This is a genomic window from Janthinobacterium sp. HH102 (genome assembly GCF_001758625.2).
GTDB lineage: Bacteria > Pseudomonadota > Gammaproteobacteria > Burkholderiales > Burkholderiaceae_D > Janthinobacterium.
On record NZ_CP062062.1, the window covers coordinates 1,999,953 to 2,057,349 of the forward strand.

49 protein-coding genes, 1 rRNA gene and 1 pseudogene (2 of these 51 only partly in view) are annotated in these 57,397 nt (G+C 62.4%); 30 read left to right on the forward strand and 21 right to left on the reverse strand.

The window, feature by feature from the left end:
* Both JAB4_RS09115 and JAB4_RS09120 read right to left on the reverse strand, forming a co-directional pair.
* On the reverse strand, positions 1-3,108 hold the 5' portion of the coding sequence (locus JAB4_RS09115) for a S8 family peptidase (RefSeq protein ID WP_070224742.1). It extends 45 nt beyond the left edge of the window; only the first 3,108 of its 3,153 coding nucleotides appear in the window; the start codon lies at positions 3,106-3,108; its stop codon lies off the left edge, out of view.
* Between the two features lie 43 nt (positions 3,109-3,151).
* Entirely contained in the window at positions 3,152-3,910 is a 759-nt protein-coding gene (locus JAB4_RS09120; RefSeq protein ID WP_070224741.1) for an NF038120 family PEP-CTERM protein, read from the reverse strand.
* Positions 3,911-4,397: 487 nt separating this feature from the next.
* Here JAB4_RS09120 and gspG point away from each other — a divergent pair, with 487 nt between their 5' ends.
* The 12 genes from gspG to JAB4_RS09180 all read left to right on the forward strand — a co-directional run bounded on the left by gspG (position 4,398) and on the right by JAB4_RS09180 (position 14,572).
* Entirely contained in the window at positions 4,398-4,841 is a 444-nt protein-coding gene (gene gspG / locus JAB4_RS09125; protein WP_034782166.1) for a type II secretion system major pseudopilin GspG, read from the forward strand.
* A 36-nt stretch (positions 4,842-4,877) separates the two neighbouring features.
* Positions 4,878-6,083: a type II secretion system F family protein gene (locus JAB4_RS09130; protein ID WP_070224740.1), complete on the forward strand. Its 1,206-nt coding sequence runs from the start codon at positions 4,878-4,880 to the stop codon at positions 6,081-6,083.
* Positions 6,080-7,786, forward strand: a complete 1,707-nt coding sequence (locus tag JAB4_RS09135) for a GspE/PulE family protein (protein WP_083287185.1) — start codon at positions 6,080-6,082, stop codon at positions 7,784-7,786. The genes JAB4_RS09130 and JAB4_RS09135 overlap by 4 nt, the downstream gene beginning before the upstream one ends.
* 67 nt (positions 7,787-7,853) lie before the next feature.
* Positions 7,854-8,639 (forward strand): hypothetical protein, encoded by a 786-nt coding sequence (locus JAB4_RS09140; protein ID WP_139143673.1) that lies wholly within the window; start codon positions 7,854-7,856, stop codon positions 8,637-8,639.
* Positions 8,636-9,184 (forward strand): hypothetical protein, encoded by a 549-nt coding sequence (locus tag JAB4_RS09145; protein WP_070224738.1) that lies wholly within the window; start codon positions 8,636-8,638, stop codon positions 9,182-9,184. The genes JAB4_RS09140 and JAB4_RS09145 overlap by 4 nt, the downstream gene beginning before the upstream one ends.
* The gene (locus JAB4_RS09150; RefSeq protein ID WP_070224737.1) at positions 9,181-9,753 is read left to right on the forward strand and encodes a hypothetical protein; all 573 of its coding nucleotides are present in this window, start codon (positions 9,181-9,183) and stop codon (positions 9,751-9,753) included. The genes JAB4_RS09145 and JAB4_RS09150 overlap by 4 nt, the downstream gene beginning before the upstream one ends.
* Positions 9,750-10,271 carry a hypothetical protein gene (locus JAB4_RS09155; RefSeq protein ID WP_070308447.1) on the forward strand — a complete coding sequence of 174 codons (522 nt, stop codon included), beginning with the start codon at positions 9,750-9,752 and terminating at the stop codon, positions 10,269-10,271. The genes JAB4_RS09150 and JAB4_RS09155 overlap by 4 nt, the downstream gene beginning before the upstream one ends.
* Positions 10,271-12,301 (forward strand): secretin N-terminal domain-containing protein, encoded by a 2,031-nt coding sequence (locus JAB4_RS09160; protein ID WP_070221380.1) that lies wholly within the window; start codon positions 10,271-10,273, stop codon positions 12,299-12,301. The genes JAB4_RS09155 and JAB4_RS09160 overlap by 1 nt, the downstream gene beginning before the upstream one ends.
* A complete protein-coding gene (locus JAB4_RS09165) occupies positions 12,298-12,780 on the forward strand; it encodes a type II secretion system protein (protein ID WP_070221381.1) in 483 nt (160 codons plus the stop codon). Before JAB4_RS09160 ends, JAB4_RS09165 begins: the two co-directional genes overlap by 4 nt.
* A 3-nt stretch (positions 12,781-12,783) precedes the next feature.
* Positions 12,784-13,176 carry a type II secretion system protein gene (locus JAB4_RS09170; protein ID WP_070221382.1) on the forward strand — a complete coding sequence of 131 codons (393 nt, stop codon included), beginning with the start codon at positions 12,784-12,786 and terminating at the stop codon, positions 13,174-13,176.
* Between the two features lie 5 nt (positions 13,177-13,181).
* Entirely contained in the window at positions 13,182-13,832 is a 651-nt protein-coding gene (locus JAB4_RS09175) for a type II secretion system protein (protein ID WP_070221383.1), read from the forward strand.
* Positions 13,833-14,074: 242 nt separating this feature from the next.
* Positions 14,075-14,572 (forward strand): FxDxF family PEP-CTERM protein, encoded by a 498-nt coding sequence (locus tag JAB4_RS09180; RefSeq protein WP_070221384.1) that lies wholly within the window; start codon positions 14,075-14,077, stop codon positions 14,570-14,572.
* 183 nt (positions 14,573-14,755) lie between these two features.
* On the opposite strand, the gene murJ is transcribed toward JAB4_RS09180, so the two are convergent.
* On the reverse strand, positions 14,756-16,303 hold the full coding sequence (murJ, locus tag JAB4_RS09185; RefSeq protein WP_070221385.1) for a murein biosynthesis integral membrane protein MurJ: 1,548 nt from the start codon (positions 16,301-16,303) through the stop codon (positions 14,756-14,758).
* Between the two features lie 308 nt (positions 16,304-16,611).
* On the opposite strand from murJ, the gene rpsT reads away from it, so the two are divergent.
* A complete protein-coding gene (rpsT, locus tag JAB4_RS09190) occupies positions 16,612-16,878 on the forward strand; it encodes a 30S ribosomal protein S20 (RefSeq protein ID WP_010395935.1) in 267 nt (88 codons plus the stop codon).
* A gap of 175 nt (positions 16,879-17,053) precedes the next feature.
* Here rpsT and JAB4_RS09195 read toward each other — a convergent pair whose 3' ends face one another.
* The 3 genes from JAB4_RS09195 to JAB4_RS09205 form a co-directional block, all read right to left on the reverse strand.
* Positions 17,054-17,497, reverse strand: coding sequence for a DUF192 domain-containing protein (locus tag JAB4_RS09195; RefSeq protein ID WP_070221386.1), 444 nt, complete (start codon positions 17,495-17,497; stop codon positions 17,054-17,056).
* A gap of 132 nt (positions 17,498-17,629) precedes the next feature.
* On the reverse strand, positions 17,630-17,911 hold the full coding sequence (locus JAB4_RS09200) for a hypothetical protein (protein WP_139143060.1): 282 nt from the start codon (positions 17,909-17,911) through the stop codon (positions 17,630-17,632).
* 107 nt (positions 17,912-18,018) lie between these two features.
* Positions 18,019-18,582, reverse strand: a complete 564-nt coding sequence (locus JAB4_RS09205; RefSeq protein ID WP_070221388.1) for a pseudouridine synthase — start codon at positions 18,580-18,582, stop codon at positions 18,019-18,021.
* Positions 18,583-18,870: 288 nt separating this feature from the next.
* Here JAB4_RS09205 and icd point away from each other — a divergent pair, with 288 nt between their 5' ends.
* Positions 18,871-20,124 carry an NADP-dependent isocitrate dehydrogenase gene (gene icd, locus JAB4_RS09210; protein WP_070221389.1) on the forward strand — a complete coding sequence of 418 codons (1,254 nt, stop codon included), beginning with the start codon at positions 18,871-18,873 and terminating at the stop codon, positions 20,122-20,124.
* An 88-nt stretch (positions 20,125-20,212) separates the two neighbouring features.
* On the opposite strand, the gene JAB4_RS09215 is transcribed toward icd, so the two are convergent.
* Positions 20,213-20,416 (reverse strand): cold-shock protein, encoded by a 204-nt coding sequence (locus tag JAB4_RS09215; protein ID WP_010395943.1) that lies wholly within the window; start codon positions 20,414-20,416, stop codon positions 20,213-20,215.
* Positions 20,417-20,737: 321 nt separating this feature from the next.
* Here JAB4_RS09215 and clpS point away from each other — a divergent pair, with 321 nt between their 5' ends.
* The 3 genes from clpS to JAB4_RS09230 all read left to right on the forward strand — a co-directional run bounded on the left by clpS (position 20,738) and on the right by JAB4_RS09230 (position 26,868).
* On the forward strand, positions 20,738-21,040 hold the full coding sequence (gene clpS / locus JAB4_RS09220) for an ATP-dependent Clp protease adapter ClpS (protein WP_070221390.1): 303 nt from the start codon (positions 20,738-20,740) through the stop codon (positions 21,038-21,040).
* On the forward strand, positions 21,037-23,337 hold the full coding sequence (clpA, locus tag JAB4_RS09225; protein ID WP_034751575.1) for an ATP-dependent Clp protease ATP-binding subunit ClpA: 2,301 nt from the start codon (positions 21,037-21,039) through the stop codon (positions 23,335-23,337). Before clpS ends, clpA begins: the two co-directional genes overlap by 4 nt.
* A 171-nt stretch (positions 23,338-23,508) precedes the next feature.
* Positions 23,509-26,868, forward strand: a complete 3,360-nt coding sequence (locus JAB4_RS09230) for a S41 family peptidase (RefSeq protein WP_070221391.1) — start codon at positions 23,509-23,511, stop codon at positions 26,866-26,868.
* 200 nt (positions 26,869-27,068) lie between these two features.
* Here the strand turns inward: JAB4_RS09230 and prpR are convergent, their stop codons facing one another.
* Complete coding sequence (prpR, locus tag JAB4_RS09235) at positions 27,069-28,694, reverse strand: propionate catabolism operon regulatory protein PrpR (RefSeq protein ID WP_070300395.1); 1,626 nt, start codon at positions 28,692-28,694, stop codon at positions 27,069-27,071.
* 209 nt (positions 28,695-28,903) lie between these two features.
* Here prpR and JAB4_RS09240 point away from each other — a divergent pair, with 209 nt between their 5' ends.
* On the forward strand, positions 28,904-32,566 hold the full coding sequence (locus JAB4_RS09240) for a bifunctional diguanylate cyclase/phosphodiesterase (RefSeq protein WP_070219483.1): 3,663 nt from the start codon (positions 28,904-28,906) through the stop codon (positions 32,564-32,566).
* Here JAB4_RS09240 and xth read toward each other — a convergent pair.
* Entirely contained in the window at positions 32,563-33,327 is a 765-nt protein-coding gene (xth, locus tag JAB4_RS09245) for an exodeoxyribonuclease III (RefSeq protein WP_070219481.1), read from the reverse strand. The two genes, JAB4_RS09240 and xth, sit on opposite strands and share 4 nt — an antisense overlap.
* A 570-nt stretch (positions 33,328-33,897) precedes the next feature.
* Here xth and JAB4_RS09250 point away from each other — a divergent pair.
* The 4 genes from JAB4_RS09250 to JAB4_RS09265 are packed head-to-tail and all read left to right on the forward strand — an operon-like array spanning position 33,898 to position 35,520.
* Positions 33,898-34,269: a hypothetical protein gene (locus JAB4_RS09250; protein WP_070219480.1), complete on the forward strand. Its 372-nt coding sequence runs from the start codon at positions 33,898-33,900 to the stop codon at positions 34,267-34,269.
* A gap of 10 nt (positions 34,270-34,279) precedes the next feature.
* On the forward strand, positions 34,280-34,468 hold the full coding sequence (locus JAB4_RS09255) for a DUF1653 domain-containing protein (RefSeq protein WP_034782199.1): 189 nt from the start codon (positions 34,280-34,282) through the stop codon (positions 34,466-34,468).
* Positions 34,469-34,501: 33 nt separating this feature from the next.
* Positions 34,502-34,972 (forward strand): CreA family protein, encoded by a 471-nt coding sequence (locus JAB4_RS09260; RefSeq protein ID WP_070219479.1) that lies wholly within the window; start codon positions 34,502-34,504, stop codon positions 34,970-34,972.
* Between the two features lie 11 nt (positions 34,973-34,983).
* Positions 34,984-35,520, forward strand: a complete 537-nt coding sequence (locus JAB4_RS09265; RefSeq protein WP_070219478.1) for a hypothetical protein — start codon at positions 34,984-34,986, stop codon at positions 35,518-35,520.
* A 189-nt stretch (positions 35,521-35,709) separates the two neighbouring features.
* Here JAB4_RS09265 and JAB4_RS09270 read toward each other — a convergent pair whose 3' ends face one another.
* Positions 35,710-37,203: a leucyl aminopeptidase gene (locus JAB4_RS09270; protein ID WP_070219477.1), complete on the reverse strand. Its 1,494-nt coding sequence runs from the start codon at positions 37,201-37,203 to the stop codon at positions 35,710-35,712.
* Positions 37,204-37,270: 67 nt separating this feature from the next.
* Here JAB4_RS09270 and lptF point away from each other — a divergent pair, with 67 nt between their 5' ends.
* From lptF to JAB4_RS09290, 4 genes are read left to right on the forward strand one after another with little or no spacing between them, the layout of a single operon-like run.
* Entirely contained in the window at positions 37,271-38,416 is a 1,146-nt protein-coding gene (gene lptF, locus JAB4_RS09275) for an LPS export ABC transporter permease LptF (RefSeq protein WP_070219476.1), read from the forward strand.
* The gene (gene lptG, locus JAB4_RS09280; RefSeq protein WP_070219475.1) at positions 38,413-39,582 is read left to right on the forward strand and encodes an LPS export ABC transporter permease LptG; all 1,170 of its coding nucleotides are present in this window, start codon (positions 38,413-38,415) and stop codon (positions 39,580-39,582) included. Before lptF ends, lptG begins: the two co-directional genes overlap by 4 nt.
* On the forward strand, positions 39,582-39,989 hold the full coding sequence (locus JAB4_RS09285) for a CbiX/SirB N-terminal domain-containing protein (RefSeq protein WP_070219474.1): 408 nt from the start codon (positions 39,582-39,584) through the stop codon (positions 39,987-39,989). Before lptG ends, JAB4_RS09285 begins: the two co-directional genes overlap by 1 nt.
* Positions 39,986-40,954: a Stealth CR1 domain-containing protein gene (locus JAB4_RS09290; protein ID WP_070219473.1), complete on the forward strand. Its 969-nt coding sequence runs from the start codon at positions 39,986-39,988 to the stop codon at positions 40,952-40,954. Before JAB4_RS09285 ends, JAB4_RS09290 begins: the two co-directional genes overlap by 4 nt.
* On the opposite strand, the gene JAB4_RS09295 is transcribed toward JAB4_RS09290, so the two are convergent.
* The 8 genes and pseudogenes from JAB4_RS09295 to JAB4_RS09330 form a co-directional block, all read right to left on the reverse strand.
* Positions 40,951-41,601 carry a hypothetical protein gene (locus tag JAB4_RS09295; RefSeq protein ID WP_070219472.1) on the reverse strand — a complete coding sequence of 217 codons (651 nt, stop codon included), beginning with the start codon at positions 41,599-41,601 and terminating at the stop codon, positions 40,951-40,953. The genes JAB4_RS09290 and JAB4_RS09295 overlap by 4 nt on opposite strands.
* A 231-nt stretch (positions 41,602-41,832) precedes the next feature.
* Positions 41,833-42,597, reverse strand: a complete 765-nt coding sequence (gene cobA, locus JAB4_RS09300; RefSeq protein ID WP_070219471.1) for a uroporphyrinogen-III C-methyltransferase — start codon at positions 42,595-42,597, stop codon at positions 41,833-41,835.
* Positions 42,598-42,624: 27 nt separating this feature from the next.
* Positions 42,625-43,941, reverse strand: coding sequence for a GTP-binding protein (locus JAB4_RS09305; protein ID WP_070219470.1), 1,317 nt, complete (start codon positions 43,939-43,941; stop codon positions 42,625-42,627).
* A pseudogene (gene cysD / locus JAB4_RS09310) lies at positions 43,941-44,855 on the reverse strand (sulfate adenylyltransferase subunit CysD); the annotation flags it as partial. The pseudogene cysD and the gene JAB4_RS09305, both read right to left, overlap by 1 nt.
* 27 nt (positions 44,856-44,882) lie before the next feature.
* Positions 44,883-45,599, reverse strand: coding sequence for a phosphoadenylyl-sulfate reductase (locus JAB4_RS09315; protein WP_070219468.1), 717 nt, complete (start codon positions 45,597-45,599; stop codon positions 44,883-44,885).
* A gap of 9 nt (positions 45,600-45,608) precedes the next feature.
* A complete protein-coding gene (locus JAB4_RS09320; RefSeq protein ID WP_070219467.1) occupies positions 45,609-46,169 on the reverse strand; it encodes a DUF934 domain-containing protein in 561 nt (186 codons plus the stop codon).
* Positions 46,162-47,850, reverse strand: a complete 1,689-nt coding sequence (locus tag JAB4_RS09325; protein ID WP_070219466.1) for a nitrite/sulfite reductase — start codon at positions 47,848-47,850, stop codon at positions 46,162-46,164. Before JAB4_RS09325 ends, JAB4_RS09320 begins: the two co-directional genes overlap by 8 nt.
* An 81-nt stretch (positions 47,851-47,931) precedes the next feature.
* The gene (locus JAB4_RS09330) at positions 47,932-48,705 is read right to left on the reverse strand and encodes a sulfite exporter TauE/SafE family protein (RefSeq protein ID WP_070219465.1); all 774 of its coding nucleotides are present in this window, start codon (positions 48,703-48,705) and stop codon (positions 47,932-47,934) included.
* Positions 48,706-48,865: 160 nt separating this feature from the next.
* Here JAB4_RS09330 and JAB4_RS09335 point away from each other — a divergent pair, with 160 nt between their 5' ends.
* The 3 genes from JAB4_RS09335 (at position 48,866) to JAB4_RS09345 (ending at position 51,777) form a co-directional block, all read left to right on the forward strand.
* Complete coding sequence (locus JAB4_RS09335; RefSeq protein WP_034751505.1) at positions 48,866-49,807, forward strand: CysB family HTH-type transcriptional regulator; 942 nt, start codon at positions 48,866-48,868, stop codon at positions 49,805-49,807.
* A 61-nt stretch (positions 49,808-49,868) separates the two neighbouring features.
* Positions 49,869-50,519, forward strand: coding sequence for a class I SAM-dependent methyltransferase (locus JAB4_RS09340; protein WP_070219464.1), 651 nt, complete (start codon positions 49,869-49,871; stop codon positions 50,517-50,519).
* 310 nt (positions 50,520-50,829) lie between these two features.
* A complete protein-coding gene (locus tag JAB4_RS09345) occupies positions 50,830-51,777 on the forward strand; it encodes a porin (protein ID WP_046682561.1) in 948 nt (315 codons plus the stop codon).
* A 46-nt stretch (positions 51,778-51,823) separates the two neighbouring features.
* Here JAB4_RS09345 and JAB4_RS09350 read toward each other — a convergent pair whose 3' ends face one another.
* From JAB4_RS09350 to JAB4_RS09360, 3 genes are all read right to left on the reverse strand, one after another.
* Positions 51,824-53,014: a PAS domain-containing sensor histidine kinase gene (locus JAB4_RS09350; protein ID WP_070219463.1), complete on the reverse strand. Its 1,191-nt coding sequence runs from the start codon at positions 53,012-53,014 to the stop codon at positions 51,824-51,826.
* 165 nt (positions 53,015-53,179) lie between these two features.
* Positions 53,180-53,938, reverse strand: coding sequence for a LytTR family DNA-binding domain-containing protein (locus tag JAB4_RS09355; protein ID WP_070219462.1), 759 nt, complete (start codon positions 53,936-53,938; stop codon positions 53,180-53,182).
* A gap of 68 nt (positions 53,939-54,006) precedes the next feature.
* Positions 54,007-55,299 (reverse strand): histidine kinase, encoded by a 1,293-nt coding sequence (locus JAB4_RS09360; RefSeq protein ID WP_070219461.1) that lies wholly within the window; start codon positions 55,297-55,299, stop codon positions 54,007-54,009.
* Positions 55,300-55,881: 582 nt separating this feature from the next.
* Between JAB4_RS09360 and JAB4_RS09365 the strand changes: the two genes are divergently transcribed.
* Positions 55,882-57,397 (forward strand): 16S ribosomal RNA (locus JAB4_RS09365) (it continues 15 nt past the right edge of the window).

The following is a 57,397-nucleotide window of genomic DNA, read 5'->3' on the forward strand; positions in this document are numbered from 1 at the left end:
CAGCGGCAGCGGGTTGTTGGTCTCCACCGACAGCACGGTGGTGGACGCGGCCGCGTTGTTGCCATCAAGGAAGACCACGCCGCCCAGGTAGCGCTTGCCCGTTTCCAGGCCCGACCAGCTGACGCCGGCTGTGGCGCTGCCGCCCACGTACACCTTGCTGGGCAGGGTGGCTTTCAGGTTGCCGCCCTTGTCGGCTGTCGTGACGACGGCCGACGACAGGCCGAAGCCGGTCGACACGCCATTTGCCACTTCGTAGCCGATCACGCACACCTTGTAGCTGCCCGCCGCCGGGGTGGTCAAGGTGATGGACTCGTTCGAACCGGCCGTGGCCGAGGTGGCGACGGTCGCGCCGGTACTGTTGAGCAGCAGCAGGTCGAGGTCATTGCCGGCGCCTTCCGTGGTGTCGCGGTCGAAAATTTCGAAGCGCGCCACGACGGTGCTGGCGGGAATGCTGACATTGACCGCGCGCACGCCGCTGCCGCCCGCCTTGCACGCGGCAGCCATCTGTTCCAGCGTGTCGACGCTGCCCGGCGCGGCCTGGCTGATGGTTTGCTCGCTGCGCGCCACTTCCTTCAGGCCGCCCGTCGCCGCGCCCACCTTGCCGGCAAAGCCGGTGGACAGCGTCAGCGAACGCAGGCCGCTGACCTTGTCGGCCTGCAGCAATGCCGGCGACTGTACCGCGCGGCCCGAGCGGGCCGTGACGGGGCTGCGCACCGTGTGCACGCCGTCGCTCCACACGAGGGCGCCGTACTGCCAGGCATTGTCCGGCGCCGTGGTGCGCGTCAGGGTCACGGTGAAGGACTTGGTTTCGCCGGGCGCGAGCGCCAGGGTGGCAGGCGAAACCGCCACGCTGTAGCCGCTGACCGAGGCGCTGGCCGTGTAGGTGGCGCTGCTGCTGCCCACGTTGGTGACGCGGCGCGTCACCGTTTGCGTGCCCAGCACGTTGCCGATGGTGATGGACGGCATGTTCAGGTTGTAGCCGGCCAGGGTACCGCCCGCGCATTCGGCCGTCATGCCGACGCCGCACATGTATTTCTTGTAGTCGGCCAGGCTGGCGTCATACACGAGGCCGGGATCGGTCGCCTTGTTCGGCGTCACGTGGCCGGCGCCCTGGCCCCAAGGCAGGATGCCGCGCGCGTCGCCCGCCTGAACGTCGGGCAGGGTGGTGCTGCCGGTCGTCATCAGGGCCGATTTGATGGCGGCCGGGCTCCAGTCCGGGTGCTGCTGGCGCAGCAGGGCGGCCAGGCCGGCCACGTGCGGGCTGGCCATCGAGGTGCCTTGCAGGAAGATGTAGGCTTGCGGCGGCACCAGGCTGCCATCCTGCACGGCGTCGCGCTGGGCGCGCGACAGGGCAGGCGTGCCGCCGGCCAGGATGTCCACGCCAGGGGCCGTGACGTCCGGCTTGAGCAGGTTGGCGTCGTACAGGTTCGGGCCGCGTGACGAGAAGTCGGCCACCACGGGGGCGGCGGGGCCGTTGCCGTTGGTGACGAAACGCGAGATGGCGGCCGTGGCCGTGCCCGTTTGCGCCTGGGCATTGATCAGCGCGCCATCGGCGGCGCTCACGTGCACGGCCGGCAGCACGTGCGGGTCGGATACCAGACCGATGCCCGTGTCGACCAGCACCATGCCGGCGCCGCCCGCTTCGAGCACGGCGACGCCCTTGTCGGTACGCGCCGTGGTGCCGCGCAGGCAGCTGACGACCTTGCCGGCCACCTTGGCCGGGTCCAGCAGGGCCACGCCGCCGTTGTCGCCGGCGCGGTAGCACAGGGCCAGTTTTTGCGCATCGGCGCCGGGCAAGCCCGCATCCTGGGCGCGGATCAGGGTGGTGGCCGGCAGCGGGTTGTAGTTGAGCGAGGCGCCCGTGTAGCTGGCGCCGTTGCTAAGAGTCACTTTGGCCTGGTTGGCGCGGTTGTGCGTCGAAGCGGCCACGGTGGTGATCCATGGGCTGACGTGGGCCACGGTATTGGCTGGCCCCGCATTGCCGGCGGACGCGGCAACGAAGACGCCCGCGTTCGACGCGTGCAGGAACGCTTGCTCGACCGGGTCGTTGACGGTGCCGCCGCCGCTGATCGAGTAATTGATCACGTGTACGCCGTCCTGCACGGCTTTTTCGATCGCCGCCACGCTGTCGCCGCCGTAGCAGCCGTTTTTCGCGCCGGTCGGCTGGGTGGCCAGGTTGTACGACCAGCACACCTTGTAGACGGACAGGCGGGCGCGCGGCGCCACGCCGGAAATGGCGCCCAGCGGCGAACCGCCGACGGTGACGGGCACGCCCGCATTGCCGCCCGCGGTGGATGAGGTATGCGTGCCGTGGCCGCCTTCGCCATTCGGGTCGCCGATGGAATCGCGCGGCGAGGTGTATTCGCTCCAGTGCTGGATTTTGTCCGTCTCGGTCAGGCGCACGGCGTTGAAATACTGCGCGCCGAGCAGCTTGTTGTTGCAATGGTCTTGCGTAAAGCCTTCGCCCGTCTGGCAGCTGCCTTTCCAGGCGGCCGGCGGAGCGCCGTAGGCCAGGGTGGCGTTCGGATCGAAGGTCGGTGCGCCGTTGGCGTCGACCTTGTCCGCATACGACAGGTTTTCCGGCCACACGCCTCCATCGACGATGCCGATGATGATGTCTTCGCCCGCATGCTGCTTGCCGCCCAGCTGGCTCCACAGGCCGCCCGGCTGGTCCAGGCCCAGGAAGGTGGGCGTATAGTTCGTCTGCAGGGCGCGCGGCTCGTCGGGAGCGATGCTGGCCACCTCGCCGCTCGCTTGCAGCTGGCGCACTTCGGCGTCCGTCAGCAGGGCGGAGAAACCGTTGAGGACGATCTTGTACTGGTATTGCACGGGCGCGGCGGCGACGAGGGCTTGTACCCGGGCCTGTTTCTGCTCAAGGTAGTCGCCATACAGCTGCACTTGCGCGCTGGCCAGGTCGAGGCGGCCGCCGGCGGCAGGCTGGGTGGCGCTCAGGCCTTCCACCGAGCCGGTGTAGGAGGCGATCGGTTTGTCGGTCAGTTGCACGATGTAGGGGCGGCGCAGGTCGTCGGCGTGGGCCTGGAAGCTGAGGCTGGCAAACAGGCTCAGCACGGCGAGCGAAATGGGACGCAAGGCGGGACGGAATGTCATGTCGGGTTTCCTGGTGACGGTAGCGGGAATCGAAAGGGATAAATCAGGCTTGCTGGCGACGGCGCGCCGCGAAACCGATGCCTGCCAGGCCCAGCAGCAGCATCGCGTAGGTCGATGGCTCCGGTACCGAGGCGACGATATTGTCGAGCGCAAACTGGCCCTTGTTGCTGTTGAAGGCGTTGCAACTGCCGGCCGTGTTGCAAGTGAAACCGAAGAAGGCCAGCGACGCGAACTGCTGGCTGCCGAAGTTGGCGCTGGTGTTGTAGCGCTGGAACTGGAAGTTGCCGCCGAGCGGGCCGCCCAGCTGGTACGTTTCATACATGTAAGAGCCGTCCGCATAGAAGCCTTGCACGCGCAGCAGGCCGGCCACGGCCGGATAGGTGACGCCCTGGGCATAGCCGATGAAGCTGGCATCGAAACCTTGCAGGCTGACGCTGCCGCCCGTCTTCAGCGGGTCCAGGTAGACGATGCCGTCGTTGAGGGCCGCATAGTAATTGCTCGTATTGTTGCTCGGGCACGCCATGCCGCAGGCGGCCGGGTCCGTGCCGTCGAACACGGCGCCGACCAGGTCGCCATAATTGGCGCCCTGCACATTCGAGGCGCCCGTCAGCAGGAAATTTTTGAATTCCAGGGAGTCGCCGTGGCCGACGAACTGGCTGTCGAGATTATCGAAGTTGATCACGTCCGCAACGGCGGCGGGAGCCCAGGCGGCGGACAGGGCCAGGATGGCGGCACCAGTCCACTGCTTGGCCGAGAAAGGACTTGCTGCGGCAGTTGCCTTCGAATGCACAATACGAGTCATGAATTTTCCCTTGGTGATTATGTCGGATGCAATATGTTTTGCGTCTTGGATGCTGTCTTGGATGCTCTCTCCTGCGCGGCCGGATAGGATCAATGCGGACCCATGCGTAGAAAATTGATTTTTACTATAGCAAAAGAGGCAATTGCATTGTTTGATATTCTTTCAAATTTAATTTGAAAGTTACAAATAATGAATGAATAAAATTCATCATTTACTATGGTTTGACAACCAAAAGTAGATAGTTTCCGCATTGAAAATAGTTGAATAATTGACTAGCCAGTCAGGCGTGCGCGGCGCCTTGGCCCTTTCGTACACACTGGATGGTTTCCGCAGGAATTTGTTGTTCACAGAGCAAAGAAAAGATTGTATTAACCATAACCGGCATGGTAGGCTGATAAGCATCAGGCAAGCGCGTGTCGCCCGTGCGTGGTCATCCGCCGCGCACAGCGACGCAATGTATTGAAGGTAGGCAATAAGGAGTTACCGGATGCATGCAGCACACAGGCAGAACCTTGCGGCAACGCGCCATGCGCGCGGCTTTACCTTGCTCGAACTGCTGGTGGTCATCGTGATCATCGGCTTGCTGGCCGCGTATGTCGGCCCCAAGTATTTCGCCCAGCTGGGCAAATCCGAAGTGACGGTGGCCAAGGCGCAGATCGAGGCGTTTGAAAAATCGCTCGACACCTACCGCCTCGACGTGGGACGCTATCCGACCACGGAAGAGGGCCTGGCCGCGCTGCTGGCCGCGCCGCCCGCCGCCGGCACGCGCTGGAATGGCCCCTACCTGAAAAAAGCCGTGCCGCTCGACCCGTGGGGCCATGCGTATCAATACCGCGCACCCGGCAGCAAGGGCGAGTACGACATCGTCTCGATGGGCAAGGATGGCCAGCCCGGCGGCAGCGGCGAAAACGCCGACATCAGCTCGCAATAACGCCAGCGCCATTCTTTTTCCTACGGACAAGCCATCATGCAGTTTGAAGTACGCGCGCTTTCCACGGACCAGGCCGTAGCTACCTTGCATACGTGCGTGATCGACGGCCGCGACGAGGCGGACGCGCGCCGCCAGGCCGAGGCGCGCGGCCTGTTCGTCAGCGCCATCCGCCCCGTGCGGGCCACGCCGTTCAGCGCGGCCGGGCGCCAGCGCGCGCGGGCCTTGCCCCTGCTGCTGTTCAGTCAGGAATTGCTGGCGCTGCTGCAAGCCGGCCTGGGCATCGTCGAAGCGCTGGAAGCCTTGCTGGAAAAGGAAGCGTCGCCGGCCACGCGCAGCGTGCTCACGCGTCTGCTGGAAGGCTTGCGCGAAGGCAAGCGCTTTTCCGCCGTGCTGGCAGAGCAGGCCGAACTGTTTCCCCCCTTGTATATCGGCATCGTCAAGGCGGCCGAGGGCACGAGCGACTTGCCGCGCGCGCTGTCGCGCTACATCGACTACCAGCAGCGCATCGATACGGTGCGTGGCAAGATCGTCAGCGCCGCCATCTATCCGACTATTTTGCTGGCCGTGGGCGGCGGCGTCAGCGCCTTTCTGATCAGCTATGTGGTGCCCCGTTTCGCCGAGGTCTACCAGGGCGCCGGGCGCAATCTGCCGTGGATGTCGCAAGTGATGCTCAGCTGGGGCCAGTTCGTCACGCAGCATGGCGTGCTGCTGTTGCTCGGACTGCTGATCACGGGCAGCGGCGTGTTCACTGCCGTGCGGCGCGCGCTGCGCCATGGCGGCGTGGCGCGCCTGCTGGCGAAACTGCCCGGCATCGGCGAGCGCGTGCGCATCTATGAACTGTCGCGCCTGTACCTGACCCTGGGCATGCTGGCCGAAGGGGGCATTACCATCGTGCAGGCGATTGCCACCGTGCAAGCGATGGTCTCGCCGGGCATGCAGGCCTCCTTGCAAGGCGCGCGCGGCGCCATCGAGGCGGGCCAGCCGCTGTCGTCCGCCTTCGAGCAGCATCAATTGACGACGCCGATTTCCCTGCGCATGCTGCGCGTGGGCGAGCGCACGGGCGACATGGGGCCCATGCTGACGCAGTCGGCCGCCTTTTACGACGGCGAAATCAGCCGCTGGATCGACCGTTTTACGCGCACCTTCGAACCCTTGCTGATGGCCGCCATCGGCCTCGTCGTGGGCGCCATCGTGATCCTGCTGTACATGCCCATCTTTGACCTTGCCGGCGATATTTCATGATGCAGAGCGCAGCTGAATCCACCGCGGCCATCGCGGCCATCGACCCTGCGCTGCTGCAGCGCGCGCGCATGCTGAGCCGGCAATCGAAGCGCAGCCTGGTCGAGGAATTGCAGGAACTGAGCGGCATCGAGGCGCGTGCCGTGGTGCGCGCACTGGCGCGCCCGTTCGGCCTGGACGTGCTGGAAACGGCCGACATGCTGGCCTTGTCTCCCGCCTTCGATGTGCTGCCCCTGTCGCAGGCACTGGCGCGCCACAGCGTGCTGCTGCGCGCCGCCGACGGTCAGCTGCTGGGCGTGATCGCCGACCCGTTCGACCTCGACCTGCAAACCTGGCTCGGCGCGCGCGCGGGGCAGGGCGTGTTGGACGTGCGCCTGGCGCTGCAGGCTGACATCGGCGCCTACCTGTCGAAGCAGGAAGAATCGGCGCGCGCCGTCGACAGCCTGCTGCCCGGCGCGGCGAACGATGCGCGGCGCGACGGCAAGACGGCGGCCGTGCTGTCCTTCGCCAGCGTGTCGGAAGCGGCCAGCCCCGCCGTCAAGCTGGTCAACTCGACTTTATATGACGCCCTGAAGGCGGGCGCTTCCGACATCCACCTGGAAAGCACGGCCGGCGGCCTGGCCGTCAAGTACCGCGTCGACGGCGTGCTTGATCACGCCACGTCCGTCAACGGCATCGAAGTGGCCGAGCACATCATCTCGCGCCTGAAAGTGCTGGCCGAACTCGATATCGCCGAGCGCCGCGTGCCGCAGGATGGCAGCTTCCGCGTCGAGGCGGGCGGGCGCGAAATCGATTTGCGCGTCTCCATCATGCCCAGCATCCATGGCGAGGACGCCGTCATCCGCATCCTCGACAAGCGCGCCATGATCGAGGCCTACGGCGCGCTGACCCTGGAAGCGCTGGGCTTTGACGCGCCCTCGCTCGAAGCCCTGCGCGCGCTGGCCCAGGAAGCCTATGGCATGCTGCTCGTCACCGGTCCCACGGGCTCGGGCAAGACGACGACCCTGTATGCGGCGCTGACGGAAATCCATAACGGGCGCGAAAAGATCATCACCATCGAGGACCCCGTCGAATACCAGCTGCCCGGCATCCTGCAAATCCCCGTGAATGAAAAGAAGGGGCTGACTTTCGCCAAGGGCTTGCGCTCGATCCTGCGCCACGACCCCGATAAAATCATGGTGGGCGAGATCCGCGACCGCGAGACGGCGGAAATCGCCGTGCAGTCGGCCCTCACGGGCCATCTGGTGCTCACCACCGTGCATGCGAATAATGTGTTCGACGTGTTTGGCCGCTTTACCCACATGGGCATCGATCCGTATGCCTTCGTCTCGGCCCTGAATGGCATCTGGGCACAGCGCCTGATCCGCACCAACTGCCCCCATTGCGCGGCGGAGTACACGCCCGACGACGCGGAGCTGGCCAGCGTGGGCCTGGCGCGCGCCGACGTGGCAGGCTATGAATTCAAGCAGGGCAAGGGCTGCGGCGACTGCCGCGGCACGGGCTACAAGGGACGCCGCTCGATCGCCGAGATTCTCGTGCTGACCGATGAAATCCGCGAACTGATCGTCGATAAAAAACCGATCCGCCAGATCAAGGCGGCCGCGTATGCGAACGGCACGCGCAGCTTGCGCCTGGCGGCGCTGGAACTGGTCAAGCGGGGCGCCACCACCATCACGGAAATCAAGAGGGTCACCCTGCATGCGTAGCGGTTTTGCGAAGTTGAGATTTGGAAGATTTGGACAGGCATTGCGCCTGGGCGTGGCGGCGGATGGCTTGAGCTTGTGGCGCGGCAGCCGCTGGCGCGCGCCCGCCTGGACGCCGTTGGGCGAAACCGCGTATGTGCCGGACGTCACTCATGGCCTGCATGGCGATTTTTCCGCCCTGGGCCAGGCGCTGGCGCAGTTGCTGGAGCGGCTGCTGCCGGCGGACCAATACGCGGGCTGGCCCCTGTCCGTGGTGCTCGACGACGCTTTGGCGCGCCTGTGGCAGGTGGACCTGCCACAGGGCGCCGCGCGTCTGGCCGACATCGAGGCGGCCGCCGCGCTGCGCTTCCAGTCGCTGTATGGCGATGCGCCCGGCCTGTGGCACAGCAGCAGTGCCTGGGATGCGCGCGTGCCGTTTTTCTGCGCCGTGCCCCGTGCGTTGCTGGCGCAGCTGACGCGCGTGGCGGCCGACCGCAAGCTGGCTCTGATTTTTATTACGCCGCAATTTGCGCGCCACTGGAACCGCTGGCACGGCGCATTGAAACCGGGCGCCTGGTTCGGCCAGTTGCAGGAAAACGCCTTGACCCTGGGCGTGCGGCACGATGGCCGCCTGTGCGCCGTGCGCGCGCTGCCCGTGCCGCCTGGTGCCGGCAGGGACTGGCTGGTGCAGACGCTGGCGCGCGAGGCGCTGCTGCAAGGCGTGGCCGCGCCGGCGCTGCTGCAGCTGTGCGGCGCGCCGCCGCCCGCATGGCTGACGCCGACAAAAGAGTTCCACTGCCAGGTTTTTTCCACGCCGGACGGGGAAGGCGCCTTGTCGCCGGCCGGTCGGCTGGCCTGCAGCGGAGGCGTGGCATGACGCGTCTCGATATCGATTTCGCGCCGCCGAATTGGCGCCGCAGCCTGCACCGCGTGCCCGCCTGGGCATGGGGCACGGGGGCGCTGGGCATGGTGCTGGTCGTCACGGCGGCGTACAGCGGCAGCGCTGCGCTGCAGCGCCAGCAGCTGCGCGAGGGGCAGTTGCAGCGCGCGCAGCAACGCGTGCTGGCCGCCACGCTGGGCCCGGCGCCTGCGCCGCAAATGGCCATCGCACCGGCGCAGGCGGCGGCCGTGAATGCGGCCATCCTGCAATTGAACCTGCCGTGGCGCGACCTGCAGGATGCGCTGGCCAGCGCCACGCCGCCCGCCATCGCGCTGCTGGCGCTGGAGCCGGACGCGCGCAAGCGGGTGCTGAAGATCACGGCCGAAACGACCGGCAGCGACGCCATGGTGGCCTATATCGCGCAATTGAAGCAGCAGGAGCTGTTCGGCTCCCGCGTGCAGCTGCTGCGCCATGAAATCAACGCGCTCGATCCGAACAAACCCTTGCGCTTCCAGCTTCAAGCGCAGTGGGGCACGCCATGATGGCCATCGATATCAATATCTTGCGCCTGCGCGCGCAACTGCTGCTGCGTCGCCTGGGCGTGCCCGCCTGCCTGGCCGTGCTTCTGCTCGCACTGGGGATTGCCGCCTGGGCATGGGCCTGGCAGCAGCGCGCCGTGGCGGCGCGGCTGGAAGCGCGGCCCTTGCCGCAGCCAGCGCTGGCCGTGGCGGCCCCGGCGCCGCCGGCGACGGCCAGCGAGAACCTGGCCCGTTTTTATGCCGCCCTGGGGCAGCAGCGCCACGCGGAGCAGCAGGTCAAGCAGCTGTTCGACCTGGCCGCGAAAAACGGCTTGCTGCTGACGCAGGGCGAATACAAGAGCGGTTACGACAAGGCCAGCCGTGTCGCCACCTGGCAGGTGACCTTGCCGCTGAAGGGCAGTTACGCGGCCGTGTGGCAGTTCGCGCTGCAGGCGCTGCGCGCCGTCCCCTTTGCCTCGCTCGACGAACTGAGTTTTCGCCGCGAGCAGATCGCCGATACGCAACTCGAAGCGCGCCTGCGCCTGACCTTCTATCTGAGCGATACGCCTCGCGTTGCGGGAGAAACACCATGACCCCGCGCCATTGGCTCATGCTGGCCGGCGTGCTGGGCGCGGGCGCCTTGCTGCTGTTCGGCGAGCGTCAGCCCGTGGCCGACGTGGCCGAGGCGGTGGAGCGGGCCGTCGCGCCCGCGCGTAAGCCGGCCGGCAAAGCGGAGGCAGCGCAGCCGGCCATCCTGGCCCTGCTGCCGCGCAGCGAAGTGGCGGGCGAGGATGGTGACACCTTTGGCGGCGCCGGCGCTGTCTTCCAGAGCCAGAACTGGAATCCGCCGCCGCCGAAAATGGCGGTGACGGCTGCGCCGCCGCCACCGCCGCCGACGGCGCCGCCGCTGCCCTTCGTCTACCTGGGCAAGGCGGCCGCCGACGGCGCCTGGGAAGTGTTTTTGTCGCGCGCCGACAAGACGTATATCGTGCGCGCCAATACCGTCATCGATGGCGCCTACAAGGTCGTGACGATCGCGCCGCCCGTCATGACGCTCACCTATCTGCCGTTGAACCAGGTTCAGCAGCTCAACATTGGAGTACTCGAGTGATGTCTCGTTCCTTTTCACCGGCGCCTTTGCTGGCGTTGCTGGTGCTGCTGTCCGGCTGCGCGGGGCAGCAAGCTTACCGCGACGGGCGCGAGCTGATTGCGCAAGATCAGATCCCGGCCGGCCTGCAAAAACTGCAGGAGGCGCTGCAGCAGGACCCCGGCAACGCGCAATACCGCAGCGCGTATCTGCAGGCGCGCGAACGGGCGACCAGCAGCCGCTTGCAGCAGGCCGAGCGCCAGGCGCAGGCGGGACAAGGCGACCTGGCGCGCACCTCCTTCATGAGCGTGCTGGAAATCGATGCGCAGAACGAACGCGCCAGCAGCGGCTTGCGCGCGCTCGAACGCGAGCAGCGCCAGGGCAAGCTGCTGGCCGAAGCGCAGAAGGATCTCGACGCCAAGCGCTACGACCCCGCGCGCCAGCGCCTGAACGCCATCCTCACGGAGCAGCCGAATCACGCCGGCGCGCGCGCGCTGCTGCGCGAGGTCGATGAAAAAACGGCGCCGCCCGTGGCCGAATCGGGCCTGGCCAAATCGTACAAGCAGCCGATCACGATCGAGTTCCGCGACGCGCCGTTAAAACAGGTGTTCGAGCTGATCGCGCGCCGCTCAGGCCTCAATTTCGTCTTCGACAAGGACGTCAAGGCGGACGCGAAAACCTCGATCTTCCTGAAAAACAGCACGGTGGAATCGGCCGTCTACTTCCTGCTGGTGACGAACCAGCTGGAGCAGCAGGTGATGGATGCGAACACGATTTTGATCTACCCGAACGTGGCGGCAAAATTGAAGGAGTACCAGGAAGTGCTGGTGAAAACCTTCTTCCTGGCGAACGCGGATGCCAAGCAGGTGGCCAACACGCTCAAGACGATTTTGAAGACGCGCGACGTGGTGGCCGATGAAAAGCTCAACCTCGTCATCGTGCGCGACACGCCCGAGGCGATCCGCCTGGCCGAGCGCCTGATCGCGCTGCAGGACGTGCCCGAGGCGGAAGTGGTGCTGGAACTGGAAATCCTCGAAGTCAAGCGCAGCCGCCTGATGGAACTGGGCGTGGCCTGGCCATCGAGCCTGACCCTGACGCCACTTTCCACCTCGGGCGGCGTGGGGCTGACCATCAACGACCTGAATAACCTGAACCAGCGCACCATCGGCGTGAGCGACCTGTCCGTGACGGCGAATGCCAAGAAGACGGATGGCGACGCGAATATCCTGGCCAATCCGCGCATCCGCGTGCGCAACCGGGAAAAGGCGAAGTTCGTCATCGGCGACAGGGTGCCCGTGGTGACCACCACGATTTCGCCGGGCACGGGCGGCTTCGCTTCCGAGTCGATCAGCTACCTGGACGTGGGCCTGACGGTGAACGCCGAGCCGACCATCTATTTGAACAATGAGGTGGGTATCCGCATCTCGCTCGAAGTGAGCAACCTGGGGGCGGCCACCACCACCCGCAGCGGCTCGACCCTGTACCAGATCGGCACGCGCCAGGCCTCGACCATGCTGCAACTGAAGGATGGCGAAAACCAGGTGCTGGCTGGCCTGATCAACAATGAAGAGCGCAGCTCGGGCAACAAGGTGCCGGGCCTGGGCGACATCCCCGTGCTGGGACGGCTGTTCGGCAGCAGCAAGGACGACAGCCAGAAGACGGAAATCGTGCTGTCGATCACGCCGCACCTGGTGCGCACCGTGCAGCGTCCGGAAGCGAAGGAATCGGAATTCTCGGCCGGCACGGAAGGCAGCTTCCGCCGCCGTCCCGACATGGCGGCCAAGGCGCCCACGCAGATGCCGGGCACGGTCATCGTGCGTTCCGGCCCGTCGGCCGTCGGCATGCAGCCGGCGCCGGCGCAGCCGATGATGACGCCGGGCCAGGTGCCATCGACCTTGCCGCAGAGCGTGGCGGCGCCGGAAGTGGCGCCGTCGCCCGAGCCGGCCGCGTCGCCTTTGCCGATATCGTCGGGCCAGCCCGTACCGCTGCAGGCGGCACCCTTGCCGCTGTCGTCGAGCCAGCCGGTGCCGGTGGTGCCGCCGCCCGCCAAATGAGCGTGACGCGCGCGCAGGGCGGATTCACCCTGATCGAACTGCTGGTGACCCTGGCCATCCTGGGCGTGCTGGCCACCCTGGTGATCCCCGTCACGCAGGTGACGATGCAGCGGCGCCAGGAGCAGGAATTGCGGCGCGCGCTGCGCGACATCCGCCAGGGGCTCGACGCCTATAAACGGGCTGGCGACGAGGGCCGCATCCTGCGCGCGCCCGACGCCAGCGGTTATCCGAAAAGCCTGGAACTGCTGGTCGAGGGCGTGCCGGACCAGCGCAACCCGAAGCGCAGTAAACTGTTTTTCCTGCGCCGCGTGCCGCGCGACCCGTTCAACGGCGACGCTGGTCTGAGCGATGCGCAAACGTGGGGCAAGCGCAGCTACGCCAGCGAAGCGGCCGAGCCGCGCGAGGGCGACGATGTCTACGATGTGTATTGCACGTCCGGCAAGACGGGCTTGAACAACGTGCCTTACCGTTTATGGTGAACCATGCCCGCTGAAAACGCTCCACGCCGCAGGCGCGGCTTTACCCTGATCGAATTGCTGGTGGTGCTCGGCATCGTGGCGCTGCTGCTGACCCTGGCCGTGCCGCGCTACTTTCCCAGTCTCGACAAGGCGAAGGAAACCGTGCTGGCGGATAACTTGCGCAACCTGCGCACCACCATTGACCAGTTCCACGGCGATACGGGGCGCTACCCCGATTCGCTGGAGCAACTGGTGGAAAAGAAATATCTGCGCGCCATGCCCATCGATCCCATCACGGACAGCGACAGCAGCTGGCTGATCGTGCCGCCACCGGACGACACGCCGGGCCAGGTGTATGACGTGAAAAGCGGCGCGCCCGGCAAGGACCGCAGCGGCGTGCCGTTCGCCGACTGGTAGCGGCCATGTACCGTTCTGCGCGCCGCCAGCGCGGTTTTACTTACCTGGGCCTGATCATTCTGGTGGCTATTCTTGGCCTGGTAGGGGCGGCCGGGCTGAAGATGGGCTCCTTGCTGCAGCGCCAGGCGGCCGAGCAGGAATTGCTCGATATCGGCGCGCAGTTTTCAGACGCCCTGTACAGTTATGCGGCGGCCACGCCGCCGGGCCAGCCGCAACAGCCGCCGACCCTGGCCGCCTTGCTGCGCGATCCCCGTACGCCCCAGCTGCGCCGGCACCTGCGCAAGTTGTTTGTCGATCCCATCACGGGCCGCGCCGAGTGGGGCTTGCTGTGTCAGCCGGGCAGCAACGGCATCATCGGCGTGTACAGCCTGTCCCAGGCTGCGCCATTAAAGGTTGGCAACTTCGAGGCCCGGTTTGCCGGCTTCGAAGGCAAGGCGCATTTCTCGGAATGGCGCTTCATGGTCGATGCACGGGTGTCATCCGTGCCGTCTGCGGGACCGGCAGCTGTGCCAGCGAGTGATGAGGACGGTATCGCGCCCGCCTTGCCCGCGTCACCGTTGTTTTTTCGCCCTGTTACCCCACCGCAAGAACAAACGCCCCCAGAACCAGATGAACAGCTTGAACCGCAAAATTCCGCCGAAAACACTGCCGAATAGATGTTTTTACCTTAAAACATGGGAAAAATAAATGTATGCGTCGGTAACTATTTTTCCTTGGAAATTCATAGATGCCGGCAAATAGTTCATTTTGAAAATAGTTATCAGCGGTGAAACTTAGATAAAAAATTTATAAGTAATTCAATGCAATTATGTTACCATTCTGTTCAGTACTTCCGGTACTAATAAACTATTGGTGGTCTGCGTATTGCAGCCATAAATTACTTTTTAAGGGATAAGCTATGAAATTGAAATTTATCGCTGCAGGCATCATGGCAGCAGCATCGTTCAGCGCGTCGGCAGCAACCTACGACCTGGGCATTCTGGACCCAGCCGGTTCCGATACCCTGTCGGCTTTCACGACCAAGTTCGCGATCAATTCGCAGATCAATGATTCGTGGACCTTCCAGTTGCTGGCTCCATCGTCGACTTCGTTCGGTGCACTGCAAACGTTCTCCGTTGCTAACGGCGCGATCAAGGATTTCGCCGCGACCCTGGTCGGCTATGGCGACCTGGCCAAGAGCACGGCTAGCGGTATCCAGAATCTGAGCTGGGCAGGCGAATTGGCCGCTGGCACCTACACGGTGCAAGTCACGGGTCTGACCCTGGTGAAAAATGTTCAGTACGTAGGCACGGTTTCGGCCCTGCCAGTACCAGAACCAGAAACCTATGGCATGCTGCTGGGCGGCCTGGCATTGGTTGGCGCCGTGGCACGCCGCCGCGCCAAGAAAGCTGCTTAAGCTTTCGCTGCAATGAAAAAAACCCGCTCCGGCGGGTTTTTTTTCGTCTGGATCATTTGTGCAAGGCATTACGCCGGCAACAACATCCTGCGCAATATGGGCAATCTGCGCAGGACCAGGTGCCAAGTTGAAGACAGTACGCGAGTACGGCGAGACGCCGGCAACAACATCCTGCGCAGCTTGTCACGCGTGGCGCTTGAAGTCGCGGAAGCGGAAGCCAACTGCAAATAACGTCGCAAAGTACGCCACGCCGCACAGGGCCACCACCAGGGCCAGGGCACCGGCCCGCAGCAGCGGATGGGCTTGCATGGCGATCCAGTCGATGCGCATGGCGCCAGCATACGCCACGCCGCCCATCACGATGAGTGCCGGCAGCAGGCGCGCGAAGAATTTGGCCCAGCCCGGTTTCGGCTGGTAGATGCCGCGCTTGCGCAAGCCCCAGTACAGGAAACTGGCATTCAGGCAGGCGCCCAGGCCGATCGACAGGGCCAGGCCGGCCACGGCGATGTAGGGCACGAACAGCAGATTCATCAGCTGCGTGGCGATCAGCACGCCGATGGCGATTTTCACGGGCGTGCGGATGTCCTGGCGCGCATAGAAGGCGGGCGCCAGGGTTTTGACGAGGATGATGCCGATCAGGCCCAGGCTGTAGGCCACCAGCGGCTGCGTCGACATGGTGACGGATTCGGCCGTGAACTTGCCGTAGTGGAAGAGGGTGGCGATCAGCGGCGTGGCCAGGGTCGCCATGCCGACGGCGGCGGGCAGGGCCAGCAGGAAAGTCAAGCGCAAGCCCCAGTCCAGCAAGGCCGAGTATTCCGTCTTGTCGCCGTCCACGTTCGCTTTCGACAGGCTGGGCAGCAAGATGGTGCCCAGGGCCACGCCCAGCATGGCGGTCGGGAACTCCATCAGGCGGTCCGCATACGACAGCCAGGAAATACTGCCTTCGGCCAGGCGCGAGGCGATGCTCGTGTTGATCATCAGGCTGATCTGCGCAGCAGACACGGCGAACACGGCCGGGCCCATCTTTTTCAGCACGCGGCGCACGCCGCCGTCGGACAGGCCGATGGCGGGATTGAGCGACAGGCGCGGCAGCATGCCGATCTTGATCAGCGCGGGAATCTGGATGGCCACCTGCAGCAGGCCGCCGGCGAACACGGCGATGGCCATGGCGTAGATCGGCTGTTTCAAGTATGGCGCGAGGAACAGCGAGGCGGCGATGAAGGACAGGTTCAGCAGCACCGGCGTGAACGCGGGAATCTTGAATTCGCGCCAGGTATTCAAGATGCCGCCGGCCAGGGCCACGAACGACATGCAGGTAATATAAGGGAACATCAGCCGCGTCATCCACACGGCCGCGTCAAAAGCGCCCGGGTCCTTGGACAGGCCCGTGGCGATCACGTAGACGAACCACGGTGCGCCGACGATGCCGATGGCGGACACGAGCAGGGTGGCCCAGACGAGGGTCGTGGCCACATGGTCGGCCAATTGCTTGCTCGCTTCCTGGCCGTGCTGGTTCTTGTATTCAGACAAGATCGGCACGAAGGCTTGCGAGAACGCCCCCTCGGCAAACAATCGGCGCAACAGGTTGGGGATGCGGAAGGCAACAATGAAAGCGTCCGTGTAGGCGCCGGCGCCAAAGGCGCGCGCGAACAGGCTTTCGCGCAATAATCCGGTTACACGGGACAGCATGGTCATGCTGGAAATGGCGGCGAGGGTTTTAAGCAAGTTCATGGGGGCAGATTATAGCCGGGCGCGGTACCGTTAAACGCTTAAAATATGGTAACAAACGCTGCCGATTCGCTGCGCATTCGCCCTTGCCAGCCCCATTTTCAGGTGTTTTTGGCGTGATACACGGTTTTTTGATTTGCCCCCGCTTGAAAATATCGCTATAATCGAAGGCTGTACAGAATTCTGTTACGCAGACACTAATGTTTGACAGGCACTGGTTTGGCACACATGGTTCGGCAGACGCACAGAACGCACCGGTTGGCAAACACTAATGTTTGCAAACGCACTTTGACCCTGTTTTAGGAAATTCCATGGCAAATACCGCACAAGCGCGCAAACGCGCTCGTCAAGCAGTTAAGCAAAACGCACACAATTCGTCCCAACGTTCGACCTTGCGCACGGCTATCAAAGCTGCTCGCAAAGCGATCCAGGGCGGCGACAAGGCAGCTGCTGCTGCAATCTTCCAGGCATCCGTGTCGACCATCGACCGTATCGCTGACAAGAAGATCATCCACAAAAACAAGGCAGCTCGCCATAAGAGCCGTCTGGCAGCTGCTTTGAAAGCACTGTCCGCTTAATATTCGCCAGCAGGCAAGCCACCACGGTGACCTTGCCTGTGCCGGTACGCTGGCACTGGTTGAAAAGCAAAAACCCGCAGATTCGTTCTGGCGGGTTTTTTCGCGTGCGCGCATGCTTTTTCGGCCATCCGCGGCAGTCGTTTTCCGGCAGCGCCTTGCTGCCGGCCGCCACGGGCTAGCGCAGCGCTGGCAAGTTGCCGATGCTCATGCCCGGCTTGATGTTCTTTTGCTTGAACCAGCCCAGGTGCATTTCCAGCGCATAGCGCACGGGCACGGTCTTCGTGGAGCAATGGCTGTCGAGTGTATGCGGCTGCATGTCTTCGATGTTGACGATCTTGCCGCTGGCATCGAGAAAGGCCACCGACAGGGGCAGCGGCGTGTTTTTCATCCACATGCATTGCGTCGAAGGATTGCCAAAGACAAACAGCATGCCCGCATTCGCCGGCATTTTTTCACGGTACATCAACCCCTGTTCGCGTTGCTCTTCTGTCGCCGCCACTTCCGCCTGGATCAAATGCATGCCGGCCGACAGCTGCACGCTTTTTGTTTGCGCCTGGACCATGCTGGCGCAAGACAGCAGGGCGATGGACAGGCAGAGACGGCGAAGGGGATTTTTCATGGGACGGGATGGGTGGCTGCGAAGCGGCGATTAAGCCATGCTGGCGGCCGCCTGGTCAAGCATGCGGTCTGGCCGCGCCAAAAGCGTGGGGCGACAGCAACATAGTCGCTGCCGTCACCCCGGGAACGACCTTTATTTCACCGGCTTGCCTGTTTCAGCGGCCGGTTGCTTCGTCTTGCGCGCCTGGGGAATCAGGCGCGACGCGTCCGTCGCGGCGGACGCGTTGACGGAAGCCGACGCCGGCGGCACGGGCTTGCTGGCATCGGTGGCGGCCGAAGCCTGGCTGGCTGCCGATGCGGGTGGCGGCTTGACGGCATCGGTCGCGGCGGAAGCGTGCACCTGGGCGCCCGACTGGGCCAGTGCGGCGCCGGCAAGCAGGGAGGCGGCCAGCGTGAATATTACTTTTGTCATCATCTTTCCTTTCCGTCATGTGAAGGTCAGATGATTTTAATGCATTATCTAAAAATAAATAGTGCTTATTGGCAAAATTTTAGCAAGGAAAACCGTTTTTCTTGTGCCGTTCACGTTTTCCCAATGTTCTCGGCCGGCACTTCGCACCATTCGCCGGGCATCAGCGGGTGGCTGGCCAGAGAAAACGGGCCGATGGCGCTGCGCACCAGGCGCAGGGTGGGCAGGCCGACGGCCGCCGTCATGCGCCGCACTTGCCGGTTTTTTCCTTCTTTCAAAGTGATCGCCAGCCAAGAGGTGGGCTTGTCGGCGCGCGCGCGGATCGGCGGGTTGCGCGGCCACAGCCAGTCGGGCTCGGCGATGCGCACGGCCTTGCACGGCTTGGTGATGAAGTCGCCCAGGTCCAGCGGCGCCTGCAGGCGCGCCAGGCTGGCCTCGTCGGGCACGCCATCGACCTGCACCAGGTAGGTTTTCGCTTCTTTGCGGTCCGGGTGGCTGATCTCGTGCTGCAGGCGGCCGTCGTCCGTCAGCAGCAGCAAGCCTTCGCTGTCGGCGTCGAGCCGGCCGGCCGGATAGATGCCGGGAATGGTGAGGTGGTCGGCCAGGGTGGCGCGGCCTTCCTGCGGCGAAAACTGGCACAGGACCTGGAATGGTTTATTGAAGAGAATGAGTGGCATGCTGGATAAATTGATGCAAACGAGGGTGGCTGCTGGTCGGCGCCGCAAAAGCGTGGCGCCCTGTAAGATACTGGTGCATAATGTGAAACGTTAGTCTTATGTCTTATAGAAGACGTAGGCGATATGGCAACGAGGTTCTTTGGCGCCGCGGATGGCCCGGCTGTTCTTTCCCTGCTAAAGTGCGTTATTGTCGCCCTGTTCGGACTTGTTTTTGTAAACTCTGCAACCGCAGAGCGCGTCGCCGGCCCGTGTTACCCGCCAGCGGTGTGTCCCACTTCGGAGATCACGATGTATCAACATATCACTGTACCTGCTGACGGCCAAAAAATCACCGTCAACGCCGATTTTTCGCTGAATGTACCAGATAATCCCATCGTTCCCTTCATTGAAGGCGATGGCACGGGCATCGATATCAGCCCGGTCATGATCAAGGTGATCGACGCTGCCGTGGCCAAGGCCTACGGCGGCGCGCGCAAGATCAGCTGGATGGAAATCTACGCGGGCGAGAAATCGACGAATGTGTACGGCCCCGATGTGTGGCTGCCGGAAGAAACCTTGCAAGTGCTGAAAGATTACGTGGTCTCCATCAAGGGCCCGCTGACGACGCCCGTCGGCGGCGGCATCCGCTCGCTGAACGTGGCCCTGCGCCAGCAGCTCGATCTGTACGTCTGCCTGCGTCCCGTGCGCTATTTTACGGGCGTGCCATCGCCCGTGAAAGAGCCGGAAAAGACGGATATGGTGATTTTCCGCGAAAACTCGGAAGATATCTACGCCGGCATCGAGTACCAGCAGGGCTCGCCCGAAGCGAAGAAACTGATGGATTTCCTCGTCAATGAAATGGGCGTGACGAAAATCCGCTTCCCGGCCACGTCGGGCCTGGGCATCAAGCCCGTGTCCATCGAAGGCACGGAGCGCCTCGTGCGCAAGGCCATCCAGTACGCGATCGACAATGACAAGCCTTCCGTGACGATCGTGCACAAAGGCAACATCATGAAATACACGGAAGGCGGTTTCCGCGACTGGGCGTATGCGCTGGCGCAAAAGGAATTCGGCGCCGAGCTGATCGATGGCGGCCCATGGTGCAAGTTCAAGAATCCGAAGACGGGCCGCGACATCATCGTCAAGGATTCGATCGCTGACGCGTTCCTGCAACAGATCTTGCTGCGTCCGGCCGAATACAGCGTCATCGCCACCCTGAATCTGAACGGCGATTACATTTCCGACGCGCTGGCGGCGCAAGTGGGCGGCATCGGCATCGCGCCGGGCGCGAACCTGTCCGACTCCGTCGCCATGTTCGAAGCGACGCACGGCACGGCGCCGAAGTACGCGGGCAAGGATTACGTGAACCCCGGTTCGCTGATCCTGTCGGCGGAAATGATGCTGCGCCACATGGGCTGGCTGGAAGCGGCCGACCTGATCATTTCTTCGATGCAAAAGTCGATCGCCTCGAAGCGCGTCACCTACGATTTCGCCCGCCTGATGGAAGGCGCGACGCAAGTGTCGTGTTCCGGTTTCGGCGACGTGATGATCGAGCACATGTAATAAGCGGGGGCAGGGTGCTGGGCACCCTGCGGACGAAAAAAAACCCCGTTTGACAACGGGGCTTTTCACATCTGAGGGCCGGCGATGCTTAGGCTGCTTGGATGTTGGAAGCTTGCTTGCCTTTAGGGCCTTGCGTGACTTCGAATTGAACTTTTTGACCTTCTTTGAGGGTCTTGAAACCGTTCATGTTGATTGCGGAGAAATGAGCAAACAAATCTTCGCCGCCATCATCTGGAGTGATGAAGCCAAAACCTTTGGAATCATTGAACCACTTAACTGTACCTGTTGCCATAAAAAGAACTTTCAAAATTAAAACAAATCACACGAGCCATAAAAGCAAGAAGCTTCTTGCCCCCTCCTCGACGTCTCACTTCTTATCAAGCTGTACATTACTGCAACAGTCGATACAGCATTGTTGGCGGAATAAATAATGAAGTCAAGCGCTTTTCCATCGATATTGACAAATTCTTCACGACGACCAAAAAAGCAACTCTTGATTTTGACAGCAAGGTCGCCATCTGCGCACTATTAAGAAAACGCGTAAGATTGAAAACAATTGGAAAGGCGTAGATATTGCGCATGACAACCACTGTGAAAGCATTAGAATAAGCGTATGGCAACCAAGCACGACTCAGAAACCCTGCTGGAGCGGCAAGTGCTGAAGCCGCCGCCGCTCTATCAGGTAGCCTTGCTCAATGACGACTACACCCCGATGGAATTTGTGGTGGCCATCATTCAGGAGTATTTCAACAAGGACCGTGAAACGGCGACGCAAATCATGCTCAGTGTTCATCGCTACGGCAAAGGAGTGTGCGGCGTGTTCTCTAAAGATATAGCGTGTACCAAAGTGGAGTTCGTTTTAACGCATGCGCGCAAGGCGGGGCACCCCCTGCAGTGCGTGATGGAGGAAGTATGATTGCGCAGGAATTAGAAGTAAGTTTGCACATGGCGTTTGTCGAAGCTCGGCAGGCACGGCACGAATTCATCACGGTTGAGCATTTACTGCTGGCACTGCTGGACAATCCCTCCGCTGCCGAGGTATTGCGTGCCTGCGCGGTCAATATAGAAGACCTGCGCAAGACCCTCACCAATTTCATCGGCGATAACACGCCGACCGTGCCTGGCACGGGCGAAGTCGACACCCAGCCGACGCTTGGTTTCCAGCGCGTGATTCAGCGCGCCATCATGCACGTCCAGTCCGCCTCGAACGGCAAGAAGGAAGTCACGGGCGCCAATGTGCTGGTGGCCATCTTCGGCGAAAAGGATTCGCATGCGGTCTACTACCTGCACCAGCAGGGCGTGACACGCCTGGACGTGGTCAATTTCATCTCGCACGGCGTGCGCAAGGACCAGTCGACGGAAAGCGCGAAAGCCTCCGAAGGCGTGGAAGAAGCGCCCGTCGACGGCCAGCCGAAGGAAAGCCCGCTCGACCAGTTCACGCAAAACCTGAACAAGGCCGCTGCCGAAGGCAAGATCGACCCGCTGATCGGGCGCGAGGAAGAAGTCGACCGCGTGATCCAGATCCTGTGCCGCCGCCGCAAGAACAATCCGCTGCTGGTCGGCGAGGCGGGCGTGGGCAAGACGGCCATCGCCGAAGGCCTGGCCTACCGCATCACGCAAAGCGACGTGCCGGAAATCCTGCAGAATGCCGTCGTGTATTCGCTGGACATGGGCGCCTTGCTGGCCGGAACCAAATACCGCGGCGACTTCGAGCAGCGCCTGAAAGCCGTGCTGAAACAGTTGAAAGACAATCCGAACGGCATCCTGTTCATCGACGAGATCCACACCATCATCGGTGCGGGCTCGGCCTCGGGCGGCACGCTGGACGCGTCCAACCTGCTGAAACCGGCACTGGCGAATGGTCAGCTGAAATGCATCGGCGCGACCACGTACACGGAATTCCGCGGCGTGTTCGAGAAAGACCATGCGCTCTCCCGCCGCTTCCAGAAAGTGGACGTCAACGAGCCGACCGTCGAGCAAACCGTGCAAATCTTGCGCGGCCTCAAGTCGCGCTTCGAAGAGCACCATGGCGTGAAATACTCGGCCTCGGCCCTGTCGACGGCGGCGGAACTGGCGGCGCGCTTCATCAACGACCGCCATTTGCCCGACAAGGCGATCGACGTCATCGATGAAGCGGGCGCGGCGCAGCGCATCCTGCCGAAGTCGAAGCAAAAGAAAACCATCGGCAAGGCCGAGATCGAGGACATCATCGCCAAGATCGCGCGCATTCCGCCGCAAACGGTCAACCAGGACGACCGCAGCAAGCTGCAGACGATCGACCGCGACTTGCGCAATGTCGTGTTCGGGCAAGATCCTGCCATCGACGCGCTGGCCTCGGCCATCAAGATGGCCCGTGCCGGCCTGGGCAAGACGGACAAGCCGATCGGCTCCTTCCTGTTCTCCGGTCCGACCGGCGTCGGCAAGACCGAGGTGGCCAAGCAATTGGCCTTCATCCTCGGTATTGAGCTGATCCGTTTCGACATGTCGGAATACATGGAACGCCACGCCGTCAGCCGCCTGATCGGCGCGCCGCCGGGCTACGTCGGTTTCGACCAGGGCGGCCTGCTGACGGAAGCGATCACCAAGAAGCCGCACGCGGTCTTGCTGCTCGATGAAATTGAAAAAGCCCATCCGGACATTTTCAATATTCTGCTGCAAGTGATGGACCACGGTACCTTGACGGACAACAATGGCCGCAAAGCCGATTTCCGCAACGTGATCATCATCATGACGACGAATGCGGGCGCGGAAAGCTTGCAAAAGACGTCGATCGGCTTCACCAATTCGAAGCAGGCCGGCGACGAGATGGCCGACATCAAGCGCATGTTCACGCCGGAGTTCCGCAACCGCATCGACGCGACCATCAGTTTCCGCGCGCTGGACCAGGAAATCATCCTGCGCGTGGTCGACAAGTTCCTGATGCAACTGGAAGAACAGTTGCACGAGAAAAAGGTCGAAGCCGTGTTTACCGAGAAGCTGCGTGCTTTCCTCGGCAAGAAAGGTTTCGATCCGCTGATGGGCGCGCGGCCGATGGCGCGTTTGATCCAGGACATGATCCGCAAGGCCCTGGCCGACGAACTGCTGTTCGGCCGCCTGGTCACGGGTGGACGGGTCACCGTCGACCTCGACGACAAGGACCAGGTCTTGCTGGAATTCCCGGAACCGCCAGACGCGGCGCCGACGGCAGCACCGGAAACGGTGGAAGTGGAATAAACTTCCTACCGTCAACAAAAAACCCGCCCACGCAAGTGGCGCGGGTTTTTTTACGTTTTTATGGACAATAAAGAAGGTTTTAAGAAGGTTTTCTTTGGTCGTAGTTATGCCAGAATTGCTGTCCGGTATCGACATGATGTCCATGCCACCTGACCGCTATCTGGATGCCACATGAAAATTTCCCGCAATCTCTCCTTGCTCCTGTTGTCCGCCGGCTTGCTGGGCAACGCCGCCGCTGCCGCGCCCGCCGGCAGTTATTTCCGCTTTCCCGCCGTGCGCGGCGATACCGTCGTCTTCACGGCCGAAGGCGATTTGTGGAAAAGCAATCTGCGCGGTGGCGCGGCCCAGCGTCTGACCACGCATCCCGGCTATGAAACGAACGCGGCGATTTCGCGCGACGGCCAGTGGCTGGCGTTTTCCGCCGCCTATGAGGGGGCGCAGGAAGCGTATGTGATGCCGCTGGCCGGCGGCTTGCCGCGCCGTATTTCCTTTGACAATGGCGGCGTGCTGGTGCTGGGCTGGACGGTGCAGGGCGAAGTGCTGGTCAGCACGCAAAATACGGACGGTCCCGCCTCGCGCCGCATCGTCGCCGCCATCGATCCCGTGAAACAGACGCGGCGCGTGTTTCCCGTGGCCGACGCCAACGACGCCGTGCTCGACGACGCCGGCAAGACGCTGTTCTTCACGCGTTTCGGCCTGGCCATGACGAATGACAATGTGCGCAACTACCGGGGCGGCGCGCATGCCACCTTGTGGCGCTATGAGCTCGACGGCAAGGGCGAGGCCGTGCGCATGCACACGGATGCCGGCGTCTTGGCGGGCAACAACAAGCGCCCCATGTGGTGGCAGGGCCGTATCTATTACATCAGCGACGAGGGCGGCAGCGACAATCTGTGGAGCATGCTGCCCGACGGCTCCGACCGCCGCGCGTTGACCAGCCACACGCAGTGGGACGTGCGCAACGCGCAGCTGGGCGACGGCAAGATTGTGTATCAATTGGGCGCGGACCTGCAGGTGCTGGACCTGGCGGCAGGGACGGACTCGTCGCCATTGCCGATCAGCCTCGTGTCCGATTTCGACCAGCAGCGCGCGCGCCAGATCCGTTCGCCGCTCGACACCCTCTCGAACGTGCAGCTATCGGGCAAGGATGAGCGCATCATCCTGACGGCGCGCGGCAAGGTCAGCATCGCCGGCACGGGCAGCCTGCGCAGAGTCGACATCGCCATTCCCGACGGGGCGCGGGCGCGCGATGCCGTCTTTTCCAGCGACGAGAAATCCGTGTTCGCCATCGTCGACACGAGCGGAGAAAACGAAATCTGGAAGTACGCGGCCGATGGCTCGGGCAAGGGCGAGCAGCTGACGACGCAGGGAGATAATCACCGCTGGAAGCTGTACCCGTCGCCGGACGGACGCTGGCTGGCGCACACGGACAAGAAGGGCCGTTTCTGGCTGCTGGACCTGGCCACCAGGGGCAACCAGCTGATCGACGACGCGGGCAAGGCGGGCGTGGACAAGCACGACGAAGTGCAATGGTCGCCCGACAGCCGCAACCTGGCCATCGTGCGCGTGGCCAGCAACGAGCAGCGCGAGCAGATCGGCTTGTACAACCTCGCATCGAAGCAGCTGCAGTTCGTCACCAGCGACCGCTATACCTCCGCTTCGCCCGTGTTTTCGCCGGACGGGCGCTGGCTGTATTTCATGTCGGCGCGCAATTTCCAGCTGGCCAACGGTTCGCCGTGGGGCGACCGCAACATGGGCCCCGTGTTCGACAAGCGCATCGGCGTGTATGCGCTGGCGCTGCAGCCGGGCAACCGTTTCCCGTTCCAGCCCGACGATGAACTGAGCCGTCCGGGAGTGAAACCGGCCGAAACGGACGATGAAAAGGCGGCCGAATCGGCGGCGGAAAAGGCATTGGAAAAGGCCGGCGGCAAGTCGGCCGTGAAGAAAACGCCGGCCGCCCTGCCGGACGTCGTCTTCAAGGGACTGGCCGAGCGCCTGTACGAAGTGCCGCTAGCGGCCGGCAATTACAGTGCGCTGGCCATCGATGACAAGCGCCTGTATTTCCTCGAGCGCGACAGCGGCGAGAACAAGTTCAGCCTGAAAACCCTGGCCATAGGCAATGCGGGTTCCAAGCCGGAACTGCTGGTGGCCAATGTGCGCGAATTCGACCTGGCACAGGATAAAAAGCATTTGTATTACAGGACAGCAACCAGCGCAGCGGCCACGGGGCCGGGCGAAATGCTGGTGATCGAGGCGGGCGCCAAGCTGCCGTCCGACCTGTCGAAGGCGAAAGTAAAAGTCGACGACTGGACGTTCGTGTCGAACCCGCGCCTGGAGTGGAAGCAGATGTTCAATGACGCGTGGCGCTTGCACCGCGATTTCCTGTACGACGCGAAGATGCGCGGCGTGGACTGGAAGGCGGCGCGCGATAAATATGCGCCGCTGGTCGAGCGGGTCACGGACCGGGCCGAGCTCAATGACGTGCTGGGCATGATGGTGGCCGAAGTGGGCGCCCTGCATTCGCAGATACGTCCCGGTGAATTGCGCCGCACGGAGCAGGAAGGCGCGCCGGCGGGCTTGGGCGCCGTGCTGGCGCGCACCAGCGAGGGCTACCGGGTCGAGCATGTCTACCGCAGCGAGGCGGAACTGCCCTCGGCGCGCGCTCCGCTGTCGCGGCCCGAAGTGGATGTGAAGGAGGGCGACGTGATCACGGCCGTCAACGGCAAGGACGTCCTGGGCGTGCGCGACATCAGCGACCTGCTGCTGAACCAGGCCGACAAGCAGGTGCTGCTGCAGGTCAAACGCGGTCATGGCAAGGGCGCGCCGCGCGCCGTCATCGTCACGCCCGTCAACATGGCGAAACAGACGGCGCTGCGCTATGGCGACTGGGAATTGAGCCGCGCCGAGCAGGTGGCCGCCGCCTCGCAGGGGCGCATCGGCTACCTGCATCTGCGCGCCATGGGCGCCAACGACATCGCCTCGTTCGCGCGCGATTTTTACGCCAACATCAACCGCGAAGGCCTGATCATCGACGTGCGGCGCAATAACGGCGGCAATATCGACAGCTGGATCATCGAAAAACTGCTGCGCAAGGCCTGGGCCTACTGGGCGCCGCCGGGCGTGCAGCCATCGTCGAACATGCAGAACACCTTCCGCGGACATCTGGTCGTGCTGGTCGATGAACTCACGTATTCCGATGGCGAGACCTTCGCCGCCGGCATCAAGGCATTGAAACTGGCGCCGCTGGTAGGCAAGCGCACGGCCGGCGCCGGCGTCTGGCTCAGCGACAATACGCGCCTGGCCGACAACGGCATGGCGCGCGTGGCGGAAAACGGCCAGTTCGGCATCGATGGCCAGTGGCTGATCGAAGGCGTGGGCGTGGTGCCGGACGTCGAGGTGGAAAATCCGCCGCACGCCACCTTCAATGGCGGCGACCGCCAGCTGGACGTGGCGCTCGACATGCTGGCGAAAAAGCTCAAGGAGCAGCCGCGCCCCGCGTTTCAGGCGCAGCCGATCCCCGCGCTCAAGTAATTCCGTTACAGGCTGCCGGCAGTCTTGACGCGTGGCACCAGATAGCCGTGCGGCTCGTGATGGCGCAGGTCGGCGGCGGACGGCACGTCCTGGTGCAAGGCAGTCCGCTGGTGCCGCCCGCGCCGCCGTGTCCCGTGCCGCGCTGCCATAGATCGTGCGGGTGAGGCCTGCCGTCCACGGTTTTTTGTATGGCCGAAAAATCAGCCGACGCGCAGGCGGCGCCACAGCGTGGTGCGGCTGATGCCGAGGTAGTGGGCGGCGGCGTCGCGGCGTCCGCCGAAGCGCGCCAGCACTGCGCTGGCACTTTCGTCTTCCAGGCGAGGCGGCGCGGTGGCGGCAGGCGCCGGCGGCAGCGCCGGCGTGCCTGCGGCCTTGGCCAGTTCCGGCGCCACGCCCAGCACGAAGGCGGGCGTCAGCGCCTGCAGCGGTTCGGCTGCCAGGAACAGGGCCAGGCGCTCGGCCAGGTTGCGCAGTTCGCGCACGTTGCCGGGCCAGTCGTAGCGGCGCAGCAGCGGCGCGCAAGCCTGGATTTCCGCGTGCAGGTTGGGGTGCGGACGGGCGCCCAGCGCGGCCAGCGCGTTTTTCAGTGACCATTCGGCTAGGCCGGGAATGTCGCTGGCGCGTTCGCGCAAGGCGGGCAAATGCAGGCGCAGCACGGCCAGGCGGTAGAACAGGTCGGCGCGGAAGCGTCCTTCGCGGATGCGCTGCTCCAGGTCGCAATGCGTGGCGCTGATGATGCGCACGTTGATGGCGATGGGCCGCGTGCCGCCCACGCGCACCACTTCGCGCTCTTCCAGCACGCGCAGCAGCCGCGTTTGCAGGGCCAGCGGCATTTCGCCGATTTCGTCGAGGAACAGGGTGCCGTGGTTGGCCGCTTCGAACAGCCCCGCATGGCCGCCCCGGCGCGCGCCCGTGAAGGCCCCATCCTCGTGGCCGAACAGTTCCGATTCCAGCAAGGACTCGGCGATGGCGCCGCAATTGATGGCGATAAAGGGCCTGTTCGCGCCCAGGCTGCGCGGGCTTTCCCGGTGGATGGCCTGCGCCACCAGTTCCTTGCCGCTGCCCGTCTCGCCCTGGATCAGGACCGTCGCCGGCGACCGCGCATACAGCACCACCGACTGGCGCAGCGCTTCCATCGCCTCCGATTCGCCGCGCAAATCGTGCAGGCCGTGGCGCGCGCGCAGGGTGTCGGCCACCACCGCGCGCCGCCCCCGGTTCGATTCGATCTGGGTCAGGCGCGCCAGTTCCAGCGCGTCGTCGAAGGCGCGCCGGATGGCCGTGGCCGAATACACGAAGACGGCGGCCAGGCCCGCTTCTTCGGCCAGGTCGGTGACGAGGCCCGCGCCGACGACGGCTTTGACGCCCTCGGCCTTCAGTTCATTGATCTGCGCGCGCGCGTCTTCCTCGGTGGCGTAGGTGCGCTGCGCGATCTGGAAGCCGAAGGTGGCGGCAAATTCGCCCAGTTCCGGCATCGGGTCCTGGTAGGTGACGACGCCGATGTGCGGCGAGATGCGCCGCGCGCGCGCCAGCGCCTGCATCACGTCGTAGCCGCTGGCCTTGGCGATGATGACGGGTACCGACAGCCGGCCTTTCAAGTAGGCGCCGTTGGAACCGGCCGCAATGACGGCGTCGCAGCGCTCCGTGGCCATGCGTTCGCGGATGTGGCGCACGGCGTCGTCGAAGCCCAGGTTGATCGGCTCGATCGTCGCCAGGTCGTCGTATTCGAGCGTGATGTCGCGGAACAGGTCGAACAGCCGCGAGACGGAGACGGTCCAGATGACGGGTTTGTCGCGGTGGTCGAGCGGAGGTTGGGGAGGGCGGCGCATGCTTTATTCTAAACGATTTGTTTCATATTTTTGCTGTGCAACGGCGTTGCAACAAGCGTGTTGCAAGTGGTCTGTGGCGTTTCAGATATTGCCAATAAGGAATATGAAAAAACCCCGGGAAACTGGTTTATGATCTAACAGCACTATGATGCCTGATGAATATATTGCCCAGGTGCATTTCGACCGCCAACAACCGAACCATGGTGTCCATGAACCGCGTACCGACCAGTCCCGATTTCATTGCCGATGCCTTGCAGCTGATCGCCTTGCCCGCGTGCGCCTGCGATGCCTGCGGCATGGTGGTGGCCGCGAATGGCGCCTTGCAGTCCTTGCTGGGCAGGGATATATCGGGCCGGCTGCTGGCCGACTGTTTTACGGACGCCTACCGCGCGTCGAGCAGCAGCATGCTGCGCGGCGCGCTCGGTGCGGCCGGGCGCGAGCGGCAGTGGGACAGCAGCCTGCAAGGGGAGGCGGGCGCCATCGCCGTGCAGGTATGGTCGAGGCCGCTGCTGGTGGACGATGGCTTGCCGGGCGCGACCCTCGTGTTTGCCGACATCCGCGTGCAGCAGCGCGACCAGCAAGCCTTGCGCAAGACCCTGCTGGAACAGCAGGCCATCCTGGAAAGCGCGGCCGTCGGCATCATCTTTTCCAAGGGCGGCTTCATCGAGGAATGCAATATCCGCGCCGCCGAGATGCTCGGCTATGCGCGCCACCAGCTGACGGGCATGCCGGGCGCGGTGCTCTACCGCTCCGCTGAGCATTGCCGCGCGCTGGGGCTGGAAGCGGCGCCGCTGCTGTCGAAGGGCAAGCCATACCGCACGGAGCTGGAATTGCGGCGCCAGGACGGCACCCTGTTCTGGAGCCGCCTGCACGGGCGCGCCGTCGATCCCTTGAATACGCATGACGGCACGGTCTGGATCATTGAGGATATCAGCGACCACCGGCGTGATGAAGACCAGCTGCGCCGTGCCATGCTGGAAATGCAGGCCGTGATGGACAACGCGCCGCTGGCCATCGGCTTCCAGCGCGACAAGGGCGTGCTGCGCTACAACCGGCGCTTCGCAGAATGCTTCGGCTTCGATGGCGACAGCGGCGTGGGCCTGGCCGTCGCCGACCTGTATCCGTCGCGCGCGGCCTACGAGAACGTCGTGCGGCAGGCTGCGCCCCTGCTGCGGCGCGGCCTGCCGTTTCAGGGCGAGATGGAGATGCGCCGCCGCGACGGTTCGACCTTCTGGGCGCTGGCCTACGGCTATGTGCTGAACCCGGAAAACCAGCCCGACCGCGCGCTGCGCGACACGATCTGGCTGTTCGACGACCGCAGCGCGCAAAAGGCGGCCGAAGAGGCGACGCGCCAGCTGATGCTCGAGCAGCAGGCCATCCTCGACAACGCCTCCGTCGGCATCCTGTTTTCGCGCTCGCGCCTGATCCTGCGCTGCAATCCCCGCTTCGCCGAAATGTTCGGCTATGCGCAGGAAGAGATGACGGGCATGCCCGCCGCCGAACTGTTTCCCTCGCCGGCCGCCTACGAGGCATTCGGCGTGCAAGCGACGCCGCTGCTGGGACAGGGCTTGCCGTACGAGCAGGACGAATCGCTGTTCCGCCGCCGCGATGGCAGCCTGTTCTGGTGCCGCATCCGCGCCAAGGCCGTTGACCAGGCGCACAGCGAGCAGGGCGCCATCTGGATCCTCGAAGACATCACGGCCAGCCGCCAGGCGCAGATGGAGGTGGCGGCCATCATGACGAATGCCTCGGTCAGCATCCTGTACACCAAAAACCGCCAGATCACGCGCTATAACCTGGGCTTTGCCGCGATGTTCGGCTACAGCGGCGACGAGGCGCTGGGCTTGCCTGGGCGCGCCCTGTACGTGTCGCAGCAATCCTACGACCTGCTGGGCGCGGCGGCCTTTCCCTTCCTGTCGGTGGGCAAGCCCTTCCAGACAGAAGTGGAAATGATGCGCCGCGACGGCACGACCTTGTGGGCGCAACTGATCGCCTACGTCGTCAATCCCGACGATCCCGCGGCCGGCACCATCTGGATCATCGAGGACCGCACGGAAGCCAAGCGCGCCGAAGAATCGCTGCGCAACGCGCTGCTGGAAAACCAGGCCATCCTCGACAGCGCCGTGCTGGGCATCTCGGTGATAGAGGGGGGCTACAATTTGCGCGCCAACAGCAAGATGGAAGAGCTGTTCGGCTATGGACCCGGCGAGATCAACGGCCTGTCGGTGCAGGCCCTGTATCCGGACGTGGCCGCGTGGAAGGTGGCGCGCGGCGAGACGGCGCGCGATTTCGATGCGGGCAGGGTGCACATGTCGGAATACCAGCTGGTGCGCAAGGATGGCAGCCGTTTCTGGGCGCGCCTGTCCGGCCGGCCGTTCGACCTGGCGCATGCGCATGGCCGTTCCGTGTGGCTGGTCGACGACGTGACGGCGCGCCGCGAGGCGGCCGAGGCGGTGCGCCGCGCGCGCGATGAACTGGAACTGCGCGTGCAGGAACGCACGGCCGAACTGGCCGGCGCCAACCTGCTGCTGCAGGGCGAGATCGTCGAGCGGCGCCAGGCCGAGGCGCGGGTGCACCACATGGCTTACCACGACAACCTGACGGGCTTGCCGAACCGCGCGCTGCTGTCGGACCGGCTGGAACGGGCCATGCTGGCCTCGCAGCGCTCGGAGCGCAAGCTGGCCGTGATGTTCATCGACCTCGATCGTTTCAAGACCATCAACGATTCGCTGGGCCACATGACGGGCGATCTGCTGCTCAAGGAAGTGGCCGCGCGGCTGTGCGGCGCCGTGCGCGCCAGCGACACGGTGGCGCGCCTGGGCGGCGATGAATTCGTCGTGCTGGTGCCGGGCATTCGTGGCGGCGAGGAAGCGGCGCGCGTGGCGGAGAAGATCATCGAGGCGCTGACGCCCGCCTTTCCGCTCGACGGCCACGTGCTGCACGTGACGCCGTCGATCGGTATCTGCCTGTATCCGGACGACGGCGGCGATGTCGACGCCCTGATGCGCCATGCCGATGCGGCCATGTACCACGCCAAGGGCAACGGCCGCAACAACTACCAGTTCTTCACGCAGACGATGAACCAGGCGGCGGCCCTGCACTTCGATCTGGAAAGCAGCTTGCGCACGGCGCTGGCGCTGCAGCAGTTCGAACTGTTTTACCAGCCGGTCATCGATATCGCCACGCGCCGGCTGCACGGCATGGAAGTGCTGCTGCGCTGGCGCCGTCCCGGCCACGGCCTGGTGCTGCCGGACCGCTTCATCCCCATCATGGAAGAAAACGGCTTGATCGTGCCGGTGGGCGAGTGGGTGATGCGCCAGGCGTGCGAGCAAAGCATGGCCTGGCAGCGCCAGGGCTTGCAGCCGGTGCCGCTGGCCGTGAATCTGTCGCCGCGCCAGTTCATGCACAAGGGCCTGGTGGCGGCGATTGGCGCCGTGGTGCGGGAAACGGGGATCGATCCGTCGCTGCTGGAATTCGAGATCACCGAGACGGCGCTGATGCAGCATGGCGAGCATACCCTGGAGATCCTGCGCCAGATCAATGGCATGGGCCTGCGCCTGTCGATCGACGATTTCGGTACCGGCTATTCCAGCCTGGCCTACCTGAAGCGCTTCCCCGTGAAGAAGGTCAAGATCGACCGCGCCTTCATCAAGGACCTCGAGCACAGCGCGGAAGACCGCGCCATCGTGTCGGCCATCATCGCGCTGGCCGACAGCCTGCAATTGTCGGCCGTGGCCGAGGGCGTGGAAACGGAGGAGCAGTTCGCGCTGCTGCAGGCGAACGGCTGCCGCTACGCGCAGGGCTATCTGTTTTCCGCGCCCGTGCCGGCGGTCAATGCGCAGGCCTTGCTGGAGCGGATAGCCCTTAGTTAATCGATCGTTGCCACCACCGGCGCATGGTCGGACGGTTGTTCCCACTTGCGCGGCACGCGGTCGATCACGCAGGCCGTGCAGCGGGCTGCGAGAGCGGGCGAGAGCAGGATGTGGTCGATGCGCAGGCCCTTGTTCAGGCGGAAGCCCAGCTGGCGGTAATCCCACCAGCTGAACGATTTTTCCGCCTGTTCAAACAGGCGGAAAGCGTCCGTCAAGCCGATGTCGAACAGGCGCTGCAGGGCGGCGCGTTCCTTGTCCGAGACCAGCACCTGGCCTGCCCAGGCGACGGGATCGTGCACGTCGCGGTCGTCGGGCGCGATATTGTAGTCGCCGACGACGGCCAGCTGCGGGTGCTGCTGCGCTTCTTCGGCCAGCCAGTCGTGCAGGGCGGACAGCCAGCCCAGCTTGTATTCATATTTGTCCGAGTCGACGCTCTGGCCGTTCGGCACGTAGGCGCAGACGACCCGCACGCCGCCTATGGTGGCGGCCAGGATGCGCTGCTGCGCATCGTCATAGCGCGGGTTGTTCTTTACCACGTCGGTGATCGGCAGCTTCGACAGGATGGCCACGCCGTTGTAGGTCTTCTGGCCGCTGAAGACCACCTGGTAGCCGGCCGCCTCGATCTCGGCGACGGGGAACTTGTCATCCGTGAGCTTGGTTTCTTGCAGGCACAGTATGTCGACCGGGTTGTCGGTCAGCCACTGCAGCACTTGCGGCAGGCGCACTTTGAGCGAGTTGACGTTCCAGGTGGCGAGTTTCATGGGAAAAATCCTTGCTTGAGTAGGTGACGATAGGCGCGAATCTTACCGCATGCGTGTCGATGGCGTCCTGTCCCGCCTGCCGGGCATGGGCTTGATTGACGGGCGGGGAAAAAGCCGTGTTAACAAAGTATTTGCATTTAACCAATCGTGGCGCATGAATATTATGTTTTTGTGTATCATTGATCAACCCCTATGTTTGATTTGGCATAAGTGGCTGGCATGGCAGGCTGCGTCTTGCCGTTGGGCGCGACAAAGGTGTAAAGTTTCTCGCTAAAACGCGATAAAAACTACTAAAATGGCACAATGTAACAACTGTGTCACATGGCTTTGTTACAGCCAAGTTAAGAACCGAACAGGAAGCAGTTGTAATTAGTTGTAATTGCTATTCCGATTACATGACCACTGTGCCGGGGATGGAACGTTAATTCCGTCCCTGGCGCCGCCAGACTTGTTATATAAATTGCAGTACTGTATCTATGAGACTGTTTTGCGACATCAATAGATGGTACTATTTTGAAATGTTGCAGTTTTAATAGTGAGACTTGCGCGTAGCATTTGCAAAGGAAGAAAATGCGAACTGCATTTGAAGCGTGGGCGCAGCGTGACGGCCACATTGTGCGGCGAAGAGAAGACAAACCGGATGAGTACCTGATTTTCGAGACCCAGCGCCGCTGGGTTATCTGGCAGGCGGCTCTGACGCATGGCAAGACGGCGACCAAGCCGCGCGTGAGCGCGGCCGAAAAGGCGGCGAAAGCCCAGCGCGCGCTGGAAATGTCCTCCGATGAAGCGACCGTACGCAACAAGGTGCTTAATGAGGTGCTCGACGCCTTCAGCGGCGCCGATGGCGCGGCCGGCATGGAAGGCATACTGAAAGTGATCCAGGGCCTGAAGCAGAAGCAGAAGGCGCTGGCCGACGACAAGAGCGAAGATTCAACGGCTTGAGGGGACGGCGATGCGTTATCGGCACTATAAGGGCGGCATTTACGAACTCGTGTGCGAAGCCACGCTGGAAGCGGATCTGACGCCGATGATCGTCTATCGCGCCGCCGACGGTTCCATCTGGACCCGTCCGAAAGACGTTTTTTTTCAACTGATCGAAGTCGAAGGCGTCATGGTCCAGCGTTTCGCTCCCATCAACTGATGGCCGCCTGCGTGCGTGCCCGGGATACTTTTCATGCGTAAATTGCTGCCTGCCGCTTTGGTGCTGGGCTTTGCCTGCGCCGCGGCGCATGCCGAAACCATCGGTTCGGTCGATACGGTCTTCAAACTGATCGGCCCTGACCATAAAATTGTCGTTGAAGCGTATGATGATCCGCGCGTCGCCGGCGTCAGCTGCTATCTGTCGCGCGCCAAGACGGGCGGCATCAAGGGCGCCGTCGGCCTGGCCGAAGACAAGGCCGATGCGGCCGTGGCTTGCCGCCAGGTGGGGCCGCTGCAATTCAAGGGCAAGCTGCCGCGCCAGGAAGAAGTGTTCACCGAGCGCGCCTCGATCTTCTTCAAGCACGTGCGCGTCGTGCGCATGGTCGACAGCAAGCGCAATGCGCTGGTCTACCTCGTGTATTCCGACCGCCTGATCGAGGGCAGCCCGAAAAACAGCGTCACCGCCGTCGCCGTGCCTGGCGACCAGCCGATCCCCGTCCGTTAAGCGAGCTTCCCATGCGCGTGCCATCGTCTGCCGCCCTTGCCGCCTTTGCCGCCAGGACGCTGCTGCTGTTTGGCCTGGGCGGCTGCGCCACCCTGACGGGCAACACGGACCAGATGGTGCTGGTGCAAACCATCCAGGACAACCGCGAACTGACGGGCGCCGGCTGCATCCTCAGCAACGACGTGGGCAAGTGGTTCGTCACCACGCCGGGACGCATCACCATCCGCAAGAGCCAGGAACCGTTGAAAGTCGATTGCCGCAAGCACGGTTCGCCCGCCATCGCGACGGACGACCACATCGATCCCAAGCTCAATGGCAGCGTATGGGGCAATGTCATCCTGACCCTGGGCGTCGGCTATTTCGTCGACCGCAACACGGGCGCCGGCTTCGACTACCCATCGATCCTGACCATCGTCATGCAAGACCCGGCCCGTCTGGCGCCGCCGCCCGCACCCGTCGCCGTGAAGCCGCCGCCGGCCACCGTGCCGGAAACGGTGGTGCAGCCCAAGGTGGCACCGTCGCCGTTGCCCAATCCCGTCGTCTACTGATTAATACGCTACGCATGAAAAAACCGCCAGGGTCAGTGACCGTGGCGGCTGTCTTCTTGCGTAACGACGCCTGACAAAACCGTAGCGAGCGGGAGCTAGTGGTGGCCGAGAAGCGCAGCTGTACTTTATGTACAGCGAGCATCGCCGGCCGCCAATCGCCCCGCGCAGTAGGTTTGATCCGGCGTTCTCTTAGACGCGGTTGATCAGGAACGTGGTGAGCAGTGGTACTGGACGGCCGGTCGCGCCCTTCGATCCGCCCGATTTCCATGCCGTGCCGGCGATGTCCAGATGCGCCCAGGTGTACTTCTTGGTGAAGTTTTCCAGGAAGGCCGCTGCCGTTACCGAGCCGCCGCCTGGCGTGCCGATGTTGGCCAGGTCGGCGAAGTTCGACTTCAGCTGTTCGTTGTACGCCTCTTCGATCGGCATGCGCCATGCCGTGTCGCTCGATTGCTTGCCCGCTGCCAGCAGTTCATTGGCCAGCTGGTCATGCGCCGCATCGCTGCGCGTAAACAGGCCGCTGTTGTGGTGGCCCAGGGCGACGACGCAAGCGCCCGTCAGGGTGGCGATATCGACCACGGCTGCCGGCTTGAAACGTTCGGCGTAGGTCAGCGCGTCGCACAGCACCAGACGGCCTTCGGCGTCCGTGTTCAGCACTTCAATGGTCAGGCCGTTCATGGAGGTGACGATGTCGCCCGGCTTGGTGGCGCGGCCCGACGGCATGTTTTCGCATGCAGCGATGACGCCGATGACGTTCAGCTTCAGGTTCATTTCGCCGATGGCGCGGAAGGTGCCCAGCACCGAGGCGGCGCCGCACATGTCGTACTTCATTTCATCCATGCCGGGACCGGCCTTGATCGAAATGCCGCCCGTGTCGAAGGTGATGCCCTTGCCGACCAGGACCACCGGCGCATCCTTGGCCTTGCCGCCCATGTGTTTCAGGACGATGAATTTCGGCGGCTGCTCGCTGCCGTTGGTGACGGACAGGAAGCTGCCCATTTTCAGCGCTTCGAGCTGTTTGCGGTCCAGTACTTCGACTTCGAACTTGTAATCCTTGGCCAGCTGCTTGGCCGTGCTGGCCAGGTAGGTCGGATTGGCGATGTTCGCCGGCAGGTCGCCCAGCTTGCGCGTCAGGTCGGAACCGTTGGCGATGGCGATGGCTTGTGCCAGCGCGCCGCGCGTGCCTGCCGTTGCTGGCGCTGCCAGGACGATCTTGCGCACGCCTGCCGGCGCCGGATCTTTTTTGCTTTTTTGCGAGTCGCAGCGGTATTCGCTGTCATGTGCTGCTTGCACCACGCAACGGATTGCCCAATTTACGTCGCGCTCTTTCACTTCAGCCAGCGGTAATGCGATAATGGCGTCCGCAGCGCCCAGCGAGCCGAAGGCCTTCAGCGCGGCTTGTACGCCGGTTGCGAAGCTTTTTTCGCTGACAGTGTCATCGCTGCCCATGCCTACCAGCAGAACACGTTCGGCGGCGACGCCATCGACTGCGCGCAGCAGCAAGGTGCTGCCAGGCTTGCCGCTGATGTCGCCGGACTTCAGCGCAGCCGAAATCGCACCCTTGCTGTCCAGCGATTTTGCCGCTGGCGACAGTTTTTTGTTTTCGAATACCGCAACCGCGATGCATCCGCTTTTGGCCGTGCCGAGGGTGCTCTTGGTATCGAATGCTTTTATGCTAAAGTCCATTTGGTTCTCCGTTTTCATTTACTAGTAACGTGTTACTCAACTAACTGACCCGAATTATAAACTCCGAATGATCTTTCAACGCGCCCTTCGACGTGAATTGGCTAGTGCCGCCGGGGCCACCTTCACTGTTTTGTTCAGCATCCTGCTCACCTGGATGCTGATCGGTATTCTCGGCAAGGCGGCGGGCGGCAAGATCGCGTCGGCCGACGTCATGTCCCTGATGGTCTTTTCCGCCCTGATGCAGCTGCCCACCATCATCATCCTCACCGGATTCATTTCGGTGCTGATGGTCGTCACGCGCAGCTACAAGGAGTCGGAGATGGTGGTGTGGTTCGCCTCGGGCCTGAGCCTGTCGCGCTGGATCTGGCCCGTGCTCAGCTTCGGCCTGCCGCTCGTGCTGGCCACCGGCGTCCTGAGTTTGTACGCCACGCCGTGGGCGCAAAAGAAAAGCGATGAATATGTGGCGCGCTTTGAAAAGCGCGAAGACCTGCAGAAAGTCACGCCGGGCCAGTTCCGCGAATCGGCCGGCAGCAACCGCATCTTTTTCGTCGAGGGCGCCAGCGGCGAAAAGAACGTGGTGCAGAACGTCTTCGTCAATACCGTCGATGAAAAAGGCAGCGCCGTCGTCGTCGTCGCGAAGGAAGGCGTGATCAATACCGACGCCAAGGGCGAACGCTTCCTGGTGCTCAAGAGCGGCCGCCGCTACCAGGGCGTGCCGACACAGGCGGACTTCCAGACCATGGAGTTCGAGCAGTACATCATGCGCATCGAGAGCAAGCAGCAGGAACTGGGCGCGGAACTGGGCGTGCGCGCCATGAGCACCATGGCCCTGGTCGCCGATCCGAATCCTTATACCATGGCCGAGTTGCTGTGGCGGGTCAGTGCGCCGCTGATCGGCCTGATGCTGATCCTGCTGGCCATTCCGCTGGGCTTTGTCAATCCGCGTGCCGGCAGTTCGGCCAATCTGATCATCGCCCTGCTGATTTTCTTCACCTACAGCAATCTGATCAAGGTCGTCGAAGCGAGCGTGAAACAGGGGCGCCTGACCTTCGGTCTGGCCTGGTGGCCGCTGCACCTGCTGGCGGCGCTGGCCGTGGTGGCGCTGTTTGCGTGGCGCCTGAATGTGAACCACCGCTATCATCCGCTGGTCCTGCTGGCGGCGTTCAAGCGCGCGCGCCGCGCCGGCAAACCAAGTAAAGCGGTATCGAAATGAAGATTTTACAGCGCTATTTTGCGGTCTCGATATTCCAGGCGGTGCTGTTCGTGCTGCTGGCCTTTCTGGCTTTGCAAGCCTTCATCGATCTGACGGGCGAGTTGCCCAAGGTGGGCCGCAACGGCTACACCATCCAGTATGCCTTCCTGTATGTGCTGGTGCTGGTGCCGGGGCACGTGTACGAGGTGATGCCGATCGCGGCACTGATCGGCACCATCTACACGATGGCGCAGTTTGCCGCCAGTTCCGAATTTACCATCATGCGCGCATCGAGCATGTCGACGGCGATGGCCGCCGGTTTCCTGTTCCGCATCGGTATCGTCTTCGTCGTCATCACCTTCATCTTCGGCGAGGTGATCACGCCGCGCACGGAGCCGCTGGCCGAACGCCTCAAGCTGACCTCGCGCGGCGCGGCCGTGTCGAGCGAGTTTCGCTCGGGCCTGTGGACCAAGGACATGGTCAAGAGCGACGGCCTGACGGGTACCGTCACCGGCTCGCGCTTTTTCAATGTGGGCGAAGCGCGTGCGGACGGCCAGCTGAAAAACGTCAAGCTGTATGAATTCGACACCGATATGCGTTTGCGCACCCTGACCGTGGCCAAAGGCGCGACGTATCAGGGCAATAATATCTGGCGTCTGACCGATGTGACGGAAACCTCGTTCTCGAACAGCGCGGCCACCTCGCCCGGCTTCGAGCCAAAGCTGGCGAACTACTATGGGCAGGAAACGAGTCTGGTGCGCACGGTGCAGAGCGCCAGCAAGGACATGACGTCGGAAGTGACGCCGAAGATCCTGACGGTGTCGGCGTCCGACCCCGAGCGCATGTCGGCCAGCGAACTGGCCGTGTACACGCGCCACCTGGCCGAGAACAAGCAGGAAACCGAGCGTTTCCGCATCGCTTTCTGGAAAAAGCTGATCGATCCGCTGGCCATCTTCGTGCTGATGGCGCTGGCGCTGCCGTTCGCCTACATGCATACGCGCAGCGGCGGCATCAGCCTGAAGATATTCATCGGCATCATGATCGGCGTGAGCTTCATGCTGGTCAACACCCTGTTCTCGCATCTTGGCTTGCTCAGCACCTGGCCCGCCTTCCTGACGGCGGTGGCGCCGAGCGCCCTGTATCTGCTGCTGGCGCTGGGCGCCCTGTGGTGGGTGGAGCGGCACTGATGGAGACGAACGTGAAACAGGCATTGATCTTGTTTGCCCATGGCGCGCGCGCCGCATCGTGGGCCGCCCCCTTCGAGCGGCTGCGCGACCTGACCCAGGCGCGCATGCCCGGCGCCAGCGTGCACCTGGCCTTCCTGGAACTGATGACGCCACGCCTGCCCGAGCTGGTGGCGAGCCTGCTGGCCGAGCTGCCCGCCGGCGCCATCCTCGACGTCACCGTGGTACCCGTGTTCCTGGGGCAGGGCGGGCATGTGCTGCGCGACTTGCCGTTGCTGCTGGAAGAACTGCGCCAGCAGCATCCGGCACTGCGCCTGAAGGTGGTCGAGGCGGTGGGCGAGAACGCCAGCGTGCTCGCCGCCATCGCCGATTACTGCGTGGCGGCGCCAGGTTCCAGCCCTTTGCCTTGAGCGGCATCGACATCGTCTACCTGTGGGTAGACGGCGCCGATCCCGCCTGGCGCGCGCGCCGGCGACACGCCTATGCCGCCTGGGCGCAGGCGCATCCTGGCCAGCTGGCCCTGCACGGCAACGTGGCGGGGCGCTACCGCGACAACGGCGAACTGCGCTACAACCTGCGCGCGCTCGAGCGTTTCTTTCCCGGCCATGGCCACATCTATCTGCTGACGGACCGGCAAGTGCCCCACTGGCTGCGCGCATCAAAGCGCCTGACCGTGATCGACCATGCGAGCCTGATGCCCGATGCCTCCCTGCCGGTGTTCGACTCCGGTCATATCGAATCGTACCTGCACCATATTCCGGGATTGTCCGAACGCTTCCTGTATCTGAACGACGACGTATTTTTCGGCGCGCCGTTCGAGCCTGCATTCTGGTTTGGCGGAGAAGGGGACCGGCGTTTGAGTGTTTTCACGGAGAGCGCGCTGCACGATGATGTGCCGGGCTTGCGCGCCGATGTGGCGGCGCCCGTCAATTGCGCGACCTTGTCGCGGCAATGGCTGTCGTCGCAGTACCCCGCTTACCGGCATGAACCGCGCCTGTATGCGCATGCGCCGCGGCCCATGCTGAAAAGCGCGCTGCATGCGCTGGAAGGGCTGGCGCCGGCCATGTTTGCCGCTGTGCGCGAGACGGTGTTTCGCTCGTGGCAGGTGCCGGCATTGCTGCCCGACCTGGTGCCGCGCTGGATGGTGCATCAGGGGATTGCGCGCTCGCGCATGCTCGACCCGCTGCATATCGCCAGCGGCGATGCGCAGGCGCCGCGGCAGCTTGAGGAACTGGCGGCGCGTTTCGGCAGCTTGCCGTTTTTCTGCATCAACGATACCTGCGACGAGGCCGGCGACGACGACCCGCGCCTGCTGCGCGTGGCCGCTACCTTGCAGCGGCTGCTGCCGCTGCCGTCATCGTTTGAAGTTGCTTAAGCCGCTTTCTTCTTCGGCGCCAGGCTGATGCGGGCGGCGGCCGTGCTGTCGGACAGCGAAGCGAGGAACAGCAGCAAATAGGCGCCCAATTCGAGCACTTCTTCGCCCAGCAGCGCGTAGGCGTCCGGCATGCCATGAAAGACCTTCTTGTCGAAAGGCCAGCCAGCGACCATCAGCAAGCCGCCGATGGCCGTCAGGATGGTGATGCGCATGCTGAAAATCTGCGGCGCATGGGCAAACACCTTGCGCGCGCGCGGCGCGAAGAAGATCAGCAAGCGTATCAGGATCAGCAACTCCACCAGACGCAGGGCTTTTTCCAGCTGCGCCCAGGCGGGCGCCGTGCCGAACTGATCGATATCGAGTTCGCGCAGCAGGAAGCCGAACAGCAGCGCGCACAGGCCCGCATGCATGAGGAAGCGCAGGGACTGGCGGTCAGTCTCTTGCCAGGCGCGCACGCCGTGCACGGTGCAAGCCAGGGCCAGGAACAGCGCCTGCAGCCATTCCAGCAAATGGTTTTCGTCGTCGATATTCGGGAAGACCGTCCACAGGGCGATGGAGGCGAGCATGCTGAGCAGCACGGCGCTGGCGACGCCGACATTGCTGCGGCTGAGCGAAGTCAGGGCTTTGCGCATGGAGGTGAAATTCATGTGTGGTCGTAAGGCTAAAGTTGCGCGGCGCGGTATTGCAGCCTGCGGGCGCAGCTTTTTTCGGGGAGGGTCAGCCGGGATACCGCACGGCAAGCGCTATGGCGGGGCGAAGCGTGAATTTATTGCTATCACGCAACAACTTCTCGAGAAAAGATGCGTGAGCATCGTATCATGTTTCCCCGGAAGACGTCGGTTACTGACTTTAAAGTCGGTAAAATACGCTGTGTTTATTCAAGCATGGCGCGCCAGAATGGCGGCCGTTTCTTCGATGGACTGGTGCGTGCGCGCGGCCATGGCGTCGCCCAGCATCACCAGCACGGGGCCGTGGGTGTCGCCCAGGCCGTGCGCCAGGGCGCTCAGGGTCAGGCGCACGATGCGCTGGTCCGGGCGGCTGCAGTTTTCTATCACCACCACCGGGGTGTCGGCACGGCGGCCCTGGGCCAGCAAGCGCTGCGCCGTGGCGATGGCTTCGCGGCCACCCATGTATTGCACCAGGGTATCGCAGTCGGGAATGCGCGTCTGGTCCGGTTCGCCCGGCGCCGTGCTGGACGTGAAAAAGGCCACGCTGCGCGACACGCCCCGCTTGGTCAGCGGCTGCTGTGTTGCGGCCGCCGCCGCCAGCGCCGTGGTAATGCCGGGCACCACTTCGACGGCGATGCCCGCTTCTTCCAGCGCCCGCAATTCCTCGTCGGCACGGCCGAACAGCATGGGATCGCCCCCTTTCAGGCGCACGACGATGGCGTGCTTGCGCGCGTTGTCGACCAGTTGCTTGTTAATAAACGCCTGCGCCGTCGACAACTGGCCGCAGCGCTTGCCGACCAGGATTTTTTGCGCCTGCGGGCACAGCTCCAGCATCTCTTCGGTGACCAGTGCGTCGTGCAGCACGACGTCGGCCTGCGCCAGCAGGCGGGCGCCACGCAAGGTCATCAGGTCTTGCGCGCCGGGGCCTGCGCCGATCAGGTAGACCTTGCCGGGGAGAGATGCGGAGTTGTTCATGCTAGCCTTCTTCAGTCGAGATACGGGTTACAGCCGAACCATGCCCGCGGCGACGGTCTGGTGGGTGACTTCATCGATCAGGATGAATGCCCCCGTGGCGCGGATATCGGCATAGGCATCGGCCGCCAGCGCCTGCTGCACGTTCAGGCTGATACGGGCGATGTCGTTGAGCTTCAAGCCTTCGGCCGGATGGCGCTGCTGCGTATTGATGTCGAGGATCGATTCGATCGCCGTCACCTTGGCCGCCGTCTGCCTGGTGCCGTGCTTGATCCAGTATTTGCGGCGCAGGTCCAGCGCGTCTTCCGACAGCCAGCACACGTCGGCCACTACCTGTTTCAGCAAAGTGGCGGGGCGCTCGCTGCTGGCCAGCAAGTCGCCACGCGAAATGTCCAGATATTCATTGAGTAGCAGGGTCACGGACTGGCCCACCACGGCCGTCGGCAGCGAACCGTCGAGGGTGACGATGTCTTTCACTGTCGCCGTCTGGCCCGATGGCTGCACCACCAGGGTGTCGCCGATGCTGACCTTGCCGGCCTCGATGCGGCCCATGTAGCCACGGAAATCGTTCGCTTCGTGGCCGTTGTGGCGCGCCACCAGCTGCACGGGGAAGCGGAATGGCGTGTCGTGCGATTCGTCGTAGACGGACAAGGATTCAAGCAGCTCGATCAGGGTCGGGCCCGTATACCAGCCCAGCTTGTCGCCGCGCTCGACGACGTTGTCGCCGGTGAGTGCCGACAGCGGGATCGGCGTGATGTCCTTCAGGCCCAGCGACTGGGCAAATTCGCGGTAGGCGGCGACGATGCGGTTGTACACCGTTTCATCGTAGTCGACCAGGTCCATCTTGTTGACGGCCACGACCACGTGCTCGATCTGCAGCAAATGGGCAATCGTCGAATGACGTTTGGTCTGTATCAGCAGTTCCACGCTGCCGTCGTCACCGAGTTTGACTTTCGATACGTCGATCAGGATGATGACGGCGTCGGCCGTGGAAGCGCCCGTGACCATGTTGCGCGTGTACTGCTCGTGGCCCGGCGTGTCGGCGATGATGAACTTGCGCTTCGGCGTGGCAAAGTAGCGGTAGGCCACGTCGATGGTGATGCCTTGCTCGCGTTCCGCTTCCAGGCCGTCCGTCAGCAAGGACAGGTCGACCGTGTCGCCCACCGTGCGCTTGTGCTTGGAGCGCGACATGGCGTCGAGCTGGTCGGCGAAGATGCCCTTGCTGTCGAACAGCAAACGGCCGATCAGGGTGCTCTTGCCGTCATCGACGGAACCGGCTGTAATAAAACGCAACATGCCGCGTTCAACGCTGTCGGTGAGAGTGGTGCTGGAGATTGCTGCGTTCATTAGAAATACCCTGCTTTCTTGCGTTTTTCCATCGAGGCTTCGGAAGTCTGGTCATCCATGCGGGTGGCGCCACGTTCCGTGATTTGCGTGATTGCCGTCTCGGCGATGATGGCGTCCACCGTCGCCGCGTCGGACGACACGGGGCAGGTGCACGAGATATCGCCCACCGTGCGGAAGCGCACGACTTGCGTTTCCACCGTTTCGCCGTCGCGCGGCGGTGTCAGATCCGTCAGCGGCACCAGCAGGCCGTTGCGCGGGATCACCTGGCGCTCGTGCGCGAAGTAGATCGGTGGCAATTCCAGTTTCTCGCGGGCGATGTATTGCCACACGTCCAGCTCCGTCCAGTTCGAGATGGGGAAGACGCGCATGTTTTCACCGGGATGCACGCGCGTGTTATACAGGTCCCACAGCTCGGGGCGCTGGGCTTTCGGGTCCCAGGCGCCAAATTCGTCGCGGAAGGAAAAAATGCGTTCCTTGGCGCGGGCCTTCTCTTCATCGCGGCGCGCGCCGCCGATGCAGGCGTCAAAGCCATGTTCGGCGATGGTTTCCAGCAAGGTCACGGCTTGGGCCGCATTGCGCGAATCCGTGGCCGGGTTGCGCAGGCGCACGGTGCCGCGCTGGATCGAGTCTTCCACGGAGCCGACGATCAGGCGCTCGCCCAGTTCCGCCACTTTCTTGTCGCGGAAAGTGATGACTTCCGGGAAGTTGTGGCCCGTGTCGATATGCACGAGGGGGAAAGGAAATTTGCCTGGGCGGAAGGCTTTCTCGGCCAGGCGCAGCAGGACGACGGAATCCTTGCCGCCGGAAAACAGCAGGGCGGGATTGGCCGATTCGGCCGCCACTTCGCGCATGATGTGGATGGCTTCCGACTCAAGGCTGTCGAGGTGACGCTGGTTCAAAATATTGCTCATATTGGATGCTTTCTTGTTCTGTGTGTCTGTTCAGGCTGCCACGGATTTGATGCGTATCAGTTTGCCGTCCACCATGTGCAGGCCGCATTCCTTGGAATCCGGATTTTCCCACCACCAGCGCCCGGCGCGCACGTCTTCGCCCGGCTGCACGGCACGCGTGCACGGTTCGCAGCCGATGGACGGGTAGCCCTGGTCGTGCAGCGCGTTGTACGGCACGTCGTTGGCACGGATATAGTCCCACACATCCTGCTCGGACCAGTCGGCCAGCGGATTGAATTTCGTCATCGCATGCGCCGCGTCGTCTTCCTGTACGTGCAATTCGGCGCGCGTGGTGGACTGGGCGCGGCGCTGGCCCGTGATCCAGGCCTTGTTGCCGGCCAGGGCGCGGCCCAGCGGCTCGACCTTGCGGATGCGGCAGCATTCGCGGCGCATCTCGACGCTGTTGTAGAAGGCGTTGAGGCCGTTCTGTTCCACGTAGGCGGCGACAAGCTCCGGTTGCGGGCGGTACAGGGTGATGTCGTGGCCGTAGCGGGTTTTCACCTTGTCGAGCACGGCCAGGGTTTCCTGGTGCAGCCGTCCCGTTTCCAGGGAAAAGATGCCGATCGGCAGCTTTGCCTTGAGAATCATGTCGGTCAGCACCATGTCTTCGGCTGCCAGGCTGGACGCGAACACGGCCGGCGAAAAATCCGCGGCGATGCGTGTCAGCGTTTGCTCGGTGGCGTGAATCAAAGAAGTCAGATCGCTCATGATGGGTCCTCAGATGCCGGCCGCGTTGTCGAGGTCAGGATTCTGGCCTTCGCGGTGGTGGCGGCGGAACAGCGGCGATTTCTGATCCCACGACGCCTGGTAGGTTTCCGAAAAGACGGACAAACCTTTCAGGGCGTCATGGATGCTGCGGTCCGGACGCGTCGCATACGCATCGAAGCCGACGCGGTGCATGGAAAACAGCTGGTCGCGCAGCACGTCGCCGATGGCGCGCAATTCACCCTGGAAACCCAGGCGGGCGCGCAAATTGAACGCGATGGAATAGCCGCGGCCATCCGTGAATTTCGGAAAGTCCACGCCGATGACGGGCAATTGCGCCACGTCGGCCGCCAGTTCTTCCGGCCGCTCGTCGCTGGCCAGCCAGACGCCGATGTCGGGCAGGCGGGCCAGCAGGGTTTCGCGCTGGGCTTGCCACACGGGCAGGGGGACGATGACCTTGCCCGCAGGCACGACGACCGTTTCCGGCGTGTCGGTCTCATCGAGGCGCAGCAAGCCCCAGGTATTCGGCACCACGGCGGCGTTCTTGATGATTTCTTCGCGTACTTCAAACATATTCGTCTTCTCCCACCAGGTTGCCGACCGTGATCGGCGTTGCATATACGTGTTCCTTGAACGGCGCCAGGCCCAGGCGTTGGGCCGTATCGACGAAGCGCTCGCCTTCATGGCGGTCGCGCACGTAGACGTGCAGCAGGCGGCCGATGACTTCAGGCATCTGCAGGGAAGAGAACGATGGTCCGATGATCTTGCCGATGGCCGCGTTGTTGCCTTGCGCGCCGCCGATCGACACTTGATACCATTCGCTGCCATCCTTGTCGACGCCGAGGATGCCGATGCTGCCCACGTGATGGTGGCCGCAGGCATTGATGCAGCCGGAAATATTCAGTTCGATTTCGCCGATGTCGTGCTGGAAGTCGATGCTGTCGAAGCGTTCCGCGATGGCGGCCGCGATCGGCAGCGACTTGGCGTTGGCCAGCGAGCAGAAATCGCCGCCCGGGCAGCAGATCATGTCCGTCAGCAAACCGATGTTCGGCGTGGCCAGGCCGTGCGCCTTGGCTTCCTGCCACAGTGCGAACAGTTTCGACTGTTCCACGTCGGCCAGCACTAGGTTTTGTTCATGCGTCACGCGCAGTTCGCCAAAGCTGTAGCGGTCGGCCAGATCGGCCACGAAGTCGATCTGCTCGGCCGTCGCGTCGCCTGGCGGCACGCCCGTTTTCTTCAGGGACAGTACCACGGCCACGTAGCCAGGACGCTGGTGCGGCTTGACGTTGCGCGCCAGCCAATTTACATACGCCTTGTTGTCCGCGTGTTCGGCCTGGTAGTCGAGTTCTGGCAGGGCAAGGTAGGCGGGCGGATTGAAGAAGTCCGCCACGCGCTGCATTTCCTCGGCCGTCAAGGTTTCCGGACCATCCTTCAAATCGACCCATTCCGCTTCCACCTGGCGCGTGAATTCTTCCACGCCGATGGCTTTCAGCAAAATCTTGATGCGCGCCTTGTATTTGTTGTCGCGGCGGCCGTGCAGGTTGTACACGCGCATGATCGCCTGGATATACGTGAGCAAGTGCTGCCACGGCAGGAAGTCGCGCACAACGCTGCCCAGGATCGGCGTGCGGCCCATGCCGCCGCCGGCCATCACCTTGAAGCCCACTTCGCCGGCCTCGTTGCGCACGGCCGTCAAGCCGATGTCGTGCACGGCGATGGCGGCGCGGTCTTCCTCGGCGCCATTGATGGCGACCTTGAATTTGCGCGGCAGGGCGATGAACTCGGGGTGGAAGGTGCTCCACTGGCGCAATACTTCCGCGTACGGGCGCGGATCGATGATTTCATCGGCGGCGACGCCCGCAAACGGGTCCGATGTTGTATTACGGATACAGTTGCCGGACGTCTGGATCGCGTGCATTTCCACGGAAGCGAGGTCCGTCAGGATATCTGGCGTCTGTTCCAGCTCAATCCAGTTGAACTGGATGTTCTGGCGCGTGGTGAAGTGGCCATAGCCGCGGTCATACTTGCGCGCGATGTGCGCGAACATGCGCATCTGCTTGGACGACAGCAAGCCGTACGGCACGGCGATGCGCAGCATGTAGGCGTGGCGTTGCATGTACAGGCCGTTTTGCAGGCGCAGCGGAATGAATTCCTCTTCCGTCAGTTCATTGGCGATACGGCGCGCAACCTGGTCTCGGTACTGGGCGATGCGTTCTTTGATGATGAGGTGGTCGTACTGATCGTAATGGTACATATCAATTCCTAAAAAAGCCGGGGTGCTGGAAGACTGCCTGGGATGATGTTCTTGATACTGCTCTTGTCACTTGTTCGGTCATTAATAGATTAGCTTCACTGCCACGCCGGTCAAGGTCATCGCCAGCAGCACTCGTAAAAACTGTTCCGGCACGGATCGCGCGACCCAGGAGCCGAGCGTGATGCCGGGCAGGGAGCCGACCAGCAAGGAGGCCAGCAATTCCCAGTGGATGGAGCCGAGCCACCAGTGGCCCAGCGCGGCGATGGCCGTCAGGGGCACGGCGTAGGCGATGTCGGTGCCCGCCACTTCGGCCGAGCTCATGCGTGGATACAGCATCACCAGCAAGGTCGCGCCGATGGCGCCGGCGCCGATCGACGACACCGTCACCAGCACGCCCAGCACGGCGCCGGCGATGATGGTCGCGGCGGCAAGCTTGTTGCCTTGTAATTGTTTCTCAGGGTGGGCATTGATCCAGGCCAGCATGCGGCCCTTGAAAATGAGTGCCACGACGGTCAGCAGCACGGAGCCGGCGATCGAGTAACGGATGATCTGGCCGATTTGCGGCGACAGGGTGCCGAACGATTTGAGCGCCAGGGTCGCGATGACGGCGGCGGGCAGGGCGCCGATGCACAGGCGCTTGACGATATCCCAGCGGATGGTGCCGCGCAGGCGGTGCGTCAGGGTGCCGGCGCTCTTGGTGATCGAGGCGAAGGCCAGGTCGGTACCCACCGCCACGGAAGGCGGTACGCCAAACAGCAGGGTTAATAGCGGCGTCATCAGCGAACCGCCGCCCACGCCGGTCATTCCTACGAGTAATCCTACGGCAAATCCTGAGACTATATAAGACAAAGTCATGCTTGCACCCCCAAAGTACTCGCAATAGTAATAAACTTAGTGTTTATTCCAAACTACTAAGTACGCATTTGCTTATATGCGATATGCGTATATGCATGCATGCAAAATCATGGGTGGGGCGGAAACTCGGCAAATCACGGCAATCTAGGGCAAACCAGCAATGAATCTCCATCAACTGCGCTTCGTGCGCGAAGCGGTCCGGCAGAACTACAACCTGACGGACGCCGCCAAGGCCTTGTTCACGTCGCAACCGGGCGTATCGAAAGCCATCATCGAGCTGGAGGAAGAGCTGGGCGTGGATATTTTTACGCGCCACGGCAAGCGCATCCGCGGCCTGACGGAGCCGGGCCGCCTGGTGCTGGAGTCCGTCGAGCTGATTATGCAGGAAATCGACAGCATGAAGCGCATCGGCAAGGAATTCGCGGCGCAGGACAGCGGCAGCTTTACCATTGCCACTACGCATACACAGGCGCGCTACACCTTGCCCAAGGTGGTGCAAGCCTTCATGCTGAAGTTCCCCAAGGTGCGATTGTCTTTACTGCAAGGAAATCCGCGCCAGATCGCCGAGATGGTGCAGCGCGACCAGGCGGATCTGGCCATCGCCACGGAATCGATCGCCGCCATTGATGGCCTGATCACCTTGCCCTGCTATCAATGGGAACACGTGGTGGTGGTGCCGGTCGACCATCCGCTGCTCAAATCGAAGTCCGTGACCCTGGAAGAAATCGCCGCCTTCCCCCTGATTACCTATGACAGCGCGTTCGCCGGACGCAACAAGATCGACCATGCTTTCGTGCTGCGCGGCCTGAAGCCGGACATCTTGCTCGAAGCCATCGACGCGGACGTGATCAAGACTTATGTCGAGTTGGGCATGGGGATTGGTATCATAGCGGGTATGGCCTTCGATGCCGAGCGCGACAAAGGCTTGCGCGCCATCCCTGTCGGGCACCTGTTCGGCATGAATGTGTCGCGCGTGGCCGTCAAGCAGGGCGCGTATTTGCGCAGCTATATTTATACCTTTATCGAGTTGCTGACGCCGACCTTGAACCGCAAGCTCATCGAGCAGGCGATGAGCGGTGATAAAGAGCACTACGAACTATAACAATGCAGGAAGTCGGCCGGGCGAGGTGCCTGGCCAAGATTATTTAAGAAGAGAAGAAACAATGATTACCGATCAGCTTGCCAAATATTACGCCACCATCGCGCAGCAGTACGAGCGCGTCTATGACAAGCCCGAACGCCAGGAAGACCTGGAAGTGTTGCGCGACAAGGTCGCCGACGTGCTGGAAGGCCACACCGTGCTGGAACTGGCTTGCGGCACCGGCTACTGGACGGAAGTGGTCGCCGAGTCGGCCGAGTCCGTACTGGCCACCGATATCAACGATGAAATGCTGGCGCTGGCCCAGGCACGCGGCTTGCCCGACAACGTCACCTTCGCCAAGCTCGATGCCTTCAACTTGCCCGATGACATGCTGGGCAAGTTCACGGCCGTGTTCGCGGGTTTCTGGTGGTCGCACGTCAAGCGCGAAGACCAGGACAAATACCTGAAGCAATTGCGCACGAAGCTGGGCAAGGACATCCTGCTGGTGCTGATCGACAATTCCTATGTCGATGGCAGCAGCACCGTGATCGCGCGCACCGACTTGGAGGGCAATACGCACCAGTTCCGCACGACGGAGGCGGGCGAGCGCTATGAAGTGCTGAAGAATTTCCCATCGGATAGCCACCTGCGCAAGAAGTTTGCCCACTCGGCCCGCGAAATCCGCATGAAGCGCCTGGAATACTACTGGCTGTTGAGCTGCCGTCTGAAGTAAGGCTGATCTGTCTATATGGTAGTGGTAGGTCGGATTAGCCCGTAGGGCGTAATCCGACAGGCGTTGCCAAAGGTGCTAGTCGGATTACGCGTGGCCTTGCCCCGCTAATCCGACCTACGGTAAATAGGCCTTGCCGCCGCATGAACCGCCTTCGGGCGGTTTTTTTTCGCCTGTTGTTTTTATCTGACAAGATGTTGTTCCAAAAAACAACATCTTGTCGATGTCATATTGTTGAAGTATTTCGTGGGCATGATTCGGTTCAGCAGCTAAGCAGCACCATTCTTGTCCAACCTAATGTAGAGAATCTCAAGTGAAAAAAATTACTCTGGCAGCATTGATCATCGGCACCTTCGCAGCAGCTACGGCACAAGCACAATCGAACGTCACCGTGTACGGCCTGGTTGACCTCGGTATTGCCAAGACCACTGGCCAGCCGACGGTACAACGCGAAAACAATGCGTCGCGCCTCGGTTTCAAGGGTACGGAAGATCTGGGTGGCGGCCTGTCCGCAATTTTCAACCTGGAAAGTGAATTCCTGGCCGACACCGGTGCGCAAAAAGGCGTGTTGTTCGACCGTCAAGCGTACGTGGGCTTGAAAGGCGCGTTCGGTACCGCCATCCTGGGCCGCACCAAGAATCTGGTCGATGGCACCATCGCCCGCGTCGACCCATTCAACACCTACGGCGTGGTCGGCAAGAACAATGAAACCCTGCTGCGTTCGGGCGTCGGCTCGTCGCGCGTCAACAACGCCGTCACCTACAACAGCCCAAGCTTTGAAGGTTTCGTGGGCAGCCTGCAATACGTGCTGAGCGAAGTCAACAGCGCTGACGCGGGTGTGATCGGCCTGGCAACCTACGACAATGGCCCGATCAGCCTGCACGCCGGCTACGAAAAAGCCGTGCAAGCAACGGCAACGGCGGCCAAGCCTGACCTGTGGTCCATCGGTGGCGGCTATAAATTCGGCCCGGCCAAGATCACGGCCGCCTACTCGAAAGGCGACACCAAGGTTGCGACGACTGGCGAATTCAAGTCCTACTTGATCGGCCTGAACTACACGGTGGGCGGCGGCGATGCCAAAGTGTCGTATGGCAAGCAAGAGCAAAGCAACAACAAGTTCAAGGATCAGGACACCATCAAGGAATTCGGCGTCGGTTATGATTACCACCTGTCGAAGCGCACCGACGTGTACGCTTACGCTGGCCGCGAGCGCGTCAAGTCGCTGACTTCGTACCAGATCGGTCTGGCACACAAATTCTAAGCATCATTCGATGTGACGAAGCAAAGGCGCCTGCGGGCGCCTTTTTTTATTGCATCGCTGCGGATGCCGCCTCGGCATTCATGGGCAGCGAGATGTCGATGCGTGTGCCGCCCAGCTCGCTATCGGCGCCGATATGGATGCTGCCGTTCAAGCCCCAGACCCGCTCGCGCATGCCCAGCAGCCCTAGTGCCGTGGCTTTTTCCAGGTCGTGTTCGGCAATGCCGCGGCCGTCATCCTGGATGGTGATGGCCAGCGAGGAATCGATGCGGTGCAGGGCGATGGTGATGTGGTTGGCTTCGGCATGGCGCGCGATATTCGTCAGTGCTTCCTGCACGATGCGGTAGATGGCCGTGCTGCGCGCATCGTCGAGCACGAGGTCGGCCTCGTCGGCCAGCAAGTCGAAATGGATGGCGCGGCGCAGCAGGAAGTCGTGGCGCAGTTTTTGCAGCGCAAAATACAATCCCCCTTCATCGAGCGCGCGCGGGCGCAGGTTGCTGGCGATGCGCCGCAGCGAGGTAATGGCCGTCACCAGCAAGCCGTCCATGCTGTGCAGCAGGGCTTGCAGGGGCGCGGTGGTGTCCGTGTGCTGGCGCACCAGGGTCAGGTCGACGCGCAAGGTGGCCAGCAATTGCCCCAGGTCATCATGCAGTTCGCGCGCGATATGCTTGCGTTCTTCTTCGCGGATGGTTTGCAGCGCGCTCGACAATTCACGCAATTGCGAAAAGGAGCGGGCCAGCTGTTCATGCATCTGCTGACGCGCCGTAATGTCGCGCACGATGATGGTAAAGACGCTGTGGCCGTCTTCCTGCATGGCCGAGAGCGATCCTTCGAGGGGAAACATGACGCCATCGCTGCGCCGTCCCGTCAAGGTGTAATCGGTGGCGCGCCGGCCCGTCAGGCGCAGTTCCTGGCTGATATCGCCAAACGGCGGCTCGCCATCGTGCTGGCCCAGGCCGCCGAGGGTGCGCAAGTCGCGCAGGATGTAGTGACCCAGGCGCATGCCGCGCATGCCGGCCGGCGTGTCGTCGAACAATCTGGCCGCTGCCGCGTTTGCATGCAGGATGATTTGCTGGCTGTCGATGCTGATGATGGCGTCGCTGGCGCTGTCGATGATGGCTTGTCCGCGCGCCTGCTGCTGCCGGCGGGCTTTCAGTGGCGGAAACAGGCACAGCAAAAGCGCTGCCGCCATACCCAGCGGCAAGATGCGCAGCAGTGCAGGACTGCCTCGGTCGGGCATGGGGCTTCTCCTTGCGAACGTGTACGAAGGCAGACAGGACAGCGATGGAGAGTTGGACTTTATCTAGCCTATGCCTGCTGGTGCGGCGCGGCTTGATGTGGCGCAGGAAGGGGAAAGGAAGAGATCAAGGCGCCGCACCGGCCTGGGCCGGGCGGCGGCGGAGTCTTACATTTGCTTGAACAGGTGCAGGAAACTGCGGCTCACTTCGAGCTTGTCGGATTTGCCTTTGATGAGTACCAGGTGACGGCCGCGGATGTCGCGCGTCACGCCTTCGATGGCATTCACGTTGACCAGGGTGGCGCGGTGGATTTGCCAGAACAGCGAAGGGTCGAGCTCTTCGGCCAGGTCGCGCACGGGCTTGCGGATCAGCGCTTCATACTTGGCCGTCTGCACGCACGTGTATTTCTCGTCAGAACGGAAGAACAGGATCTCTTCCACGGGGATCATGCGCAAGTCCTGGCCGATGCTGGCCTGTATCCATTGCAGGTAGGTGGGCTTGGCCGTGATTTTTTCCGCCAGTTGCGACAGCATGGCCGTGACGCTGCTGTTGACGTCCAGGGCCGGTTTGTTCAAGTGCGTTTTCAGGCGCTCCACCGTCACCAGTAGACGCTCATGCTCGGGCGGCTTGAGCACGTAGTCAACGGCGCCCCGCTCGAAGGCTTCGACGGCGTGACTGTCATAGGCAGTGACGAAGACGATATGCGTCTTGTTGCCTATTGCTTGCGCCGCCTCCATGCCCGTCTTGCCCGGCATGCGGATATCGAGGAAGGCAAAATCGGGTTTGAGTTGTTCCACCAGTTCGATCGCCTCGTCGCCATTCTTGGCTTCGCCGATGATTTCCAGTTCAGGCCAGGCCTGGCCCAGGCGCAGGCGTAGCTGGTCGCGCATCAGTCTTTCGTCGTCGGCAATAATAGCGGTAGGCATAGGTCTCAAGTGTGAACAGGCGAAGATTGATTATTCAATGATTTAGCGTTTTTATCAACTACTCTGTCTTACTTGGACAATTGATATGGCACTTCGATCACGGCGCACACGCCGGACGGTTGATTTGGCGTAATGGTCAGGCTGCCCTCGTCGCCATGCAGCAGCTTCAGGCGTTCGCGTATGGTGGGCAAACCCAGTCCCGTGCCATCGCTGGGCACTACGCCAAAGCCCAGGCCGTCATCGGTGACGGTCACGCGCAGCTTGCTGTGCGCCACTTCGGCCACGATGCGCAGGGTGCCGCCTTCCGGTTTGACTTCCAGGCCGTGCTTGATGGCATTTTCCACCATCGATTGCAGCATCATGGGCGGGAAGGCGGCGCTGCGCAGGCCGTCGGGAATCTGGAAGTCGACGGTCAGGCGTTCTTCCATCCGCATTTTCAGCAGATTCAAGTACGCTTGCACCATGTCCGCCTCACGGCCCAGGTTGGTAATCAGGGCGTTGTCGCGCATTTGCGGCAGCACGGCGCGCAGATACTGGATCAGGCTGCGCTGCATCTTGGCCGCGCGCGGCGGATCGACCTGGATCAGGTGTTCGACGGAGGCAAGCGTATTGAACAGGAAGTGCGGCTCGACTTGCGCCTGCATCATCTGCATCTTCGCTTCGCTGAGCTGGCGCTGCATGGATTCGCGCTCGGCCGCCTCATTTGCGGTGACGGTTTCCGCTTCGGCCCGCTTCTTGCCGCCGACCAGGGCCTTCATGGCGAACAGGGCCAACACCAGCAAGGAGACAAAACTCTTGAACCAGGTCGAGGCTTGCTGGTGGTAGCGCGACACTTTTTGCTCGGCGGCATCATCGACCGCTTCTTCGATGGCATTCGACAGCTCTTCGCCGATTTGCGGCGGCAATTCGATATGGACTTCTTCCCCTGAAGCATTGGTGGTCACCGGATAGTTGGGCTTGGCGGGGGCGGCTGGTGGCTGCGGCGGTTCCGGCGGCACGGCACTGGCTTTTGCGTCCGCCTCGGCGGCATCGGCTGGATCGCTGGCCGCCTCGGCCGCGCTGCTGCGGCGATTCTTGCCGTTGCGGGGATTGAAATGGATGCCCGTATCGTCGATCAGGATATTGGTTTCCCCCGAACCCTTGCTGCTGCGTTTATGCGACTTGATGACCACTTCTTCGTCCGGGCTGGACGAGAACAGCTCATCTTGCAAAATGGAGCCGGCGATCAGAGCCAGCGCAGCGAACAGGAAGAATTTCCACCAAGACAGTTGGGTGACCCAGGTCGTCGTCGCGTCGAATGCCCGTTGCAACCAAGCGAGGATGGTTTTCAACAATTGGGGCAGGCTGGAAATCGGAAGCATGAGGGGGCACTTTCAAGTACTAGAGTTTAATCGACGCGGCGGGCAAGTTTAACCCCTTGTTGAGTAGCGTCAGAGTCTGATATTGCCACTGTGCCTAAAGACCACGAACTACGCCAGCCGATTGCGACAGGCTGCACAAAAAGGCGCTTGAAGTGAAGACAAGGCTTGCTGGGCGGTGAGCGCGTGAAAATAGCGCTTGCGGCGCGCGCGGGGCAGGGCTATAATTCGCCCCCTCGCTGAACGACGCATGCAAATGCCGAGTAAAGTAGGGTGAAAAAAGAAGGTTGACGAATTAGCCGAAACGCTTCATACTCTTTCTTCTTCGCAGCTGACAAACACAACGCTTTGTCGATGGCGCGAAAGTAGCACCGAATACAGTTCTTTAACAATTAACAGTCGATAAGTGTGGGCATTTGATGTAAGTGCAGCGCTGCGCAAGCAGCGTAAGACTTAAAATATCAAATGTTCACGAAGAAATAAATGAAATAGGACGCTTCGCAAGAAGTGGCCTGTCAGTTGTTTTTGAAGTGAGCGACCCGTCAGCAATGACGGTGCCGGTAAAACGGCAAAGTAACAGAGATTAAACTGAAGAGTTTGATCCTGGCTCAGATTGAACGCTGGCGGCATGCCTTACACATGCAAGTCGAACGGCAGCACGGAGCTTGCTCTGGTGGCGAGTGGCGAACGGGTGAGTAATATATCGGAACGTACCCTGGAGTGGGGGATAACGTAGCGAAAGTTACGCTAATACCGCATACGATCTACGGATGAAAGTGGGGGATCGCAAGACCTCATGCTCGTGGAGCGGCCGATATCTGATTAGCTAGTTGGTAGGGTAAAAGCCTACCAAGGCATCGATCAGTAGCTGGTCTGAGAGGACGACCAGCCACACTGGAACTGAGACACGGTCCAGACTCCTACGGGAGGCAGCAGTGGGGAATTTTGGACAATGGGCGAAAGCCTGATCCAGCAATGCCGCGTGAGTGAAGAAGGCCTTCGGGTTGTAAAGCTCTTTTGTCAGGGAAGAAACGGTGAGAGCTAATATCTCTTGCTAATGACGGTACCTGAAGAATAAGCACCGGCTAACTACGTGCCAGCAGCCGCGGTAATACGTAGGGTGCAAGCGTTAATCGGAATTACTGGGCGTAAAGCGTGCGCAGGCGGTTTTGTAAGTCTGATGTGAAATCCCCGGGCTCAACCTGGGAATTGCATTGGAGACTGCAAGGCTAGAATCTGGCAGAGGGGGGTAGAATTCCACGTGTAGCAGTGAAATGCGTAGATATGTGGAGGAACACCGATGGCGAAGGCAGCCCCCTGGGTCAAGATTGACGCTCATGCACGAAAGCGTGGGGAGCAAACAGGATTAGATACCCTGGTAGTCCACGCCCTAAACGATGTCTACTAGTTGTCGGGTCTTAATTGACTTGGTAACGCAGCTAACGCGTGAAGTAGACCGCCTGGGGAGTACGGTCGCAAGATTAAAACTCAAAGGAATTGACGGGGACCCGCACAAGCGGTGGATGATGTGGATTAATTCGATGCAACGCGAAAAACCTTACCTACCCTTGACATGGCTGGAATCCCCGAGAGATCGGGGAGTGCTCGAAAGAGAACCAGTACACAGGTGCTGCATGGCTGTCGTCAGCTCGTGTCGTGAGATGTTGGGTTAAGTCCCGCAACGAGCGCAACCCTTGTCATTAGTTGCTACGAAAGGGCACTCTAATGAGACTGCCGGTGACAAACCGGAGGAAGGTGGGGATGACGTCAAGTCCTCATGGCCCTTATGGGTAGGGCTTCACACGTCATACAATGGTACATACAGAGCGCCGCCAACCCGCGAGGGGGAGCTAATCGCAGAAAGTGTATCGTAGTCCGGATTGTAGTCTGCAACTCGACTGCATGAAGTTGGAATCGCTAGTAATCGCGGATCAGCATGTCGCGGTGAATACGTTCCCGGGTCTTGTACACACCGCCCGTCACACCATGGGAGCGGGTTTTACCAGAAGTAGGTAGCTTAACCGTAAGGAGGGCGCTTACCACGGTAGGATTCGTGACTGGGGTGAAGTCGTAACAAGGTAGCCGTATCGGAAGGTGCGGC

Coding starts and splice junctions, on each gene's coding strand:
- murJ (WP_070221385.1), bottom strand. CDS start 16,303: ATGAACTTGCTTAAAACCCTCGCCGCCATTTCCAGCATGACCATGCTG.
- clpA (WP_034751575.1), top strand. CDS start 21,037: ATGATTGCGCAGGAATTAGAAGTAAGTTTGCACATGGCGTTTGTCGAA.
- JAB4_RS09130 (WP_070224740.1), top strand. CDS start 4,878: ATGCAGTTTGAAGTACGCGCGCTTTCCACGGACCAGGCCGTAGCTACC.
- prpR (WP_070300395.1), bottom strand. CDS start 28,694: ATGCGCCGCCCTCCCCAACCTCCGCTCGACCACCGCGACAAACCCGTC.
- JAB4_RS09270 (WP_070219477.1), bottom strand. CDS start 37,203: ATGGACTTTAGCATAAAAGCATTCGATACCAAGAGCACCCTCGGCACG.
- JAB4_RS09150 (WP_070224737.1), top strand. CDS start 9,181: ATGATGGCCATCGATATCAATATCTTGCGCCTGCGCGCGCAACTGCTG.
- JAB4_RS09240 (WP_070219483.1), top strand. CDS start 28,904: ATGAACCGCGTACCGACCAGTCCCGATTTCATTGCCGATGCCTTGCAG.
- gspG (WP_034782166.1), top strand. CDS start 4,398: ATGCATGCAGCACACAGGCAGAACCTTGCGGCAACGCGCCATGCGCGC.
- cobA (WP_070219471.1), bottom strand. CDS start 42,597: ATGAACAACTCCGCATCTCTCCCCGGCAAGGTCTACCTGATCGGCGCA.
- rpsT (WP_010395935.1), top strand. CDS start 16,612: ATGGCAAATACCGCACAAGCGCGCAAACGCGCTCGTCAAGCAGTTAAG.
- JAB4_RS09250 (WP_070219480.1), top strand. CDS start 33,898: ATGCGAACTGCATTTGAAGCGTGGGCGCAGCGTGACGGCCACATTGTG.
- JAB4_RS09120 (WP_070224741.1), bottom strand. CDS start 3,910: ATGACTCGTATTGTGCATTCGAAGGCAACTGCCGCAGCAAGTCCTTTC.
- JAB4_RS09155 (WP_070308447.1), top strand. CDS start 9,750: ATGACCCCGCGCCATTGGCTCATGCTGGCCGGCGTGCTGGGCGCGGGC.
- JAB4_RS09320 (WP_070219467.1), bottom strand. CDS start 46,169: ATGTTTGAAGTACGCGAAGAAATCATCAAGAACGCCGCCGTGGTGCCG.
- JAB4_RS09340 (WP_070219464.1), top strand. CDS start 49,869: ATGATTACCGATCAGCTTGCCAAATATTACGCCACCATCGCGCAGCAG.
- JAB4_RS09200 (WP_139143060.1), bottom strand. CDS start 17,911: ATGATGACAAAAGTAATATTCACGCTGGCCGCCTCCCTGCTTGCCGGC.
- lptF (WP_070219476.1), top strand. CDS start 37,271: ATGATCTTTCAACGCGCCCTTCGACGTGAATTGGCTAGTGCCGCCGGG.
- JAB4_RS09175 (WP_070221383.1), top strand. CDS start 13,182: ATGTACCGTTCTGCGCGCCGCCAGCGCGGTTTTACTTACCTGGGCCTG.
- lptG (WP_070219475.1), top strand. CDS start 38,413: ATGAAGATTTTACAGCGCTATTTTGCGGTCTCGATATTCCAGGCGGTG.
- clpS (WP_070221390.1), top strand. CDS start 20,738: ATGGCAACCAAGCACGACTCAGAAACCCTGCTGGAGCGGCAAGTGCTG.
- JAB4_RS09180 (WP_070221384.1), top strand. CDS start 14,075: ATGAAATTGAAATTTATCGCTGCAGGCATCATGGCAGCAGCATCGTTC.
- JAB4_RS09145 (WP_070224738.1), top strand. CDS start 8,636: ATGACGCGTCTCGATATCGATTTCGCGCCGCCGAATTGGCGCCGCAGC.
- JAB4_RS09205 (WP_070221388.1), bottom strand. CDS start 18,582: ATGCCACTCATTCTCTTCAATAAACCATTCCAGGTCCTGTGCCAGTTT.
- JAB4_RS09215 (WP_010395943.1), bottom strand. CDS start 20,416: ATGGCAACAGGTACAGTTAAGTGGTTCAATGATTCCAAAGGTTTTGGC.
- JAB4_RS09165 (WP_070221381.1), top strand. CDS start 12,298: ATGAGCGTGACGCGCGCGCAGGGCGGATTCACCCTGATCGAACTGCTG.
- JAB4_RS09285 (WP_070219474.1), top strand. CDS start 39,582: ATGGAGACGAACGTGAAACAGGCATTGATCTTGTTTGCCCATGGCGCG.
- JAB4_RS09260 (WP_070219479.1), top strand. CDS start 34,502: ATGCGTAAATTGCTGCCTGCCGCTTTGGTGCTGGGCTTTGCCTGCGCC.
- JAB4_RS09230 (WP_070221391.1), top strand. CDS start 23,509: ATGAAAATTTCCCGCAATCTCTCCTTGCTCCTGTTGTCCGCCGGCTTG.
- JAB4_RS09170 (WP_070221382.1), top strand. CDS start 12,784: ATGCCCGCTGAAAACGCTCCACGCCGCAGGCGCGGCTTTACCCTGATC.
- JAB4_RS09295 (WP_070219472.1), bottom strand. CDS start 41,601: ATGAATTTCACCTCCATGCGCAAAGCCCTGACTTCGCTCAGCCGCAGC.
- xth (WP_070219481.1), bottom strand. CDS start 33,327: ATGAAACTCGCCACCTGGAACGTCAACTCGCTCAAAGTGCGCCTGCCG.
- JAB4_RS09265 (WP_070219478.1), top strand. CDS start 34,984: ATGCGCGTGCCATCGTCTGCCGCCCTTGCCGCCTTTGCCGCCAGGACG.
- JAB4_RS09255 (WP_034782199.1), top strand. CDS start 34,280: ATGCGTTATCGGCACTATAAGGGCGGCATTTACGAACTCGTGTGCGAA.
- JAB4_RS09360 (WP_070219461.1), bottom strand. CDS start 55,299: ATGCTTCCGATTTCCAGCCTGCCCCAATTGTTGAAAACCATCCTCGCT.
- JAB4_RS09305 (WP_070219470.1), bottom strand. CDS start 43,941: ATGAACGCAGCAATCTCCAGCACCACTCTCACCGACAGCGTTGAACGC.
- icd (WP_070221389.1), top strand. CDS start 18,871: ATGTATCAACATATCACTGTACCTGCTGACGGCCAAAAAATCACCGTC.
- JAB4_RS09160 (WP_070221380.1), top strand. CDS start 10,271: ATGTCTCGTTCCTTTTCACCGGCGCCTTTGCTGGCGTTGCTGGTGCTG.
- JAB4_RS09335 (WP_034751505.1), top strand. CDS start 48,866: ATGAATCTCCATCAACTGCGCTTCGTGCGCGAAGCGGTCCGGCAGAAC.
- JAB4_RS09330 (WP_070219465.1), bottom strand. CDS start 48,705: ATGACTTTGTCTTATATAGTCTCAGGATTTGCCGTAGGATTACTCGTA.
- JAB4_RS09315 (WP_070219468.1), bottom strand. CDS start 45,599: ATGAGCGATCTGACTTCTTTGATTCACGCCACCGAGCAAACGCTGACA.
- JAB4_RS09135 (WP_083287185.1), top strand. CDS start 6,080: ATGATGCAGAGCGCAGCTGAATCCACCGCGGCCATCGCGGCCATCGAC.
- JAB4_RS09350 (WP_070219463.1), bottom strand. CDS start 53,014: ATGCCCGACCGAGGCAGTCCTGCACTGCTGCGCATCTTGCCGCTGGGT.
- JAB4_RS09355 (WP_070219462.1), bottom strand. CDS start 53,938: ATGCCTACCGCTATTATTGCCGACGACGAAAGACTGATGCGCGACCAG.
- JAB4_RS09325 (WP_070219466.1), bottom strand. CDS start 47,850: ATGTACCATTACGATCAGTACGACCACCTCATCATCAAAGAACGCATC.
- JAB4_RS09195 (WP_070221386.1), bottom strand. CDS start 17,497: ATGAAAAATCCCCTTCGCCGTCTCTGCCTGTCCATCGCCCTGCTGTCT.